The 52,487-nt window shown below is 64.2% G+C and carries 64 protein-coding genes (1 of these 64 running past the window's edge); 44 read left to right on the top strand and 20 right to left on the bottom strand.

From position 1 onward, the window contains the following. Nucleotides 1-123 precede the first annotated feature (123 nt). The 29 genes from rpsJ (at nt 124) to RBB39_RS15670 (ending at nt 14,675) form a co-directional block, all read left to right on the top strand. On the top strand, nt 124-435 hold the full coding sequence (gene rpsJ, locus RBB39_RS15530; protein ID WP_045990862.1) for a 30S ribosomal protein S10: 312 nt from the start codon (nt 124-126) through the stop codon (nt 433-435). A gap of 152 nt (nt 436-587) precedes the next feature. After that, nucleotides 588-1,226 carry a 50S ribosomal protein L3 gene (gene rplC / locus RBB39_RS15535; RefSeq protein ID WP_045990861.1) on the top strand — a complete coding sequence of 213 codons (639 nt, stop codon included), beginning with the start codon at nt 588-590 and terminating at the stop codon, nt 1,224-1,226. Nucleotides 1,227-1,240: 14 nt separating this feature from the next. Next, nucleotides 1,241-1,849, top strand: coding sequence for a 50S ribosomal protein L4 (gene rplD / locus RBB39_RS15540; protein WP_045990860.1), 609 nt, complete (start codon nt 1,241-1,243; stop codon nt 1,847-1,849). Continuing rightward, nucleotides 1,846-2,142, top strand: a complete 297-nt coding sequence (rplW, locus tag RBB39_RS15545; protein WP_045990859.1) for a 50S ribosomal protein L23 — start codon at nt 1,846-1,848, stop codon at nt 2,140-2,142. Before rplD ends, rplW begins: the two co-directional genes overlap by 4 nt. A gap of 17 nt (nt 2,143-2,159) precedes the next feature. After that, on the top strand, nt 2,160-2,990 hold the full coding sequence (gene rplB / locus RBB39_RS15550) for a 50S ribosomal protein L2 (RefSeq protein ID WP_045990858.1): 831 nt from the start codon (nt 2,160-2,162) through the stop codon (nt 2,988-2,990). A 33-nt stretch (nt 2,991-3,023) separates the two neighbouring features. Beyond that, entirely contained in the window at nt 3,024-3,299 is a 276-nt protein-coding gene (gene rpsS, locus RBB39_RS15555; protein WP_045990857.1) for a 30S ribosomal protein S19, read from the top strand. Between the two features lie 18 nt (nt 3,300-3,317). Beyond that, nucleotides 3,318-3,650 (top strand): 50S ribosomal protein L22, encoded by a 333-nt coding sequence (gene rplV, locus RBB39_RS15560; RefSeq protein ID WP_045990856.1) that lies wholly within the window; start codon nt 3,318-3,320, stop codon nt 3,648-3,650. 11 nt (nt 3,651-3,661) lie between these two features. Beyond that, nucleotides 3,662-4,360: a 30S ribosomal protein S3 gene (rpsC, locus tag RBB39_RS15565; RefSeq protein ID WP_045990855.1), complete on the top strand. Its 699-nt coding sequence runs from the start codon at nt 3,662-3,664 to the stop codon at nt 4,358-4,360. Between the two features lie 15 nt (nt 4,361-4,375). After that, nucleotides 4,376-4,789 (top strand): 50S ribosomal protein L16, encoded by a 414-nt coding sequence (rplP, locus tag RBB39_RS15570; protein ID WP_045990854.1) that lies wholly within the window; start codon nt 4,376-4,378, stop codon nt 4,787-4,789. Next, on the top strand, nt 4,789-4,980 hold the full coding sequence (rpmC, locus tag RBB39_RS15575; RefSeq protein WP_045990853.1) for a 50S ribosomal protein L29: 192 nt from the start codon (nt 4,789-4,791) through the stop codon (nt 4,978-4,980). Before rplP ends, rpmC begins: the two co-directional genes overlap by 1 nt. Before the next feature lies 1 nt (nt 4,981). After that, entirely contained in the window at nt 4,982-5,242 is a 261-nt protein-coding gene (gene rpsQ, locus RBB39_RS15580) for a 30S ribosomal protein S17 (RefSeq protein ID WP_045990852.1), read from the top strand. 48 nt (nt 5,243-5,290) lie between these two features. Continuing rightward, the gene (gene rplN / locus RBB39_RS15585) at nt 5,291-5,662 is read left to right on the top strand and encodes a 50S ribosomal protein L14 (protein WP_009723896.1); all 372 of its coding nucleotides are present in this window, start codon (nt 5,291-5,293) and stop codon (nt 5,660-5,662) included. 14 nt (nt 5,663-5,676) lie between these two features. Next, nucleotides 5,677-5,994 (top strand): 50S ribosomal protein L24, encoded by a 318-nt coding sequence (gene rplX, locus RBB39_RS15590; RefSeq protein ID WP_045990851.1) that lies wholly within the window; start codon nt 5,677-5,679, stop codon nt 5,992-5,994. An 18-nt stretch (nt 5,995-6,012) separates the two neighbouring features. After that, nucleotides 6,013-6,552, top strand: a complete 540-nt coding sequence (gene rplE, locus RBB39_RS15595; protein WP_045990850.1) for a 50S ribosomal protein L5 — start codon at nt 6,013-6,015, stop codon at nt 6,550-6,552. Between the two features lie 10 nt (nt 6,553-6,562). Continuing rightward, entirely contained in the window at nt 6,563-6,868 is a 306-nt protein-coding gene (gene rpsN, locus RBB39_RS15600) for a 30S ribosomal protein S14 (RefSeq protein ID WP_045990849.1), read from the top strand. Between the two features lie 32 nt (nt 6,869-6,900). Continuing rightward, complete coding sequence (gene rpsH, locus RBB39_RS15605) at nt 6,901-7,293, top strand: 30S ribosomal protein S8 (RefSeq protein ID WP_045990848.1); 393 nt, start codon at nt 6,901-6,903, stop codon at nt 7,291-7,293. A 9-nt stretch (nt 7,294-7,302) separates the two neighbouring features. Next, nucleotides 7,303-7,833, top strand: coding sequence for a 50S ribosomal protein L6 (gene rplF / locus RBB39_RS15610; protein ID WP_045990847.1), 531 nt, complete (start codon nt 7,303-7,305; stop codon nt 7,831-7,833). Between the two features lie 9 nt (nt 7,834-7,842). Beyond that, complete coding sequence (gene rplR, locus RBB39_RS15615; protein ID WP_045990846.1) at nt 7,843-8,193, top strand: 50S ribosomal protein L18; 351 nt, start codon at nt 7,843-7,845, stop codon at nt 8,191-8,193. Nucleotides 8,194-8,204: 11 nt separating this feature from the next. Continuing rightward, on the top strand, nt 8,205-8,705 hold the full coding sequence (rpsE, locus tag RBB39_RS15620; protein ID WP_045990845.1) for a 30S ribosomal protein S5: 501 nt from the start codon (nt 8,205-8,207) through the stop codon (nt 8,703-8,705). A gap of 6 nt (nt 8,706-8,711) precedes the next feature. Next, on the top strand, nt 8,712-8,894 hold the full coding sequence (gene rpmD, locus RBB39_RS15625) for a 50S ribosomal protein L30 (RefSeq protein ID WP_045990844.1): 183 nt from the start codon (nt 8,712-8,714) through the stop codon (nt 8,892-8,894). A 3-nt stretch (nt 8,895-8,897) separates the two neighbouring features. Next, a complete protein-coding gene (gene rplO, locus RBB39_RS15630) occupies nt 8,898-9,332 on the top strand; it encodes a 50S ribosomal protein L15 (RefSeq protein ID WP_045990843.1) in 435 nt (144 codons plus the stop codon). Beyond that, the gene (secY, locus tag RBB39_RS15635) at nt 9,333-10,664 is read left to right on the top strand and encodes a preprotein translocase subunit SecY (protein ID WP_045990842.1); all 1,332 of its coding nucleotides are present in this window, start codon (nt 9,333-9,335) and stop codon (nt 10,662-10,664) included. A gap of 49 nt (nt 10,665-10,713) precedes the next feature. Then, nucleotides 10,714-10,827, top strand: a complete 114-nt coding sequence (gene rpmJ, locus RBB39_RS15640) for a 50S ribosomal protein L36 (RefSeq protein WP_031384759.1) — start codon at nt 10,714-10,716, stop codon at nt 10,825-10,827. A 122-nt stretch (nt 10,828-10,949) separates the two neighbouring features. Next, nucleotides 10,950-11,306, top strand: a complete 357-nt coding sequence (gene rpsM / locus RBB39_RS15645; protein ID WP_045990841.1) for a 30S ribosomal protein S13 — start codon at nt 10,950-10,952, stop codon at nt 11,304-11,306. A 39-nt stretch (nt 11,307-11,345) separates the two neighbouring features. Then, complete coding sequence (rpsK, locus tag RBB39_RS15650; RefSeq protein ID WP_013331014.1) at nt 11,346-11,732, top strand: 30S ribosomal protein S11; 387 nt, start codon at nt 11,346-11,348, stop codon at nt 11,730-11,732. 12 nt (nt 11,733-11,744) lie between these two features. Further along, entirely contained in the window at nt 11,745-12,365 is a 621-nt protein-coding gene (gene rpsD / locus RBB39_RS15655; RefSeq protein ID WP_045990840.1) for a 30S ribosomal protein S4, read from the top strand. Between the two features lie 80 nt (nt 12,366-12,445). Continuing rightward, a complete protein-coding gene (gene rpoA, locus RBB39_RS15660) occupies nt 12,446-13,444 on the top strand; it encodes a DNA-directed RNA polymerase subunit alpha (protein WP_045990839.1) in 999 nt (332 codons plus the stop codon). 39 nt (nt 13,445-13,483) lie between these two features. Further along, the gene (gene rplQ, locus RBB39_RS15665; RefSeq protein WP_045990838.1) at nt 13,484-13,873 is read left to right on the top strand and encodes a 50S ribosomal protein L17; all 390 of its coding nucleotides are present in this window, start codon (nt 13,484-13,486) and stop codon (nt 13,871-13,873) included. 226 nt (nt 13,874-14,099) lie between these two features. Beyond that, nucleotides 14,100-14,675, top strand: coding sequence for a lysozyme inhibitor LprI family protein (locus tag RBB39_RS15670; protein WP_306169179.1), 576 nt, complete (start codon nt 14,100-14,102; stop codon nt 14,673-14,675). A 162-nt stretch (nt 14,676-14,837) separates the two neighbouring features. On the opposite strand, the gene uvrA is transcribed toward RBB39_RS15670, so the two are convergent. Then, entirely contained in the window at nt 14,838-17,708 is a 2,871-nt protein-coding gene (gene uvrA / locus RBB39_RS15675) for an excinuclease ABC subunit UvrA (RefSeq protein WP_045990837.1), read from the bottom strand. A gap of 184 nt (nt 17,709-17,892) precedes the next feature. Between uvrA and RBB39_RS15680 the strand changes: the two genes are divergently transcribed. Both RBB39_RS15680 and ssb read left to right on the top strand, forming a co-directional pair. Next, nucleotides 17,893-19,278: an MFS transporter gene (locus tag RBB39_RS15680; protein ID WP_108133424.1), complete on the top strand. Its 1,386-nt coding sequence runs from the start codon at nt 17,893-17,895 to the stop codon at nt 19,276-19,278. Between the two features lie 268 nt (nt 19,279-19,546). Then, nucleotides 19,547-20,212 carry a single-stranded DNA-binding protein gene (gene ssb, locus RBB39_RS15685; RefSeq protein WP_045990835.1) on the top strand — a complete coding sequence of 222 codons (666 nt, stop codon included), beginning with the start codon at nt 19,547-19,549 and terminating at the stop codon, nt 20,210-20,212. A gap of 191 nt (nt 20,213-20,403) precedes the next feature. Here ssb and nadE read toward each other — a convergent pair whose 3' ends face one another. Both nadE and RBB39_RS15695 read right to left on the bottom strand, forming a co-directional pair. Then, nucleotides 20,404-21,234 (bottom strand): ammonia-dependent NAD(+) synthetase, encoded by an 831-nt coding sequence (gene nadE, locus RBB39_RS15690; protein WP_371931878.1) that lies wholly within the window; start codon nt 21,232-21,234, stop codon nt 20,404-20,406. A 26-nt stretch (nt 21,235-21,260) separates the two neighbouring features. Then, nucleotides 21,261-21,785, bottom strand: coding sequence for a CinA family protein (locus RBB39_RS15695; RefSeq protein WP_045990833.1), 525 nt, complete (start codon nt 21,783-21,785; stop codon nt 21,261-21,263). A 204-nt stretch (nt 21,786-21,989) separates the two neighbouring features. Between RBB39_RS15695 and RBB39_RS15700 the strand changes: the two genes are divergently transcribed. The 3 genes from RBB39_RS15700 (at nt 21,990) to RBB39_RS15710 (ending at nt 24,646) form a co-directional block, all read left to right on the top strand. After that, complete coding sequence (locus RBB39_RS15700) at nt 21,990-22,763, top strand: sulfite exporter TauE/SafE family protein (protein WP_045990832.1); 774 nt, start codon at nt 21,990-21,992, stop codon at nt 22,761-22,763. Nucleotides 22,764-22,997: 234 nt separating this feature from the next. Continuing rightward, entirely contained in the window at nt 22,998-23,894 is an 897-nt protein-coding gene (locus RBB39_RS15705) for a sugar nucleotide-binding protein (RefSeq protein ID WP_045990831.1), read from the top strand. Next, nucleotides 23,891-24,646 carry a 1-acyl-sn-glycerol-3-phosphate acyltransferase gene (locus RBB39_RS15710; protein WP_045990830.1) on the top strand — a complete coding sequence of 252 codons (756 nt, stop codon included), beginning with the start codon at nt 23,891-23,893 and terminating at the stop codon, nt 24,644-24,646. Before RBB39_RS15705 ends, RBB39_RS15710 begins: the two co-directional genes overlap by 4 nt. Before the next feature lie 72 nt (nt 24,647-24,718). Here RBB39_RS15710 and RBB39_RS15715 read toward each other — a convergent pair whose 3' ends face one another. The 4 genes from RBB39_RS15715 to fabA all read right to left on the bottom strand — a co-directional run bounded on the left by RBB39_RS15715 (nt 24,719) and on the right by fabA (nt 28,164). Next, entirely contained in the window at nt 24,719-25,282 is a 564-nt protein-coding gene (locus RBB39_RS15715) for a PH domain-containing protein (protein WP_306169180.1), read from the bottom strand. An 87-nt stretch (nt 25,283-25,369) separates the two neighbouring features. Then, nucleotides 25,370-26,125, bottom strand: coding sequence for a M48 family metalloprotease (locus RBB39_RS15720; protein ID WP_222517130.1), 756 nt, complete (start codon nt 26,123-26,125; stop codon nt 25,370-25,372). A gap of 292 nt (nt 26,126-26,417) precedes the next feature. After that, nucleotides 26,418-27,635, bottom strand: a complete 1,218-nt coding sequence (gene fabB / locus RBB39_RS15725) for a beta-ketoacyl-ACP synthase I (RefSeq protein ID WP_045990828.1) — start codon at nt 27,633-27,635, stop codon at nt 26,418-26,420. A 13-nt stretch (nt 27,636-27,648) separates the two neighbouring features. Continuing rightward, on the bottom strand, nt 27,649-28,164 hold the full coding sequence (gene fabA / locus RBB39_RS15730) for a 3-hydroxyacyl-[acyl-carrier-protein] dehydratase FabA (protein WP_045990827.1): 516 nt from the start codon (nt 28,162-28,164) through the stop codon (nt 27,649-27,651). Nucleotides 28,165-28,386: 222 nt separating this feature from the next. Between fabA and RBB39_RS15735 the strand changes: the two genes are divergently transcribed. Then, nucleotides 28,387-30,243 carry a bifunctional diguanylate cyclase/phosphodiesterase gene (locus RBB39_RS15735; RefSeq protein WP_045990826.1) on the top strand — a complete coding sequence of 619 codons (1,857 nt, stop codon included), beginning with the start codon at nt 28,387-28,389 and terminating at the stop codon, nt 30,241-30,243. 19 nt (nt 30,244-30,262) lie between these two features. On the opposite strand, the gene RBB39_RS15740 is transcribed toward RBB39_RS15735, so the two are convergent. The 10 genes from RBB39_RS15740 to RBB39_RS15785 form a co-directional block, all read right to left on the bottom strand. Further along, nucleotides 30,263-30,763 (bottom strand): DUF2878 family protein, encoded by a 501-nt coding sequence (locus RBB39_RS15740; protein WP_045990825.1) that lies wholly within the window; start codon nt 30,761-30,763, stop codon nt 30,263-30,265. Between the two features lie 11 nt (nt 30,764-30,774). Next, nucleotides 30,775-32,043, bottom strand: a complete 1,269-nt coding sequence (locus RBB39_RS15745) for a cyclopropane-fatty-acyl-phospholipid synthase family protein (protein WP_045990824.1) — start codon at nt 32,041-32,043, stop codon at nt 30,775-30,777. After that, nucleotides 32,040-32,849, bottom strand: coding sequence for a DUF1365 domain-containing protein (locus RBB39_RS15750; protein ID WP_045990823.1), 810 nt, complete (start codon nt 32,847-32,849; stop codon nt 32,040-32,042). The genes RBB39_RS15745 and RBB39_RS15750 overlap by 4 nt, the downstream gene beginning before the upstream one ends. After that, nucleotides 32,846-34,177 carry an NAD(P)/FAD-dependent oxidoreductase gene (locus tag RBB39_RS15755; protein WP_045990822.1) on the bottom strand — a complete coding sequence of 444 codons (1,332 nt, stop codon included), beginning with the start codon at nt 34,175-34,177 and terminating at the stop codon, nt 32,846-32,848. Before RBB39_RS15755 ends, RBB39_RS15750 begins: the two co-directional genes overlap by 4 nt. After that, nucleotides 34,174-34,986: an SDR family oxidoreductase gene (locus RBB39_RS15760; protein WP_045990821.1), complete on the bottom strand. Its 813-nt coding sequence runs from the start codon at nt 34,984-34,986 to the stop codon at nt 34,174-34,176. The genes RBB39_RS15755 and RBB39_RS15760 overlap by 4 nt, the downstream gene beginning before the upstream one ends. A 219-nt stretch (nt 34,987-35,205) precedes the next feature. After that, nucleotides 35,206-35,646, bottom strand: a complete 441-nt coding sequence (locus RBB39_RS15765) for a nuclear transport factor 2 family protein (protein WP_045990820.1) — start codon at nt 35,644-35,646, stop codon at nt 35,206-35,208. 139 nt (nt 35,647-35,785) lie between these two features. Further along, nucleotides 35,786-37,216 carry a deoxyribodipyrimidine photo-lyase gene (gene phrB / locus RBB39_RS15770; RefSeq protein WP_045990819.1) on the bottom strand — a complete coding sequence of 477 codons (1,431 nt, stop codon included), beginning with the start codon at nt 37,214-37,216 and terminating at the stop codon, nt 35,786-35,788. A gap of 79 nt (nt 37,217-37,295) precedes the next feature. After that, nucleotides 37,296-38,207 (bottom strand): MerR family transcriptional regulator, encoded by a 912-nt coding sequence (locus RBB39_RS15775; RefSeq protein ID WP_045990818.1) that lies wholly within the window; start codon nt 38,205-38,207, stop codon nt 37,296-37,298. A 315-nt stretch (nt 38,208-38,522) separates the two neighbouring features. Continuing rightward, nucleotides 38,523-38,909, bottom strand: a complete 387-nt coding sequence (locus RBB39_RS15780) for a sirohydrochlorin chelatase (RefSeq protein WP_108449193.1) — start codon at nt 38,907-38,909, stop codon at nt 38,523-38,525. A gap of 52 nt (nt 38,910-38,961) precedes the next feature. Further along, complete coding sequence (locus tag RBB39_RS15785; RefSeq protein WP_253028792.1) at nt 38,962-39,990, bottom strand: NAD(P)/FAD-dependent oxidoreductase; 1,029 nt, start codon at nt 39,988-39,990, stop codon at nt 38,962-38,964. A 375-nt stretch (nt 39,991-40,365) separates the two neighbouring features. On the opposite strand from RBB39_RS15785, the gene RBB39_RS15790 reads away from it, so the two are divergent. Continuing rightward, nucleotides 40,366-41,277, top strand: coding sequence for a TIGR01777 family oxidoreductase (locus RBB39_RS15790; RefSeq protein WP_045994219.1), 912 nt, complete (start codon nt 40,366-40,368; stop codon nt 41,275-41,277). Nucleotides 41,278-41,423: 146 nt separating this feature from the next. Here the strand turns inward: RBB39_RS15790 and rapA are convergent, their stop codons facing one another. Continuing rightward, nucleotides 41,424-44,363 (bottom strand): RNA polymerase-associated protein RapA, encoded by a 2,940-nt coding sequence (rapA, locus tag RBB39_RS15795; RefSeq protein ID WP_045994220.1) that lies wholly within the window; start codon nt 44,361-44,363, stop codon nt 41,424-41,426. 343 nt (nt 44,364-44,706) lie between these two features. Continuing rightward, entirely contained in the window at nt 44,707-45,516 is an 810-nt protein-coding gene (locus tag RBB39_RS15800; RefSeq protein WP_045994221.1) for a TlpA disulfide reductase family protein, read from the bottom strand. A 169-nt stretch (nt 45,517-45,685) separates the two neighbouring features. On the opposite strand from RBB39_RS15800, the gene RBB39_RS15805 reads away from it, so the two are divergent. Further along, nucleotides 45,686-45,958, top strand: coding sequence for a hypothetical protein (locus tag RBB39_RS15805; RefSeq protein WP_045994222.1), 273 nt, complete (start codon nt 45,686-45,688; stop codon nt 45,956-45,958). A 9-nt stretch (nt 45,959-45,967) separates the two neighbouring features. On the opposite strand, the gene RBB39_RS15810 is transcribed toward RBB39_RS15805, so the two are convergent. Further along, entirely contained in the window at nt 45,968-46,387 is a 420-nt protein-coding gene (locus RBB39_RS15810) for a glyoxalase/bleomycin resistance/dioxygenase family protein (RefSeq protein WP_045994223.1), read from the bottom strand. Between the two features lie 411 nt (nt 46,388-46,798). Here RBB39_RS15810 and phnC point away from each other — a divergent pair, with 411 nt between their 5' ends. The 7 genes from phnC to RBB39_RS15845 all read left to right on the top strand — a co-directional run. After that, nucleotides 46,799-47,668: a phosphonate ABC transporter ATP-binding protein gene (phnC, locus tag RBB39_RS15815; protein ID WP_045994224.1), complete on the top strand. Its 870-nt coding sequence runs from the start codon at nt 46,799-46,801 to the stop codon at nt 47,666-47,668. A gap of 58 nt (nt 47,669-47,726) precedes the next feature. Then, a complete protein-coding gene (gene phnD, locus RBB39_RS15820) occupies nt 47,727-48,758 on the top strand; it encodes a phosphonate ABC transporter substrate-binding protein (protein WP_045994225.1) in 1,032 nt (343 codons plus the stop codon). Between the two features lie 90 nt (nt 48,759-48,848). Next, a complete protein-coding gene (phnE, locus tag RBB39_RS15825) occupies nt 48,849-49,643 on the top strand; it encodes a phosphonate ABC transporter, permease protein PhnE (protein WP_045994226.1) in 795 nt (264 codons plus the stop codon). Between the two features lie 91 nt (nt 49,644-49,734). Beyond that, complete coding sequence (gene phnF, locus RBB39_RS15830) at nt 49,735-50,502, top strand: phosphonate metabolism transcriptional regulator PhnF (protein ID WP_083970561.1); 768 nt, start codon at nt 49,735-49,737, stop codon at nt 50,500-50,502. Continuing rightward, the gene (phnG, locus tag RBB39_RS15835) at nt 50,499-50,942 is read left to right on the top strand and encodes a phosphonate C-P lyase system protein PhnG (protein WP_239452594.1); all 444 of its coding nucleotides are present in this window, start codon (nt 50,499-50,501) and stop codon (nt 50,940-50,942) included. Before phnF ends, phnG begins: the two co-directional genes overlap by 4 nt. A gap of 2 nt (nt 50,943-50,944) precedes the next feature. Then, nucleotides 50,945-51,628: a phosphonate C-P lyase system protein PhnH gene (gene phnH / locus RBB39_RS15840; protein WP_083970564.1), complete on the top strand. Its 684-nt coding sequence runs from the start codon at nt 50,945-50,947 to the stop codon at nt 51,626-51,628. Continuing rightward, nucleotides 51,628-52,487 carry the 5' portion of a carbon-phosphorus lyase complex subunit PhnI gene (locus tag RBB39_RS15845; protein WP_083970562.1) on the top strand. The gene runs 355 nt beyond the window's last position, so the window shows 860 of its 1,215 coding nt (coding positions 1-860); its start codon is at nt 51,628-51,630; the stop codon falls past the right edge of the window. The genes phnH and RBB39_RS15845 overlap by 1 nt, the downstream gene beginning before the upstream one ends.

The following is a 52,487-nucleotide window of genomic DNA, read 5'->3' on the forward strand; positions in this document are numbered from 1 at the left end:
GCCCCCTTTTCTGCGCATCGTCATTGAGGGTTTGACTCTCGATGGCGCGGCGCATATAATGCGCATCCTTTGAATGCGTGGGTTGACGGCTCGCGCCGTCAAGTTCCATTGGAGTTAGGGCAAATGCAGAACCAGAAGATTCGCATTCGGTTGAAGGCTTTCGACCATCGCCTGATCGACCAGTCCGCCGCGGAGATTGTTGAAACCGCCAAGCGTACCGGCGCCCAGGTTCGTGGTCCGATTCCTCTGCCGACCAATCGCGAGCGTTACACCGTGCTGGTTTCCCCGCACGTGAACAAGGACGCCCGTGATCAGTACGAGATTCGTACCCACAAGCGTGTGCTCGACATCGTCGAGCCGACCGAGAAGACCGTTGATGCCCTGATGAAGCTCGACCTCGCCGCTGGCGTGGACGTGCAAATCAAGCTCGACTGATATCACTAGACACTCGCGGCCCAGCGTCCCTCTCATCCAGTAGAGGTTCAGCAGCTGCCACGCCGGGATGGCGTTACACAACGTGCTAGTGGAATGCTCTGGAAAGGGCAGCCATAGCGGGTGATAGCCCCGTACACTAAAGGAGACTAAGCATGACTATCGGTTTGGTCGGTAGGAAGGCCGGCATGACCCGTGTCTTCACCGAAGACGGCGCGTCTGTGCCCGTAACCGTTATCGAGGTTGATCCCAATCGCGTGACCTGCGTGAAGTCTGTCGAATCTGACGGCTACGCCGCGGTCCAGGTGACAACCGGCTCCCGCAAAGCCAAGCATCTGTCCAAGGCCCAAGCTGGCCTGTACGCCAAGGCAGGTGTCGAGGCTGGTCGTTCCCTGATGGAGTTCCGCCTGAGCGAAGGCGACGAAGCTCCGGAAGTGGGCGGCGAACTCACCGTATCCCTCTTCGAAGCTGGTCAAAGCGTTGACGTGACCGGCACCTCCAAGGGTAAGGGCTTCCAGGGCGCAGTGAAGCGCTGGAACTTCCGTACCCAGGACAACAGCCACGGTAACTCTCTGTCCCACCGTGCTCCGGGTTCCATCGGCATGTGCCAGACCCCGGGCCGCGTGTTCAAGGGCAAGAAGATGGCCGGCCAGATGGGCAACGCACGTTGCACCGTTCAGAGCCTGGAAATCGTCCGTGTCGATGCCGAGCGCAACCTGCTGCTGATCAAAGGCGCCGTTCCTGGTGCTACCGGCAGTGATGTCATCGTGCGCAGCGCCGTCAAAGCTGGCTGAAGGGGAACTTTCCAATGAATCTGAATCTTGCAGGTGCAAGCGCCGGGACCGTTGAGCTGTCCGACGCTACCTTTGGCAAAGAATTCAACGAAGCGCTCGTGCACCAGGTCGTCACCGCCTATCTGGCTGGTGGTCGTCAGGGCACCCGCGCCCAGAAGAACCGCTCCGACGTCCGTGGCGGCGGCAAGAAGCCGTGGCGCCAGAAGGGCACCGGTCGCGCTCGCGCCGGTACCATTCGCTCGCCGATCTGGCGCAGCGGTGGTGTGACCTTCGCGGCCCGTCCGCAGGACCACTCCCAGAAGGTCAACCGCAAGATGTACCGTGCGGCCATGCGCTCGATTCTGTCCGAGCTGGTCCGTCAGGAGCGTCTTGTTGCCGTTGATGCCTTCTCTGTCGAGTCACCCAAAACCAAGCAGCTGGTCGCCAAGCTTTCCGACCTGGGCCTGGAGAAGGTGCTGATCGTCACCGAAGAAGTCGACGAGAACCTGTACCTGGCAGCCCGCAACATCCCCAACGTGGATGTGGTGGACGTCGCCGCCGCCGACCCGGTCAGCCTGGTCGCCTTCGACAAGGTCCTGGCTACCGTCTCCGCACTGCGCAAATTCGAGGAGAAGCTGGCATGAACCAGGAGCGTGTATTCAAGGTTCTGCTTGGTCCGCACGTGACCGAGAAGGCCGCCATGGCCGCCGAGCGTAACCAGTACGTGTTCAAGGTGGCGAGTGACGCAACCAAGCCCGAGATCAAGGCTGCCGTCCAGGAGCTGTTCGGCAAGAAGGTCGATCGCGTTTCTGTTCTGAACGTGAAGGGCAAGACCAAGCGCACCGCGCATGGTGTTGGTATGCGCAAGGGTTATCGCAAGGCGTACGTGACACTGGCCGCCGGCGAGACGCTTGAAGACTTCTCTGGCGCCGAGTAAAGGCAGGAGTACGGATCATGGCAATCGTCAAGACAAAACCCACATCCGCCGGTCGTCGCCACGTCGTCAAGATTGTTGGTGAGGAACTGTACAAGGGCCGCGCTTACGCGCCGTTGCTCGAGAAGCAGTCCAAGTCCGGTGGTCGTAACAACCAGGGTCGCATCACCACTCGCCACGTCGGCGGTGGTCATCGCAACCACTATCGGATCATCGACTTCAAGCGCACCAAGGATGGCGTTCCGGCCATCGTCGAGCGCCTGGAGCATGACCCGAACCGTAGCGCCCACATCGCGCTGCTGAAGTACATCGACGGTGAGCGTCGCTACATCATCGCCCCCAAGGGCGTGAGTGCCGGTGATCGCCTCGAGTCCGGCGTCAATGCGCCGATCAAGAAGGGCAACGCACTGCCGCTGCGCAACATCCCGCTGGGTTCCACGGTGCACTGCATCGAACTGAAGCCTGGCAAGGGTGCTCAGGTCGCACGCAGCGCCGGTACCAGCGCCCAGCTGGTGGCTCGTGAAGGCAACTACGCCACCCTGCGTCTGCGCTCCGGCGAGATGCGCAAGGTGCTGGCCGAGTGCCGCGCGACCCTGGGTGAGGTGAGCAATTCCGAGCACAGCCTGCGTCAACTTGGCAAGGCCGGTGCAAAGCGCTGGAGAGGTGTGCGCCCGACTGTTCGCGGTGTCGCGATGAACCCGGTGGATCACCCGCACGGTGGTGGTGAAGGCCGCACCAGCGGTGGTCGTCATCCGGTGTCCCCGTGGGGTATGCCCACCAAGGGCCACAAGACCCGCAAGAACAAGCGCACCGACAAGCTGATCGTCCGCCGCCGCAAGGCTCGCGGTTAAGATCCCACGCCAAGACATTAAGAGGTAACGGCTGTGCCACGTTCACTGAAGAAAGGTCCTTTTGTAGACCTTCATCTGCTGAAAAAGGTTGAGACTGCAGCGGAAAAGAACGATCGCAAACCGATCAAGACCTGGTCGCGTCGTTCAATGGTCCTGCCCAACATGGTCGGGCTCACCATTGCAGTCCATAACGGTCGCCAACACGTCCCGGTGCACGTCTCCGAGGAAATGGTTGGCCACAAGCTGGGCGAATTCGCTGCTACCCGCACCTATCGCGGCCATGCGGCGGATAAGAAAGCCAAACGGTAAGCCAGAGAGGATTAAGAGATGGAAGTCACAGCAAAGCTGCGTGGCGCCAGTTTATCCGCCCAGAAGGCCCGTTTGGTGGCTGATCAGGTGCGCGGTAAGCCTGTCGCCGAAGCAATCGACCTGCTGACCTTCTCACCGAAGAAGGCGGCCAAGCTGGTCAAGAAGGTGCTGCAGTCCGCCATCGCGAATGCGGAAGAAAACAACGGCATGGACATCGACGAGCTGCGCGTCTCGACCATCTGTGTCGATGAGGGTACGACGCTCAAGCGCATCCGTCCGCGCGCCAAAGGCCGTGCGGATCGCATTTTGAAGCGCACTTGCCACATCACCGTCAAGGTAGCCGAGAAGTAGGAGTCGACCAGATGGGTCAGAAAGTCAATCCGACAGGCATCCGACTGGGTATCGTCAAAGACCATACCTCTGTCTGGTACGCCGAGCGCGGCGCCTATGCCGATAAGCTCAACAACGACCTCGCGGTGCGTAGCTTCCTGGAAGAGCGTCTGAAAAACGCCTCCGTTAGCAAGATCACCATCGAGCGTCCCGCGAACAACGCGCGCATCACCATTCACACTGCCCGTCCGGGTATCGTGATTGGCAAGAAGGGCGAAGATGTCGATCGCCTGCGTCGCGACGTCACCGAGATGATGGGCGTGCCTGTTCACGTCAACATCGAGGAAGTTCGCAAGCCCGAGCTGGATGCTCAGCTCGTCGCACAGAACATTGCCGGCCAGCTCGAGCGCCGTGTGATGTTCCGTCGCGCCATGAAGCGCGCTGTCCAGAACGCCATGCGTCTGGGCGCTGGCGGCATCAAGGTGCAGCTCTCCGGTCGCCTCGGCGGCGCGGAAATTGCCCGCACCGAGTGGTACCGCGAAGGTCGTGTTCCGCTGCATACCCTGCGTGCGGACATCGATTACGCCACCTACGAAGCCAAGACCACCTACGGCATCATCGGTGTCAAGGTCTGGGTCTTCAAGGGTGAAATCCTCGGGGGCATCGAGGAGGTCCGCGCCAAGGCGAAGCAGAGCCAGGCAGCGCCCTCCAAGAAGAAAGGTTCCAGGTAAGGGGAGAGCGATTCGATGTTACAACCCAAGCGTACAAAATTCCGTAAGGTGCAGAAGGGCCGCAACCGTGGCCTGGCGCATCGCGGAAGCAAAGTGAGCTTCGGCGAGTTCGGCCTCAAGGCCACCGGCCGCGGTCGTGTCACCGCCCGTCAGATCGAAGCTGGCCGTCGTGCCATCACCCGTCACGTCAAGCGTGGCGGCAAGATCTGGATCCGTGTCTTCCCGGACAAGCCGATTTCCAAGAAGCCCCTGGAAGTCCGGATGGGTAAAGGTAAGGGCTCCGTCGAGTACTGGGTCGCACAGATCCAGCCCGGTCGTGTCCTTTACGAGATCGAAGGCGTTTCCGAGGAACTGGCCCGCGAAGCTTTCGCACTGGCCGCCCAGAAATTCCCGGTCTCCACCACCTTTGTGAAACGGACGGTGATGTGATGAAAGCCCAGGAAATTCGTGAAAAGTCCGCCGAGCAGCTCAATGAGCAGCTCCTCGAACTCCTCCGCGAGCAGTTCAACCTGCGCATGCAGAAGGCCACCGGCCAGCTGAGCCAGACTCATCTGCTCAAGCAGGTTCGTCGGGATATCGCCCGCGTGAAGACTGTGCTCAACGAGAAGGCAGGTGTCTGAGATGGCCGAAGAGAAAAAAGCCCGTACGCTCACCGGCAAGGTGGTGAGCGACAAGATGGACAAGTCCATCGTTGTAATGATCGAGCGTCGTGAGCGCCACCCGATCTACGGCAAATACGTTAAGCGCTCCACCAAGCTGCACGCCCACGACGAGACCAACCAGGCCAAGGCCGGTGACACGGTATCCATCCAGGAATGCCGTCCGCTGTCCAAGAAGAAGGCCTGGACCCTGGTCGAGGTTGTCGAACAGGCCAAGGGTTAAGGCCACGGCCTTAACCTCGTGCAGTCAGTTTAGGTTTGGAGAAAACCGATGATTCAGACTCAGACAATGCTGGATGTCGCCGACAACAGCGGAGCGCGCCGGGTGCAGTGCATCAAGGTGCTGGGTGGCTCACACCGCCGCTACGCTCGCGTTGGTGACGTCATCAAGGTCACGGTGAAGGAAGCTATTCCGCGCGGCAAGGTCAAGAAAGGCCAGGTGCTGAAAGCGGTAGTTGTCCGGACCCGCAGTGGCGTCCGTCGCAGCGACGGTTCGCTGATTCGCTTCGATGGAAATGCGGCCGTCTTGTTGAACAACACCAACGAGCAGCCGATCGGTACCCGTATCTTCGGGCCGGTGACGCGTGAACTTCGCAACGAGAAGTTCATGAAGATCATTTCCTTAGCGCCTGAAGTGCTGTAAGGGAGCGAGGCGACATGCAAAAGATCAAACGTGATGATGAAGTGATCGTCATCGCCGGCAAGGACAAGGGTAAGCGCGGTACCGTGAAGCGCGTCCTCAAGGACGAGCGGTTCGTGGTAGCGGGTGTGAACATGATCAAGCGTCACACCAAGCCGAACCCCATGGCCGGCAATCAGGGCGGTATCGTCGAGCGCGAGGCTCCGATTCACGCGTCCAACGTAGCCATCTTCAATCAGGAGACCGGTAAGGCGGATCGCGTCGGCTTCCAGATCAAGGAAGACGGTACCAAGGTACGTATCTACAAGTCGACGCAAGCGCAGATCGACGCCTAACGCGAGTCGGGTAGCAAAATGGCGAACTTGAAAGAACGTTATCAAAACGAGGTGGTGGCTCAACTGAAAGAGCAGTTCAGCTACGCCAACGTTATGCAGGTACCCCGGATCACCAAGGTGACTCTGAACATGGGTATCGGCGAAGCGACCAGCGATAAAAAGCTGATCGACGCTGCCGTCGGCGACCTGGAGAAGCTCTCCGGTCAGAAGCCGATGGTGACCAAGGCACGTAAGTCCATCGCGGGCTTCAAGGTGCGTGAAGGCTGGCCGATCGGCGTGAAGGTCACACTGCGCAGTGAGCGCATGTGGGACTTCCTCGATCGCCTGGTGAATATCGCGATCCCCCGCGTTCGTGACTTCCGTGGTCTCAACCCGAAGTCCTTCGACGGTCGTGGCAACTACAGCATGGGGGTGCGTGAGCAGATCATCTTCCCGGAGATCGAGTATGATAAGATCGACCGGATTCGTGGTCTGGATGTCACCATCACCACCACTGCCAACACCGATGACGAAGGTCGTGCGCTCTTGAGTGCACTGAACTTCCCGTTCAAGAAATAGGGGTGGGATCATGGCAAAGAAGAGCATGATTGAGCGTGAGCTGAAGCGCACGCAACTGGTTGAGAAGTATGCTGCCAAGCGTGCCGAGCTCAAGGCGATCATCCAGGACGTGAACAGCTCCGATGAGGAGCGCTTCGATGCGCAGCTGAAGTTGCAGTCGCTGCCGCGTGACTCCAGCCCCGTGCGTCAGCGTAACCGCTGCCGCGTGACTGGCCGTCCGCACGGCTACTACAACAAGTTCGGCCTTGGCCGTAACAAGCTGCGTGAAGCCGCCATGCGTGGCGACGTGCCCGGACTGAAGAAGTCCAGCTGGTAACGCCACGTAGAATCATCAGGAGCGCAAGTTAAATGAGCATGCAAGACACTCTGGCGGATATGTTTACCCGTATCCGCAATGCGCAGCAGGCCACCAAGGAGACGGTCACCATGCCGTCCTCCAAGATCAAGGTTGAAGTGGCCCGCGTGCTGAAAGAAGAGGGTTACATCACTGACTTCGCCGTGAGCGAATCAGCCAAGCCCGAGCTGACCGTCAGCCTCAAGTACTTCGAAGGCAAGCCGGTCATCGAGCATCTGCAGCGGGTTTCCAAGCCGTCCCTGCGTAGTTACAAGGGCAAGGATGCGCTGCCGAAGGTCGCCGATGGCCTGGGTGTCGCGATCGTCACCACCTCCAAGGGTGTGATGACCGATCGTGCCGCGCGTCAGGCTGGTGTCGGCGGCGAAGTCCTCTGCACCGTATTCTAGGAGTTTGGAATGTCCCGCGTAGCCAAATATCCGGTTAAAGTGCCCGCTGGCGTCGAGGTCAAGATCGACGGCGCCACGCTGACCGCCAAAGGCGGTCAGGGCACCCTCTCCATGCCCGTTCACGACGATGTCGTGGTCGCGCAGGAAGATGGCCAGCTGACCTTCCAGCCGAGCAAATCTGCTAAGAGCTGGGCCATGGTCGGCACCACCCGTGCCCTGGTTCAGAACCTGGTCACCGGCGTGTCCGAGGGCTTTACCAAGTCTCTCGAAATCATCGGCGTCGGTTATCGCGCTCAAGCGAAAGGCCAGACGCTCAACCTGACACTGGGCTTCTCTCACCCGGTCGACTATCAACTGCCTGAAGGTGTCACGGCGGAAACGCCGAAGAACACCGTCATCGTGCTGAAGAGCGCGGACAAGCAGAAGCTCGGCCAGGTCGCAGCGGAAATCCGCGCTTTCCGTCCGCCTGAACCCTACAAGGGCAAGGGTGTGCGTTACGCGGATGAGCAGGTCCGCCGTAAAGAAGCCAAGAAGAAGTAAGGCAGGGTTATGAACGCGAAGAAAGAATCTCGTCTCCGTCGTGCCCGCCGCGCTCGCGCGAAGATCCGCGAGCTGGGCGTGTCTCGCCTGTGCGTCAATCGTACCCCCCGTCACATCTACGCGCAGATTATCTCGCCGGATGGTGGCAAGGTCCTGGCCAGCGCTTCCACGCTGGACAAGAGCCTGCGCGAGGGTTCGACCGGCAATGCAGACGCCGCAGCCAAAGTTGGTGCGCTGATCGCTGAACGCGCCAAGGAAGCGGGCATCACCCAGGTGGCCTTCGACCGCGCTGGCTTCAAGTACCACGGTCGTGTGAAGGCCCTGGCCGACGCCGCACGTGAAGGCGGCCTGGAATTCTAAAGGGTTTTACGATGGCGAAGAACGAACAGCAAAACGGCGATCTGCAGGAAAAGCTCGTGCAGGTCAACCGTGTCGCCAAGGTGGTCAAGGGTGGCCGTATTTTCGGCTTCACCGCTCTGACTGTCGTGGGCGACGGTAACGGTCGCGTCGGCTTCGGTCGTGGCAAGGCACGTGAAGTGCCGGTCGCGATTCAGAAGGCGATGGACCAGGCGCGCCGCAACATGATCAAGGTGAACCTGGTCGGCGGTACCCTCCAGTATCCGGTCAAGGCACGTCATGGCGCCTCCAAGGTGTACATGCAGCCGGCCTCTGACGGTACTGGTATCATCGCCGGCGGCGCCATGCGCTCCGTGCTGGAATTGGCCGGCGTGCACAACGTGCTGGCCAAGTGCTATGGCTCCACCAATCCGGTGAACGTGGTCCGCGCGACCGTGAATGGCCTGGCTTCCATGCAGTCGCCGGAAGACGTGGCCGCCAAGCGCGGTCTCTCAGTCGAAGCGATCACGGGGTAATACACCATGGCAGCTACGATCAAGGTTACCCAGACCCGCAGCACCATCGGCACGTTGGCCAAGCACAAGGCCACCATGAAGGGCCTCGGCCTGCGCCGCATCGGTCACACGGTTGAACTGGAAGACACCCCTGCCGTTCGCGGCATGATCCACAAGGTCAACTACCTTGTGCGTGTTGAGGGAGAGTAATCCATGAAACTTAACAGCCTGAGCCCGGCACCGGGCTCCAAGCACGCTGAAAAGCGCGTCGGTCGTGGCATCGGTTCCGGTCTGGGCAAGACCGGCGGCCGTGGCCACAAGGGCCAGAAGTCGCGCAGCGGTGGCAGCGTGAAGCCCGGCTTCGAGGGCGGTCAGATGCCCCTGCAGCGTCGTCTGCCGAAGTTTGGTTTCACCTCCGCCAAGTCTTTGGTTTCCGAGGAAGTCCGCCTGGCCGAGCTGGCCAAGGTCGCGGGTGACGAAGTCACTCTGGAAAGCCTCAAGGAAGCCAATGTGCTGAAGGATTCCACGCAGCATGCGAAGGTGATCCTTTCCGGCGATCTGAACAAGGCGGTCACCGTTCGCGGTCTGCGGGTCACCAAGGGTGCCCGCGCAGCGATCGAAGCCGCCGGTGGCAAGGTAGAGGACTAAATGGCCAAGTCAGGAAACATGCCGGCGATGGGCAGCGGTCTGAGTGAACTGTGGGCGCGTCTGCGCTTCGTGCTCCTCGCCATCGTGGTCTACCGTATCGGTGCCCACATACCCGTTCCCGGTATCAATCCTGACCAGCTTGCTGCCTTGTTCAGGGAGCAGCAGGGCACCATCCTGGGCATGTTCAACATGTTCTCGGGCGGTGCCCTGGAGCGCATGAGTATCCTCGCCCTCGGCATCATGCCGTACATCTCGGCGTCGATCATCATGCAGCTCCTGACCGCCGTCTCGCCCCACCTCGAGCAGTTGAAGAAGGAGGGCGAGAGCGGCCGCCGCAAGATCAGCCAGTACACGCGCTACGGCACGGTGGTGCTGGCCCTGGTTCAGGCCACCGGCATGTCCGTGGGTCTGGCCAGCCAAGGCATTGCCTATACGGCCGATCTCAGCTTCTATTTCACCGCGATCATCACCTTCGTGAGTGGCGCGGTGTTCTTGATGTGGCTGGGTGAGCAGATCACCGAGAAGGGCATCGGCAACGGCATTTCGCTGCTGATCTTCGCGGGTATCGTCGCCGGCCTGCCCGGAGCTGTGGCTCAAGCCTTCGAGCTTGCCCGCAACGAGGGCGCGTGGAATGTGTTGCCGCTGTTGGCGCTTAGCCTTCTGGGTATCGCCACCGTGGCGTTCGTCGTGTTCATCGAACGCGGCCAGCGCCGGATTACGGTGAACTACCCGCGCCGCCAGGTAGGCAACAAGATGTATGCAGGGCAGAGCAGCTACCTGCCGCTCAAGGTCAACATGGCGGGTGTCATTCCGGCCATCTTTGCCTCGAGCATCCTGTTGTTCCCCGCCTCACTCGGTCAGTGGGTAGGTGCGGGCGACGGCATGGAATGGTTGCAGCGCGCGTCCCAGGCGTTGGCCCCAGGTCAGCCCCTTTATATCTTGCTTTTCGCGGCGGCGGTGGTATTCTTCTGCTTCTTTTACACAGCGCTGGTCTTCAACCCCAAGGATGTGGCCGACAACCTCAAGAAGTCGGGTGCCTTCCTGCCGGGGATTCGTCCTGGCGAGCAGACCGCTCGTTATGTCGACAAGGTCATGACTCGTCTGACCCTGTTCGGCGCTCTCTACATCACTGCGGTTTCCCTGATGCCCCAGTTCCTGATCGTAGCGTGGAACGTGCCGTTCTTCTTTGGCGGTACCTCGCTGCTGATCGTGGTCGTGGTCATCATGGACTTCATGGCCCAGGTGCAGTCGCACCTCATGTCGCACCAGTATGAGTCGGTGATGAAGAAGTCCAACCTGAAAGGCTACGGTAGCGGCGGCATCATGCGCTAAGGCGCCGCAGGCCGATTTGGCACGCCGCAAGCCGATTTTGGAGAGAACGATGAAAGTTCGAGCTTCCGTGAAGAAAATGTGCCGCAATTGCAAGATCATTCGTCGCAATGGCGCTGTTCGCGTCATCTGCACCGAGCCGCGGCACAAGCAGCGCCAGGGTTAATCCTGGCCTGAATTGAACCGGGTGCTGGCATACCCCTTGCCCTAATGACGGGAAGGGGGTATGCTATTGCGCCTTTTGTAGTTGATTAACCGAGCAAGCCGCTCAAACTTCGGAGTAAGCTGATGGCCCGTATTGCAGGCGTCAATATCCCGGACAACAAGCATGCGGCGATCTCGCTGACCTACATCTTCGGGATTGGCCGTACTCGCGCACAGGAAATCTGTGAAGCGACCGGCATCGCGCCGACCACCAAGATCCAGGATCTGTCATCTGAAGAGATCGACAGCCTGCGTAGTGAAGTCGGCAAGTATACCGTTGAAGGCGACCTTCGTCGTGATGTGACGCTGAACATCAAGCGTCTCATGGACTTGGGTTGCTACCGTGGTCTGCGTCATCGTCGTGGTCTTCCGATGCGCGGTCAGCGCACCAAGACCAACGCGCGTACCCGTAAGGGACCGCGTAAGCCGATCCGCAAATAACACGCACGTTCTGGCGTAAAGACAGGAATTGACATCAACATGGCTAACCCGCGTAGCAACCGTAAAAAGGTTAAAAAGCAGGTAGTGGATGCCGTTGCGCATATCCATGCCTCTTTTAACAACACGATCATTACGATCACAGACCGCCAGGGCAACGCTCTTTCCTGGGCGACAGCCGGTGGTTCGGGTTTTCGTGGTTCTCGCAAGAGCACCCCGTTCGCTGCTCAAGTGGCAAGCGAGCGTGCAGCAACTGCTGCAGCCGAGTATGGTGTGAAAAACGTCGACGTGCTGGTCAAGGGCCCCGGTCCTGGCCGTGAATCCGCCGTGCGTGCACTCAACGCCGCCGGCTTCCGCGTGCAAAGCATCACCGACGCGACGCCCATTCCCCACAATGGCTGCCGTCCGCCGAAGAAACGCCGCGTTTAAGGAGACAGATTCATGGCTCGTTACATTGGACCGAAGTGCAAACTGTCTCGCCGGGAAGGTACCGACCTCTTCCTCAAGAGCGGTGTCACTCCCTTCGAGAAAAAGTGCAAATCCGAACAGATTCCGGGTGTGCACGGCCAGCGCCGTCAGCGTCTTTCCGACTACGGCTTGCAGCTTCGCGAGAAGCAGAAAGTACGTCGCATGTACGGCGTACTCGAAAAGCAGTTCCGCAACTACTACAAGGAAGCCGCCCGCCTGAAGGGTGCGACCGGTGAGTTGTTGCTGCAGCTGCTTGAGTCCCGACTGGACAACGTCGTCTACCGCATGGGCTTTGGCGCCACTCGCTCCGAGGCTCGTCAGCTGGTAAGCCACAAGGCGATTGCCGTCAACGGCAAGACCGTCAACGTGGCCTCCTACCAGGTCAAGCCCGGCGACGTGGTATCCGTTCGTGAAAAGGCCAAGCAACAGGCGCGTATCCAGAACGCCCTGAGCATCGCCGCCAACCGTGGCGACGTGGCCTGGATCGAACTCGACGCCAAGAAGATGGAAGGCACCTTCAAGGCCCTGCCTGAGCGCGGTGACCTGACTGCCGACATCAACGAGCAACTGATCGTCGAGCTGTACTCGAAGTAAGCGGTCCGTCCGCGCCGCCCTCCTCCGGGAGGGCGGCGGTTATTACCGAGTATTCGTTTGGCAGCCTGAAAGGTGTTCATATGCAGCGTTCAGTGACAGAGTTTCTCCGTCCTCGCGACATCAAGGTCGAAGAGATCAGCGCACACCACGCAAAGATCGTGCTCGAGCCGTTCGAGCGTGGCTTCGGCCACACGTTGGGCAATGCTCTGCGTCGTATCCTGCTCTCGTCCATGCCCGGCTGCGCCGTGGTGGAGACCGAGATCGCCGGCGTCGACCATGAGTACAGCGCGATCGAGGGTGTCCAGGAAGATGTCATCGAAATCCTCCTGAACCTCAAGGACGTGGCGATCAAGATGCACAGCCGCGACGAGGCGATGCTCTCGCTGAACAAGCAGGGCCCGGCCGTCGTCACCGCTGGTGACATCGCCGTCGATCACGACGTCGAAGTGGTCAACCCCGAGCACGTCATCGCCCACGTCAATGAAGGCGCCGAGCTCAAGATGCAGCTGAAGGTGGCCCGTGGTCGCGGCTATGAGCCTGCGGATGTCCGCAGCGAAGCCGACGACGAGACACGCACCATCGGCCGTCTGCAGCTGGATGCGACCTTCAGCCCCGTGCGCCGCGTTTCCTACAGCGTCGAAGCCGCCCGCGTCGAACAGCGCACCGACCTCGACAAGCTGATCATCAACCTGGAAACCGACGGCACCCTGGATCCGGAAGAGGCGATCCGTCGCAGCGCGACCATCCTGCAAGAGCAGCTGGCAGCGTTCGTCGACCTGGAAGCCGACAAGGAACAGGAAGTGGTCGAGGAAGAGGATCATATCGATCCCATCCTGCTGCGCCCCGTAGACGATCTCGAGTTGACCGTTCGTAGCGCCAACTGCCTGAAAGCCGAGAATATCTACTACATCGGCGATCTGATTCAGCGCACCGAGGTGGAGCTGTTGAAGACCCCGAACCTCGGCAAGAAGTCCTTGAACGAGATCAAGGACGTGTTGGCTGCTCGTGGTCTGTCCCTTGGCATGCGGCTTGAAAATTGGCCGCCGGCTAGCCTGAAGGACGACAAGGCCACCGCCTAAGCGTCGGCTCGAGTCCCAGTTTGGTAAGGAATCACAACCATGCGTCATCGTAAGAGTGGTCGTCACCTCAATCGTACCAGCTCGCACCGCCAGGCCATGTTTCGCAACATGAGCGTGTCGCTGGTCGAGCACGAAGTGATCAAGACAACCCTTCCCAAGGCCAAGGAGCTGCGTCGTCATATCGAGCCGCTCATCACCCTGGCCAAGGAAGACAGCGTCGCCAACCGGCGTCTGGCCTTCAGCCGTACCCGCTCGAAGGAAGCGGTCGGCAAGCTCTTCAATGAGCTGGGTCCGCGTTACGTCGAGCGTCCGGGCGGTTACGTCCGTATTCTCAAGTGCGGTTTCCGCACCGGCGATAACGCCCCCATGGCCTACGTCGAGCTGGTCGATCGCCCCGTCGTTGAAGAAGAGGCCGTCGGCGAGGAGTAATCCTTTCGACAGCGCTTCGACACGACGCGAAACCGACACCTCCGGGTGTCGGTTTTTTTATGTCTGTCATTTGTCGACGAGTTCCTTGTGCACGGTGACCGGAAGCTGGCCGGCACCAGAGGCTTGGCCACCAGGGGCAGCGATGACACAAGCGCCAGGGCTGCGTGTCCGCACGGCGTGGCTTCCCCTATGCTGTCAGTCAGGGACAAGGTATCGGGGGAAAGGCATGCAAAGGACGTGGCAGAGGCTGTTGTCGATGCTGGTGCTATCGCCAGTCATCGCCGTGGCGCAGACGCCAGGCGATCCAGAAGAAGCGGGCAAGGAGGCTGCCCAGGCGTCATCATTGGCCGAGGTGGGGGGCAGTGCGGCGCCCACGGTCGACGCCGCCGAGGTGCGCGACTGCTTTGTACAGATGGGCCAGGGGGCGGTGGGTGACTGCATCGGACTCGCCGCCGACGCCTGCCAGCAGAGCCCGGGCGGGGCCACGACCCTGGGCATCGTCGATTGTCTGGCCCAGGAGACCCGGGTCTGGGATGAACTGCTCAACGCCCAGTACCAGGAGCTGCGCGCGCTGATGCGCGAGCAGGACGAGGGGAATCCTGACGTGGGTATCTCCCGGGTGGACGCGCTAAGGGACGTGCAGCGCGCCTGGATCACCTTTCGCGACGCCGAGTGCGGCTACGCCTATGCCCGCTATCAGGATGGCACCATCCGCAGCGTCGTCGCGGCCGCCTGTCAGCTTGAACAGACCGCCCGGCGGGCGCTTGCCTTGAAGGGCATCCTGCACGAGAGCAGCCTTTAGGTAGGGTGTGGCTGACGCTGCTGTGTCCTCGCGCTTCTGTGTGAAACAAAGAGCGAACCATCAGGAACAGAAAAGGGGAAGGCCTTGGCCTTCCCCTTTCGCTGCTTCTTTCATCGCTGCTTTCGATTGTCGCTGCGGCTACACGCGTTCCACCCGCGGGCCTCAGGCGGTCGCGGTTTCCTTGTCGCCCTTGCGCGAGGTGGGGGCGGCGCGTTTGAGCAGCGGCTTGAGGAAGCGCCCGGTGTGGGAGACCTCCATCTCGGCGAGCTGTTCCGGGGTGCCCTCGGCGATGATGCGTCCTCCGCCGGACCCGCCCTCAGGGCCCAGGTCGATCAGCCAGTCGGCGGTCTTGATCACGTCAAGGTTATGCTCGATGACCACCACGGTGTTGCCGTGGTCGCGCAGCCGGTGGAGGACCGTCAGCAGCTGGCGGATGTCCTCGAAGTGCAGGCCGGTGGTGGGCTCGTCGAGGATGTACAGGGTCTTGCCGGTATCGCGCTTGGCCAGCTCCCGGGCCAGCTTGACCCGCTGGGCCTCGCCGCCGGACAGGGTGGTAGCGCTCTGGCCCAGGCGGATGTAGGTCAGGCCCACGTCGACCAGGGTCTGCAGACGACGGGCGATGGCGGGCACCGGGCTGAAGAACTCCAGCGCCTCCTCCACGGTCATCTCCAGCACCTCATCGATGGTCTTGCCCTTGTAGTGGATATCCAGGGTCTCGCGGTTGTAGCGCTTGCCCTTGCACACGTCGCAGGGCACATAGATATCCGGCAGGAAGTGCATCTCGACCTTGATCATGCCCTCGCCCTGACACGCCTCGCAGCGCCCGCCCTTGACGTTGAACGAGAAGCGGCCGGGCTTGTAGCCGCGTGAGCGCGCCTCCTGGGTGCCGGCGAACAGTTCACGAATGGGGGTGAAGATGCCGGTGTAGGTCGCCGGGTTGGAGCGCGGCGTGCGGCCGATCGGGCTCTGGTCGATGTCGATGATCTTGTCGAGCTGATCGAGGCCCTCGATGCCGGTGTAGGGTGACGGCGTCAGGGTAGTGGCCTTGTTCAGCTCGCGCGCGGCGATCGGCATCAGGGTCGAGTTGATCAAGGTCGACTTGCCCGAGCCGGACACCCCGGTAACGCACACGAACAGCCCCAGCGGCAGCTCCAGGGTGACGTCCTGGAGGTTGTTGCCCGAGGCGCCGGTGAGCTTGAGCATCTTTTCCGGGTTGCCGGGGATGCGCCAGGGCGGTACCTCGATGGCGCGGGTACCGGACAGGTACTGACCGGTCAGCGAGGCCGGGTTGGCCATGACCTCCTCCGGGGTGCCTTCGGCGACGATCTCGCCGCCATGGACACCGGCGCCGGGGCCGATGTCGAGCACGTGGTCGGCGGCACGAATCGCGTCCTCGTCGTGTTCGACCACGATCACCGTGTTACCCAGGTCGCGCAGGCGTTCCAGGGTCTGCAGCAGGCGGTCGTTGTCGCGCTGGTGCAGGCCGATGGAGGGCTCGTCGAGGATGTACATCACGCCCACCAGGCCGGCACCGATCTGGCTGGCCAGGCGGATGCGCTGGGCCTCGCCACCGGACAGGGTCTCGGCGCTGCGCTCCAGGTTGAGGTAGTCGAGGCCGACGTTGACCAGAAACTCGAGCCGCGCCGAGATCTCGTTGAGGATCTTCTCGGCGATCTCGCCGCGCCGGCCAGGCAGGCTCAGTTCACTGAAGTAGCGCTGGGCGTCGCCGATCGGCAGGCGCACCACCTCGGGCAGGGTGGTGTCGTCGACGAACACGTGGCGGGCTTCCTTGCGCAGGCGCGAGCCCTCGCAGGTGCGGCAGGGCTGCACCGCGATATAGCGGGCGAGTTCCTCGCGGACCATGCTCGACTCGGTCTCGCGGTAGCGGCGCTGCATGTTCGGCAGCACGCCCTCGAAGGGATGCTCGCGGGTGACCTTCTTGCCACGATCATTGACGTAGCTGAAGGCGATGTCGTCCTTGCCGCTGCCGTTGAGGATCACCTCGCGCTCGTGGCGGGCCAGATCCTGCCACGGTGTCTCCAGGGTGAAGCGGTAGTGCTCGGCCACCGACTTCAGCTGGTTGAAGTAGTAGACGCTGCGCCGGTCCCAGCCCTTGATCACGCCTTCCGCCAGGGACAGCTCCGGGTGGCTGATCAGCTTTTCCGGGTCGAAGAACTGCTGCACCCCCAGGCCGTCGCAGGTGGGGCAGGCGCCGGCCGGGTTGTTGAACGAGAACATCCGCGGTTCGAGTTCGGCGATGGAGTAGCCGCAGACCGGACAGGCGAAGCGTGCCGAGAACGCCATGTCGTCCTGTTCACCGTCCATGAAGTGGACCATGGCGGTACCGTCGGCCAGACCCAGGGCGGTCTCGAAGGATTCCGCCAGGCGCTGCTCGAGGCCTTCGCGCACCTTGATGCGGTCCACCACCACGCTGATGTCGTGCTTGCGGTTCTTGTCCAGCGGGCGCACGTCGTCGAGTTCCAGCACCTGGCCGTCGACCATGGCGCGTACAAAGCCCTGGGAGCGCAGCTCCGCCAGCAGCTGCAGGTGCTCGCCCTTGCGTCCGCTGACCACCGGGGCCAGCAGCATCAGCTTGCTGCCTTCCGGCAGCGCCATCACCTGGTCGACCATCTGCGAGATGGTCTGGGCCTCGAGGTCCTCGCCGTGTTCCGGGCAGCGTGGGGTGCCGGCACGGGCGAACAACAGGCGCAGGTAATCGTAGATCTCGGTGATGGTGCCGACGGTGGAACGCGGGTTGTGGGAGGTGGACTTCTGCTCGATGGAGATCGCCGGCGACAGCCCCTCGATATGGTCCACGTCGGGCTTTTCCATCATCGACAGGAACTGGCGCGCATAGGTGGACAGCGACTCCACGTAGCGGCGCTGCCCCTCGGCGTAGAGGGTATCGAAGGCCAGCGACGACTTGCCGGAGCCAGACAGCCCGGTGACCACGATCAGCTTGTCACGGGGTAGTTCGACGTCGATCTGCTTGAGGTTGTGGGTGCGGGCACCCCTGACCAGAATCTTGTCCATTCCCACCTCGAAGACGCGGCAAAAGGTCGATTATACGTGGCCGGTCGCCCGGCCGGCAAAGCCACCGGTGAAAAGACGCTTGTGAAATGACTCGAGTGTCGGCATTTTCTGGATCGCCCCCAGGCGCTAGAATATGCGGTCCACCTTCGGGGCTCTCTCCCCGCTCTCAAGCCGGAATTCGTTCATGTCCAAGGCCAGACTCTTGTTAGCCTCCGAGCGGCGCGCCATCGTCGGTCTGGCGGGGCTCTATGCCACACGCATGCTCGGGCTGTTCATGGTGTTGCCCGTACTCGCCCTCAACGCCGACCACCTGGTCGGGGCCACCCCGCTGCTGGTGGGGCTGGCGCTCGGCGTCTATGGCCTGACCCAGGCGGTACTGCAGATTCCCTTCGGTCTGCTGTCGGATCGCATCGGGCGCAAGCCGGTGATTGCTGCTGGCCTGGGGTTGTTTCTGATCGGCAGCGTGGTCGCCGCTCAGGCGGACTCCATCGCCATGATGATTGTCGGTCGCAGTCTGCAGGGCAGTGGTGCGGTGGCCGCCGCCATCATGGCGCTTCTGGCCGACCAGACCCGCGAGCAGGTTCGCACCGCCGCCATGGCGACCATCGGTCTGTCGATCGGCGTGGCCTTTGGCGTCGCCATGGTGCTCGGCCCGCTGGTGGCCAGCCACTTTGGCCTGGCCGGGGTGTTCTACTTCACCGCCCTGCTAGCGGCGCTGGGGATGCTGGTGCTGTGGAAACTGGTGCCGCCGGCGCCGCGCCGGCGCGGCCATCGTGACGTCGGCCTCGACCGCGGGCAGCTCGCCAGTATCCTCGGGCGCATGGACCTGTGGCGCATGGACGCCTCCATCTTCAGCCTGCACCTGATCCTGATGGCGATCTTCACCGCCGTGCCGTTCAAGCTGGTCGATGCCGGCGTCGTCGAAGCCCGCCATGGCCTGGTCTACCTGGTGGTGATGGGACTGTCCTTCGTCGCCATGGTGCCGCTGGTGATCGTGGCCGAGAAGAAGCGCAAGATGAAGCTTATGTGCCTGGGTGCCATCGCTACCATCACCCTGAGTCTGGTCGGGCTGGGCCTCGCCGGTTCGGGCCTGGTAGCCCTGGGCGCCTGGCTGTTGGCCTTCTTTACCGCCTTCAACCTGCTCGAGGCCACCCTGCCGTCGATGATCAGCAAGCTGGCGCCGGCCGGGGCCAAGGGCACGGCTATGGGGGTCTATTCCACCAGCCAGTTCCTGGGGGCCTTCCTCGGTGGTGTGATGGGCGGCTTCCTGGCGCAGCAGTTCGGGCTGTCGGCGGTGTTCCTGGGGGCAGCGCTGCTGGGGCTTGGCTGGTTCGTGCTGATGCTCGGCATGCGCGCGCCGCGCCACCTGTCCAGCGAGGTGGTGGCCCTGGCCGACGAACACGAGAGCGATACCCTGGACAACCTGATGGCGCGCTTTGCCGCCGTCGCCGGGGTCGAGGACGTGCTGGTGGTGCCGGAAGAGCGGCTGGCTTACCTGAAGGTGGATCGCGCCACCCTGGACACCGAGGCGCTGGCGCGGCTGACCCGTTCTTCGACCCAGCGCTCCTAGGTAGCGGTAGATAGTTGCGGTAGATAGCCGCGGCAGATAGTCGCGGTAGATAGTGTCGGCACCTTGTCGCGACATCACGTCGCCGCACACTGTCTGCGCTCGAGTGCCGAGCCGTTCTTCACGGCGGCGAATCGTCTCGATCTCGCGTATAGTAGCGACATCCGCTTTTGTGGCGTCGACCGATCGACGCCGACCGATTGTCACCGGGGGCGTGGCAGCTATCCTGCCCGCCGGCCCGGCACCCATTGTCTGCATCAAGGAGTCAACCATGGCCCGTGGCGTCAACAAGGTCATCCTCATCGGCAACCTCGGCCAGGATCCGGAGGTACGCTTTACACCGTCCGGCACCGCCGTGGCCAACCTGAACCTCGCGACCACCGATACCTGGATGGACCGCCAGAGCGGCCAGCGCCAGGAACGCACCGAATGGCACCGGGTGGTGATGTTCAACAAGCTGGCCGAGATTTCCCAGCAGTACCTCAAGAAGGGCTCGAAGCTGTACATCGAAGGTCGCCTGCAGACTCGCAAGTGGCAGGACCAGAACGGCCAGGATCGCTACTCCACCGAGATCGTCGCCAACGACATGCAGATGCTCGATGGTCGCGGTGAAGGCGGCCAGGGTGGCGGCTTCGGCGGCGGCCCTCAGGGCGGCGGCAACTTCGGCGGTGGTCAGCCCCAGCAGGGCGGTGGCAACTTCGGTGGTGGTCAGCCCCAGCAGGGTGGCAACTTCGGTGGTGGCCAGCCCCAGCAGGGCGGCAACTTCGGTGGCGGCCAGCCCCAGCAGGGCGGCAACTTTGGCGGCGGTCAGCAGGGTGGCGCTCAGCAGAACCGTCCGCCCCAGCAGGCGCCCAACCAGGGCGGTGGTCAGAAGGGCGGCTTCGGCGCACCGGACCCGGGCAACTTCGACGACTTCGACGACGAGATCCCGTTCTAAGTCCCGTTGTGGATGCCATCAAATGGCGTCATTAGCAAACCAAGGAGGCCCTGCATCGGCAGGGCCTCCTTGCGTTTCGGGTCTTCTTTTTTGGTCAGCACCTCTTCAGTGCAGAGCCTCTTCTCGCCCAGTGCCTCTCTCTTGCAGCGTCTCTCTTCGGCCAAGGCGCTTCGCCTCAAGTGCCCGGGGTATCAGGGCGTCCTGGGCATGGCACGCTTGTGGGTGGTGCGTCGCCAGGTGGCGATGATGCGCTCGGCGTCCTCGGGGGCGACACTCTCGCCGGTGAGGAAGCGGTCGATCGCGGCGTAGCTGACGCCGAGGGCTTCCTCGTCACTCAACTGCGGGCGCAGTGACTCCAGGTCCGCCGTTGGTACCTTGTTGACCAGGGTGTCCGGGGCGCCCAGCTGTGCAGCCATGTCGCGGACCTGGCCCTTGGTCAGGCCGGCCAGGGGCGCCAGGTCGCAGGCGCCGTCACCGTGCTTGGTGTAGAAGCCCATCACTGCCTCGGCGGCCTGGTCGGTGCCGATGACCAGGCCTCCTTGAGCGCCGGCCACGGCGTACTGGGCGATCATCCGCTGGCGCGCCTTGATATTGCCCATCACGAAGTCGCGGTGGGCCTGATCGCGAAACTCAAGGCCTGCCTGCTCCAGCGCTTCCAGCATGGCGTCGCTGGCCGGCTTGATATTGACCGTCAGGCACTCGTCCGGCTGGATGGCGTCCAGCGCCTGCCTGGCGTCGTCATCATCCTGCTGCTCGCCATAGGGCAGGCGCATGGCGATGAAGCGTGCTTCGGGCAGTCGCTCCCGCGCCGCCTCGACCGCCCGCTGGGCCAGCAGGCCGGCGCTGGTCGAGTCCACGCCGCCACTGATGCCGAGCACCAGGCAGTGCTGGCCGGTGGTGTGAAGCTGGTCGATCAGAAACGCCTGGCGCCGCTGAATTTCATCCCTGATGTCCGCCCCGGGCTGGACTTCGAGTTCACGCGCGATGATGCGCTGCAACTGGTCGATATCGTCGTGGGTCATCCGTGCCTCCTTGCGGGATTGGGGTGTCAGTCGTGCTCACGCCAGTAGGGCGCGAGCTTGCCGTCGCGAATGTCGCGGTGCCAGTCACACACCCGTTTGAGGGCATGATGGGCCGCCGCCAGGCGGACCTCGTTGCGATCCCCGTCGAAATGCTCGGTGGTGGTGATCACGTAGATCTTGTCCTCGTAGCGAAAACCCCAGCCCAGGCACACCGTGCCCTTGGGCGGTCCATCCTCGGGTTCGCCTGGGCCGGCGATGCCGGTGTTGGCGATCGCCAGCTTGGCGTTGGAGTTGTTCAGGGTGCCCAGCACCATCTCCCGGGTGATCTCCTCGCCGGTCAGGCCGTAGCGCGAGATGGTCTCGAAGGGGATCCCGAGGTAGCGGTTCTTGGCCTCAGGCGAGTAGACGGCCAGTCCGCTGTCGATGACCTGGCCGCTGCCAGGTACGCGGGCCAGTTCCGAGGCGATCAGACCGGCGGTGCAGGACTCCGCGGTGGCCAGCTTGATGTCGTGCTCGGTCAGGTAGTCGACAAGATCTTCCAGCCATTCCATGGCGTGCTCTCCTGCGAGGATGAGAGTGGGAAATGCTCGTTTTGGCAAATTCAGCATAGGGGCTGAAGGCCGGGTCTTCCAACCCACTCCTTGCGAGACGGATGCCTCTCTATCTCCACTGATGTCTTATGTTGCCGTGCAGCCAGACAGGCTAAAGTGATAAGCAGACAAATAATTTAGTGGTGATCCAGGAGGGAGCGGCGGATGCAGGATCTGTTGTGGTACCAGTACGCGTTGATCGGGCTGATCTTCTGCTGGAGCGGTTTCGTGCGCTCCAGTCTGGGGTTCGGTGGGGCGGTGCTGGCGCTGCCCTTCCTGCTGCTGGTGCTCGATGAGCCACTGGTGTTCCTGCCGCTGGTGGCGGTGCATCTGTTGATCTTCTCGAGCTGGATCGCCTGGCGCGGCCATCGTCAGATCCAGCAGACCGGCAATACCGGAGACAGCAATATCGACTGGCGCTACTTGAAGCGCGCGCTGGCGATCATGATCGTGCCCAAGCTGATCGGCGTGGTTGGCCTCTTGACCCTGCCGGCTGAGCTGATGACGGCGGTGATCTTCGTGATCGTGATCGTCTACGGCGCCAGCTACGCCCTCAATCGCCCCTTTCGTAGCCGCAGCAAGACGGTGGACGTGGTGCTGCTGGCGCTGGGCGGCTACGTCAGTGGAGCATCGCTGATCGGCGCTCCGCTGATCGTCGCGGTATTCGCTTCCCATGTGGCCAAGCACCAGTTGCGCGACACCCTGTTTGTGCTGTGGTTCATCCTGGTGGTGATCAAGATGGTGTCCTTCATCATCGCCGGAGTGGACCTGCAGCTCGAGCATCACCTGTGGCTGTTGCCCTGCGCCATGGTGGGCCATGTACTCGGCGAGCGAGTCCACCAGGCGCTGCTAGGTGCTCGCTCCGAGGTGTTCTTCCGGGTGCTCGGGGTGGTGCTGGTGGCGGTCAGTCTGGTGGGCCTTGCGACCAGCGTCGGCTGATCGCGCCAACCGGCAGCAAGACGTTTCACCTCGATGGATGGCGAGGGTCTGCTACCTCCAAGAGGGGCGCTGATCGATGAGCAGTTGGTGTAGAATATGGCCCTTTGGTGTCCTCGGGCGTGATGTGCGAGTGGTGGTTCTCGCCGCTATTCTTGTCGCAGCGTCTGGACACCGGCCGTAACGCCAGGGCGTCGTACGAGTCTCGTGCGGCGCTCTCATGGACGAGGAGTCGTCGTGAAGCTGCTGATTCTGGACGCCGGGCATTGTCTGTCCCTGGCCCTGGCGCGGGAAAGCAATCGGCGCGGTGATACCGAGCTGGTGATCGATCCCGCGACCCGCGTGGATCCTGAAGCGCTGCGTACGCTGGCGCCGGACGCGCTGATCATTCCCCCCTTGTCGCGCCCCTTCAGCGTGCCGCCCGCCGCGGTGGTCGAACACGCCGAGGCGGTCGAGGCCTGCATGGAGGCGTGCCGTGACGTCGGCATACCGCTGGTGTGGTGCGTCTGTGACCAGCTCTACGAGGATGGCCACGATTCGCCCATCGACGAGCACGTGATTCCGGCGCCTCGGGATGAGGGGCTGCGCCGGCTGGTGGCGACGGGCGACCGTATCCGTGCCGAGTGCCCCGAGCACCTGATCGTGCGGGTCGGTCCCATGTTCGCCCTGGAGGGTAGCCACGCCTGGCTCGGCGAACTGCTCGATACCCTGATCGATGGCGGCACCGTGCCCGCCGAGACCGACGTGACCCTGTGCCCGACGTCCGCTGATGCCGTGGCCATGGCGCTGATCGGCATGCTGCAGCAGCAGTCCTGCGGCGCCAATGCCTGGGGCAGCTACCATCTGGCCGGGGTAGAGCCGGTCAGCGCCTATACCTTCGTGTGCATGGTGCGCACCCAGTTGGGCACGCGTCTGGAAGGCCAGGGCGAAAACATCGCGCTGGGCGAGGTGAAGGCGCTCAGCCACCACCATGATCAGCCGCTGCGCCGGGTACTCAACTGTCGCCGGGTGCTGGAAGTGTTCGGGGTACACCAGAAGCCCTGGCGGCTCGAGGTGGGGCGCATGCTCGACACCTGGTGTCGGGCGCGGGAAGACGTGGCCTGCCAGGCGACGAGTCAGGGGAAGGACGCATGAATCTGCTGCGCAGCGTGATCTTCTATATTGGCTATTTTGCCGCGATGCTGGTGTGTGGCTTGCTGTTTCTGCCGCCGGCGCCGCTGCTGCCACTGCGCTCGCGCTATCGGCTGCTCAACCTCTACAACCACTTCATCATCGCCTGGTTCAGCCTGGTGTGCGGGGTGCGCTACGAGATGAAGGGGCGTGAAAAACTGCCCGATGGGCCGGTGGTGATCCTGTCCAATCACCAGTGCGAGTGGGAAACCGTCTACCTGCAGTTGCTCAAGCCTCCGGTGTGCACGGTGCTCAAGAAGGAACTGTTGAACTTTCCGATCTTTGGCTGGGGGCTGCGCCTGTTGCACCCCATCGCCCTGGACCGCTCCAAGCCTGCCCGGGCCATGCGCCAGGTACTGAGCCAGGGAGGCCAGCGGCTCAAGGAGGGGTTGTCGGTGCTGATCTTTCCCGAGGGAACCCGGGTAGAGCCAGGCAAGCGTCGCCGCTACAACAAGAGTGGGGCGGTGATCGCCTGCCGCGCCGGGGTGCCGGTGGTGCCGGTGGCCCACAACGCCGGCGAATGCTGGCCGGGGCGTGACTGGATCAAGCGGCCTGGCCGCATCTCGCTGGTGGTGGGCGAGCCTATCGCCACCGAAGGACGCACCCCTGAAGAGGTGCTGGTCGAGACCGAAGCCTGGATCGAGGCGCGCCTGGAAGAGATCTCCAGCGTGCCGAGACCCGCGCCCGAAGAACTGGCACGCAGTGTCAGTCGCTGAACGCGATCCGGCCCCACTGGGGCCGGTCTTGGGGCGCTCGGCATCATCGCCGATCGCCGAGAGCAAAGGCGGTCAAGCCGTCGCTTCGGTGGTGTTTTCCATCTCCTGATAGCCTGTCCGCTGCCTTTCGGCAACACTCAGGTCGTGTACACGCTCTCGCATGCCGTGAACGTCCCTGATGCCGGGAATAAGTTGGCGCGGATGGGTCCGGTCTGCCGTCAGCAGTATCAGGTTACCCAAGCCAAAGAGCCTGAGCAGCAAAGGCTCTGATGTCGACAGGTCGCGGATGCGTGCGATCTCCAACTGATCCACGCGGCGATTCAAGACGCCGTGATAGTAGTAGACTCGGCGCGGTGTGATATCAAACTTGGTGGTGGCCAAGCCAATGATCTTGCAGATGGGAATAATAAGACAGATCACCCAAACAGTGATGATGGCGCAGGATCGGTTCAAGATGATTGAACTGCCTGGAATGTGCAGGCTGATGAGAAACCCATAAAGATAAACGGCAACATGTACTAAATAGTATGTTCCGATTGATGCGAGCAACAATCCAACTATCAGTGAACCCACTCCCGCCAGAATCGAAGGCTTCAGCGTTGCGATAACGCTTTCATTCGAGGTGCTGCCGCTCATGGTCTTCTCCTTTTGTCGTTGGTGCGGGCAAAGCGAGTGTGGCAGCTCCGAGCATGAAAGGGCTGAAGCTGCCACCTATCGTCAGTCCTAGCCGTTGGCCAGGCGCTCGCGAATATTGTCGGCGCGTTCCATGGAGCCCGGGTGTGACGACATCAGGCTGCTTTCGCCGCCGTCGAGATCGGCGAACTTCTGGAAGCCGGTCATCAGCCCCTCGCGCGGGATGCCCCGCTCGGTCAGCAGGTCGAAAGAGAAGTTGTCGGCGTCGCTTTCCTGACTCTGGGAGAACTGGGCGTTGATGAACTGCTCGCTCAGGTCACCCAGTTGGGAGTCCGACAGGGTCGCCATCGCGCTGTTGCCAGATGCCGCCATGGCATCCCGGGCGATCGCGGTGGCGTAGGCCGTCTGCATGCGCTTGCGGCTATGCCCCAGGGCCACGTGGCCGAGTTCGTGGCCCAGTACGCCCTCGATCTCGTTGTCGTTCATCATGTCCATCAGCCCGCTGTAGACACGCACGCAGCCGTTGGCCATGGCCCAGGCGTTGATGTCGTCGGTCATGTAGACCTTGTAGTTGACCGGGGTGCCTTCGATCTGGTGACCCAGGTGGTCGGCAATGCTTTTTAGGCGCTGTGCATACTCAGAGTCGGGCGACGCCAGGACGGATTGGCTGTCCATCTGCTGGCAGCTCTGGTCAGACATGGCCTTGACCTCGGCGTCGCTGATGGTGGCGGCGTTGAAGCCGGCGAGCCCGGTGTTGATCATGCTGTCGGTGGACATGTTCTCGCAGCCGGTCAGCAGGGTGGTGCAGCCAAGCACGGCGACAGAAAGCGTAAGGCGTAGGTTCATGCTCATCATCCTTGATGAAAGAGGGAGTCGGGATGGTTCCTGCAGGACAGGGTCCTGATCGGCGGTTGCGCGCGCAGGATCGCGACGGGAGTTTCTGGAGCGCAAGCTGACCGTGTTCGGAGTTGTAGCACGCGCTATTGCAGCGCAACAAACCTACCCATTTTTCGTGTTTTTCAGACAACACTTTGTCAGCAATATCGTCTTGCTCTCCCTGGCAGTGGGAATAGCGCTATCCACAAACAACGACGGCGCCCCGAGGGGCGCCGTCGTGTTACTACCTGGCCGGGCTTGATCAGTCGTTGAAGCGCTGCAGCACCAGACAGGCATTGGTACCGCCGAAGCCGAAGCTGTTGGACAGTACGCGATCCAGCTTCACGCCATCACGGCGGCTGGTGACGATATCGAAGCCCTGGGCCTCGTCGTCCAGGTCGCTGACGTTGGCCGAGGCGGCGATGAAGTCGTTCTCCATCATCAGCAGCGAGTAGATCGCTTCCTGCACGCCGGTGGCGCCCAGCGAATGCCCGGTCAGAGACTTGGTGGAACTCATCGCCGGGGTGCTGTCGCCGAAGACCTCGCGCACCGCCTTGAGTTCGGCCACATCGCCCACCGGCGTGGAGGTGCCGTGGGTGTTGATGTAGTCGATGTCGCCGTCGACGCTGGCCATGGCCTGGCGCATGCAGCGAATGGCGCCTTCACCTGACGGCGCGACCATGTCCTTGCCGTCGGAGGTTGCGCCGTAGCCGACCACCTCGGCGTAGATCTTGGCGCCGCGAGCCTTGGCGTGCTCGAGCTCTTCAAGCACCAGCATGCCGCCGCCGCCGGCGATGACGAAGCCGTCGCGGCTCTTGTCGTAGGGGCGAGAGGCGGTCTGCGGGTCGTCGTTGTAGCTGGTCGACAGCGCACCCATGGCGTCGAACAGACACGACAGCGTCCAGTGCTCCTCCTCGCCGCCGCCGGCGAATACCACGTCCTGCTTGCCGAGCTGGATCTGTTCCATGGCGGAACCGATACAGTGGGCAGAGGTGGCGCAGGCAGAAGAGATGGAGTAGTTCACGCCCTTGATCTTGAACGGGGTCGCCAGACAGGCCGAGACGGTGCTGCCCATGGTGCGGGTGACCCGGTAGGGGCCCACACGGCGCAGACCCTTCTCGCGCATCACGTCGGCGGCCTCCACCTGGTTGGCGCTGGAGGCGCCGCCGGACCCGGCGATCAAGCCGGTACGTTCGTTGGACACCTGCTCGGGCGTGAGGCCGGAATCCTCGATGGCCTGGGCCATGGAGACATAGGCGTAGGCCGCAGCGTCACCCATGAAGCGGCGCAGCTTGCGGTCCACCAGTTCGTCCAGGTCGATGTCGACCACGCCGGCGACGTGGCTGCGGAAGCCACGCTCGGCGTATTCTTCCTTGAAACGAATGCCGGACTGGCCGTTCTTGAGTGCCTCGAGTACCTGTTGCCGGTCATTGCCCAGGCACGACACGATGCCCAGACCGGTGACTACCACTCGTCGCATGGGAGCCTCCTGATCAGAAATTCGCGGTGGAGGTGAACAGGCCGACACGCAGGTCGTTGGCCTGATAGATATCGCGGCCATCGACGGAAACGGTGCCGTCCGCCATGCCCAGAATCAGGCGGCGGGTGATGACGCGCTTGATATTGATGCGGTAGGTGACCTTCTGGGCGTCAGGCATGATCTGCCCGCTGAACTTGACCTCGCCGCAGCCCAGCGCCCGGCCGCGTCCGGGGTGACCGAGCCAACCGAGGTAGAAGCCCACCAGCTGCCACATGGCATCGAGGCCGAGGCAGCCGGGCATGACGGGGTCGCCCGGAAAGTGGCAATCGAAGAACCACAGGTCAGGGCGGATATCGAGCTCGGCGATCAGTTCGCCCTTTCCGTACTCGCCACCCTCTTCGTAAATGCGCGTGATGCGGTCGAGCATCAGCATGTTGGGGGCCGGCAGCTGGGCATTGCCCGGGCCGAACAGCTCACCGCGGCTGCAAGCCAGCAGTTCATCGCGATCAAAAGAGTGTTGCTTGGTCACTGGAGCGTTCCGAGAGTCGAAGTGATGTACGCCGCGCACGGCAATCTGCCGCCATGCGGCCTGCCTAGTCTACTGTTCGTGGGGGCTGAATGCACCCCGTGGGCCTTCGATCATGGTCGTGGTAGACAGAAAGTCTGCTTTGACACTACAGATTCCGGGCAAAGCGCCGATAACGACAGCACACTTTTTTCGCGTTCTCTATCGCGGGAGTCCAATTCGACCATGTGGCCTCGGTTATCTTTCAATCGCCCGCTGATCTGGCTCGGGCTCTCGGCGATGTCAGCCGTCCTGTGGCTGCCGAGCGTCTCGCTCAGGCTCGGTGCGCTGTTGCTGATGGCGGTGGCCATGTGGGACGGCTGGCGTCAGGTGAAGCTCGAGCAGCGTCGCTCGCGGTTGACCGAGCAGGTGATGCGACAGTCGGGGGAGGCGGTGATGATCACCGACGACCAGCACCGTATCCAGGCGGTCAACCCGGCCTTTACCGAGCTCTCGGGGTTCGAGCTGTCCGAGGTGGCCGGCCTCAGCGCCAGCAACCTGGCGGCGGCGCGCCATGACAGTGCCTTCTTCGAGCGCTTCTGGCAGGCGCTGATCAGCGCCGGTCGCTGGGAAGGCGAGCTGTGGCAGCGACGCAAGGATGGCAGCGAGTACCCCATGTGGCTGGAGGTCCAGGTGATCACCGACCCCCATGGCCGCGCCGAGCACCATATCGCCACCTTTACCGATATCTCGCTGCGCAAGGCCCGGGAGCAGGACCTCAGGCGGATCGGTCGGGAGGATCCGCTGACCGGGCTGCCCAACCGTTTCCGTCTTCATGAATTGCTGGCCTCGCGTCTGCGTCATCTGCGTGCCGGTGAGTGCCTGGATCTGGCGCTGATCGATATCGATGGTTTCAAGGAGATCAACGACGGCCTCGGTGTCAGCGCCGGTGATCGATTGCTGGCACGTTTCGGCAAGCGCCTGGCCGGGCATGTGGCCGGCGGTGTGGTCGGGCGGCTGGGCGGGGACGAATTCATGGTCCTGCGTACCACTACCTACGACGATCACGAGCGCTGGGTCGAGGGCTTGAGGAGCCATCTGGGGGAGCCGTTCGAGATCGACGGCAGCACCTTGAGGCTCGGCATTACCATCGGCAGCTGTCGTGCCCCGGAAGACGGCAACGATGATGGCGTGCTGTTTCAGCGCATGGAGGCGGCGCTGGCGTCCGCCCGCCGCCATGGCGGTAATTGCTGCCAGCGCTTTCGGCCTGCCCTGGACGTCGGTGACGGTCCCAATCTGACGCTGCTCAATGACCTGCGGGAAGCGCTGGCCCAGGGAGGACAGCTTGAGCTTCACTACCAGCCACAGCATCGCCTCGCCGATGACGCCATGATCGGCATGGAGGCCTTGCTGCGCTGGCGTCATCCCCGCGACGGGATGATCTCCCCGGCGGAGTTCATCCCCCTGGCGGAGCGTCATGGACTGATGGCGCCGCTGGGTGACTGGGTGATTCATCAGGCCTTGACCCAGCTCGCCCACTGGCGCTCGCGGGGGTTATCGCCGCTGCCGGTGTGGATCAACATCTCGGCGATGCAGCTGTTCCAGGGCGACCTGGAGAAGACCCTGGCCACCGGCCGCGCGCGCCATGACGTGGCGTCCCAGTGGCTGGGGCTCGAGCTGACCGAGTCGGTGCTGCTGGACGATCGTGGCGGCGATATCGTGCCGCGCCTGGAGCGATTGCGTGACCTGGGCCATCGCATCGCCCTCGACGACTTCGGTACCGGCTATTCGTCGCTGGGCTATCTCAAGGAGTTGCCGCTGGACAAGCTCAAGCTGGATCGTGCCTTCATCAAGGCGCTGCCGGGTGACAGTGCCGATGCGGCCATCGTCAACGCGGTCACGGCGATGGCCCGAGGGTTGTCACTGGAGATACTGGCCGAGGGCGTCGAAACCGCAGAACAGCGCGACTACTTGCGCCAGGCCGGTTGTGATGAGGTGCAGGGGTACTTCTACGCCCGGCCGATGCCGGCCCACGAGCTCGAAGCCCTGTGGCGGGAAAGCGCTACCCGTCAAGAGGCCAATACCCGTCAGGCGGTGGCCTGATGGCGCCTTCCGCCCTTGTTCAGCCTGAGCGTCGACGCAGGCCGATGCCGATGACCAGGCACAGCGAGGCCCAGATCAGCGCCTGGGTCGGCAGCAGCCAGTCGGCCAGCTCGACGCCCGCCAGTGCCGCGCCGCCCAGATAGGACGAGGGGCCGCCGATCAGGCCGCCGAGGGCGGCGAGCCAGGGGCGCGCCCATAGCCACTCCAGCGAGTGATGAATCAGGGTGGCGAACAGCGGCCACAGCCACAGTAGCCACAACGCCAGCGGACCGAGGCTCGGGTTCTGCGGGTCGAAGCGATAGCCGCCCAACGCCGCCAGTGAGCCATCGATCACGACCCCAGCCAGCAGAAACCCCAGCAACCAGCGCCATTCTCCGGGCTTGGCCAGCCAGCGCAGGTGAGCCACGATCACCGCCAGGGCAATGGCTCCGCCGGCCCAGGCGCCCATCAGCACACAGCCGAACCAGCCCAGCTGGAAGCCCGCCACATTGAGCAGCGAGGCCTGCCAGCGGGGGGGCATCGGTCCCCTGATCACGGCTTGCCGAGCCGAGTTCGCGGCCGCGCATCGGGCTTGGCCAGCAACAGGTGGCAGGTGCTGATGGTGCGCTCCGCGAAACCCGCCTCGCAGTAGCACAGATAGTAGCGCCACATCCGCACAAAACGCTCGTCGTAGCCCAGCTTGCCGACCTGATCGAGGCTCGCCTCGAAACGCTGGCGCCACTCACGCAGGGTACGGGCGTAGTGCGGGCCGATATCATCCAGATCGACAAGGTTCATCGAGGTGTGTTTCGTCAGGTTCTGCAGCAGTACCGTGGGCGATGGCAGAAAACCACCGGGAAAGATGTAGCGCTTGATGAAGTCCATCTCTCTGCGCGCGGCTTCATAGCGCTGATCACGTACGGTGATGGCCTGCAGCAACGCCAGCCCCTGGGGCGCCAGCAACTGGTCCAGGGTCTTGAGGTAGCGCGGCAGGTAGTCGGCGCCGACCGCCTCCACCATCTCCACCGAAATCAGCCGGTCGTAGCGCCCGCTCAGTTCGCGGTAGTCCTTGTTGAGCAGGGTGACCTGGTCCTCGAGTCCCTCCTCGGCCAGGCGGCGAGCGGTATGCTCGTATTGCTCGCGGGAGATGGTGGTGGTGGTCACCCGGCAGCCGCGGGTACGGGCGGCATGGATCGCGAGCCCGCCCCAGCCGGTGCCGATCTCCAGCAGGTGGTGGTGAGGCCTGACGTCCAGCTTGTCGAGCATGACATCGAGCTTGTGCGTCGAGGCCTGCTCGAGGGTAGCCTCCGGGGAGGGGAAGATGGCACTGGAGTACATCCAGTGTTCACGGTCCAGAAAGGTCGCGAACAGGTCATTGCCGATGTCGTAGTGGGCCGCAATATGGCGCCGGGAGCCCTTGCGGGTATTGCGCTGCAGACGCAGCAGCGTGGACAGCAGGGCGCGTCCCAGGCCGGCCAGGCCGCCTTCCACATCGTCATTGACCCGGTCGATGTTGCGCGCAAACAGACGCACCAGTCCGACCAGATCGTCCACGTCCCAGTCACCGTCCATGTAGGCTTCTGCCGCCCCCAGGGTGCCGCCCAGCGCCATGCGCTTCCACACCCGACTGCGGCGTACCACCAGGGTTACGCTCAGTTCCCCCTGTTCCCCAAGCTGATGGCGCTCATGGCCGTCGACAAGGGTGATGCTGCCGTGGCGCAGTTGGCCCAATTGCGCCAGCACCCGAGGCTTGAGCCAGTGGCTGAGCCTGTCGCCGCGTCGGCTGATGGTGACGCCTTGTTCGCTCCTGAGTGTGGTCAAGACGGAGTCTCCTCGGATCTGGATGAGAGGCCTTCGGCCGGCGGTGGGTGATCGTGCAGCGGGACGCCCTTGAGCCACAGCCTGATTGCCTCCCAGTGGATGGCCGCCAGGGTCTTGGTGGCCATCCAGGGTTGCCGCGCAAGGCCGGCGAGCAGCGCCGGTCGGGTAGCCGGCCGGCCTGCCAGGGTCAGGGTGGCATCGAAGTGGCGCTGGCCATCCCGCCAGGTCTCCATGTGCATGGCGAGCTCACGCCCCGGGCTGTTGAAGCGCCAGTGGTAAGTCATGCCCATGGGCAGAAAGGGCGATACGTGCAGGTCCTTGTCGAACTCAGCGCGGTGGCTGTGACGCTCGGGGTCTACCGCGGCAGCGTAACGGGTGCGCTCGCGCCAGGGGGTATTGGTGACTTCACCGAGTATCGCGCCCAGACGCTCGCGTCCCTCGCCGTCGGGTTCGTGGTAGAGGTAGTAGAGCGAGATGGGATTGAACGACACCCAGGGAGAGCCAAGCTGGGTCAGCAGGCAGACCCGGCCCTGGGGCGCCTGGCCCAGGCGCTCGCGGACCTCGGCCCTGGCGGCGTCGGCCAGGGTTATCTCGCTGCCCCGTGCCGGCAGGTAATCCTCGCGCCTGAAGCGGGCCAGCGCCGGCCTGCGGGCACTGAAGCCGGGCACCCGGTCGAACAGTTCGGGCAGCTCCTCCAGATCGAGCCAGGCCATCCATACGCGATAGGCAAACTCGTGGGGTCGCGGCAGAAAGCGCCGATGGCGCAGGGTGCCGCGGTAGATCCGCGAACGCGGCTTGGCGATCATGGTGCCACCGCCTCCAGCCGCTCATGGTCGCTTTCCTCGCAGCCCAGCGCCTTTGCCACCCGCAGCGCGCTCCATACGCCATCCTCGTGAAAGCCGTTGCGCCAGTAGGCGCCACAGAAGTGAGTACGCAGCGCCGCAGAGGAGATCTCGGCATGACGCGCCTGGGCCAGGCTACCCTGGGCCGTGAACTGGGGATGGGCGTAGCGAAAGCGCCCGAGCACCTTGGCCGGGTCGATGCTGTCGGCGTCGTTCAGGGTCACGCAGAAGGTGTGCGGCGCGCTCAGGCGCTGGAGGATATTCATGTCGTAGGTGACCGAGACCCGGTCAGCGTCGCTGCGGCCGTCGAGGCGATAGTTCCAGCTGGCCCAGGCGCGCCGACGGCGCGGCAGCAGGCGAGTATCGGTGTGCAGTACCACCTCGTTGTCGGCGTAGGGCAACGCCGACAGCACCTCGCGTTCGGCGTAGCTGGGGTCATCGAGCAGCCCGAGCGCCTGGTCGGCGTGGCAGGCCAGCACCAGTTGGTCGAAGCGTTCCTCGCCGGCATCGGTGCGCAGCACCACGCCGTCGTGTTCCCGACGAATACCGCGCACCGGCGTCGCCAGGCGGATGGCGTCGGCGTAGGGCGCCACCATGGCATCGATATAGCCGCGCGATCCCCCTTCCACGGTGTACCACTGGGGCCTGTCGTTGACCGACAGCAGCCCATGGTGGTGGAAGAAGCGCAGGAAAAAACGTGTGGGAAAGGCGCGGATATCGGCCAGGCTGGCCGACCAGATGGCGCCCCCCATGGGCAGCAGGTAGTGGCGCTGAAAGTCGTCGCTGAAGCCATGGCCATCGAGATAGTCGCCAAGGGGCATCAGCAGGGCATCGCTGGACGTATCCTGGCCCGGTCGCGCCAGATCGGCGATGGCCAGTCGGTTGAAGCGCAGGATCTCGCCCAGCAGGCGGTAGAACGCAGGGCGCAGCAGGTTGCGACGCTGGGCAAACAGCGAGGTCAGGGTGTGGCCGTTGTACTCGAAGTCGCGGTCGGTGCGATGCACCGAGAAGCTCATCTCGGTGGCCTGAGCGTTCACCCCGAGGTGTGCCAGCAGGCGCTGGAAGTGCGGATAGGTGCGATCGTTGAAGACGATGAAGCCGGTGTCGATGGCGTAGTCCCGTCCGTCCAGGCTGACATCCACGGTAGCGGTGTGTCCCCCCAGCCGGTCGGCGGCCTCGAACAGCGTCACCCGGTGACGCGCGCTCAAGTAGCGGGCGGCGGCCAGGCCGCTGATACCCCCACCGATCACCGCAATGCGCTGGGCCTCGAACGGCGGTTGAAGGCGAGTCATTGGTTGCGTTCCTTGTGGGGGGTGGAAGCGTCATCGTCTTCGCGCCTGACCAGGCGCTTGCCCAGGGCGATCCTCAGCCGCAGGGGCAGGATGCCCATGAACTTGACCAGGTAGGTGAAGCGCCGCGGGAAGTGGATGTCCCGTCGGCGTGCCGACAGTCCTTCGAAGATCGCCTTGGCCGCCTGTTCCGGCGTGACCGCCATGGGCATGGGGAAGTCGTTGCGTTCGGTCAACGGCGTCTTGACGAAGCCGGGGTGGATGACGCTGACGTCGATGCCTTGATGGGCCAGGTCGAGTCGCAGCGACTCGAGAAAGTAGCTCAGTGCCGCCTTGGACGCGCCGTAGGCTTCGGCACGCGGAAGCGCCAGATAGGCCGAAGCACTGGACGTCGCCACGATCTGCGGGCGGGCACCCTGGCGTCGGGCCTTGTGCAACAGCGGCAGAGCCACCTCGATGCCATGGATGGTGCCGAAGAAGTTGGGTTCGAAGTTGTCGCGAACCAGGGTGGTGTCGACGCGGCCGCCGTCGAGGTAGACGCAGGTCCCGGCATTGAAGATCACCATGTCGAGGCCGTCGAAGGCCTCGTCGATGCGTGCGGCGGCGTCCTGCATCGACGCGCGGTCGGTGATGTCGGCGGGGACCGGCATGGCATTCTCGTGATCCTTGGCCAGTCGTTCGAGGCCAGCCTTGCCGCGCGAAGTCAGGGCGACGCGATGGCCATCGTCGAGCAGGCGTCGTGCCAGTGCCTCGCCGATGCCGGAGGTGGCGCCGGTCAGCCAGATGCGCTGAGGGTTGGGGTCGCGTGCCATCTACTGTCGCTCCTTTTGCGGTGCGGCCTTGCTGTCTGAGCTTGCTGTGGGCTCGATTCAAGCTCGCTGCGATTCACGCTTGTCGAGATTCACTCTTGTTGTACAAGGTCGGATCAGAATTCTGGGCCTGCTGTCAGCTACGTATCGGCGCCGTCCATGGTTTCAGCCGACGGTGCGTATATTTACCGAAGGCGCGGGCATTGGCCGGCGCTGCCAGCCTCAACCGGCGGCGTATCGCTTGATGCTGCGTATCACCGCGCCGAGCAACGGCAGGCGCTCGTAGAGCAGCGCACCGGCGTCGAAGTGGTCCTGGTGGTGGACCACCTTGCCGCCGTCTGGTGAGGCGAAGCGCAATACCGAGCAGCCTTCCACGTCGATCTGGCGGCCTTTGCAAAGGCGCCGGTGGCGCAGCGCCATGGTCCAGCACACGAAGCCCCGGTCGCCGTCCCGCAGGCCATGGTGAAAGCGGAAGCGGCAGTCGATCACGTTGGCGTACAGGGCGTCGAAGTCGCGCTTCAGTGCCTCTATGCCTTCCACCCGATGCAATGGGTCGATAAAGACGATGTCACTAGAATATATACTGTATAGCTTTTCTGTACAGGTATTGTCTAGTTTATTGAAGGTGTCGCAAAAGGTCGCCAGCACAGGGTCCTGGATCATGGGGTGCTCCTTGTCGGTGTTGTTGTCGTCGGCAGATCGGACTGAGGTGGATCGGGCTGGGGCGGATCAGCAAAGGGACCACAGGATGACGCTGGCTTGTGCTGGGCTATCTCACGCCAGGCCAAGCCAGACAGTGTCCTTATCCCGCGTCCTTCGACAGGCTCTTGAAGGCGTCGAGTGCGCGCTCGCGGGCGGCGCGGTGGTCGACGATGGGGGCGGGGTAGTCGAGGTCGGTGAGCAGATCCCGGGTCGGGGCATGTCGCTTCTTCGGCGCCAGTGACGCAAGCTCCGGCACCCAGCGCGCGATGAATTCGCCTTCGGGATCGAAGCGTTCGGATTGGGTGGTGGGGTTGAAGATGCGGAAGTAGGGCGCGGCGTCGGTACCGGTGGACGCCGCCCACTGCCAGCCGCCGTTGTTGGCGGCGAATTCACCGTCGACCAGGTGCTCGAGAAAGAATCGCTCTCCACGTCGCCAGTCGATCAACAGATGCTTGGACAGGAACATTGCGGTCACCATGCGCAGGCGATTGTGCATCCAGCCGGTAGCGACCAGCTGGCGCATGGCGGCGTCGACCAGCGGATAGCCGGTGCGTCCTTCGCACCAGGCGGCAAAATCCTCGGGGGCATCGCGCCAGTCCAGGGCCTCGGTGTGGCGTTGAAAGGCCCGATGGCGGCATACCCTGGGGAAGCCTGTGGCCACGTGCTGGTAGAACTCTCGCCACACCAGTTCGCTGACCCAGGCGGTCAGGCCGGCGTCGCCGTCGCTCAAGCTACCGTCGTTGATCGCCATCACCGCCTGCATGCACTGACGCCAGGAGATCATGCCCAGCGCCAGATAGGGCGATAGCTCGCTGGTGCCGCGTCTGGCCGGGAAGTCCCGCTGCTCCTTGTAGCGCTTCGCCGGGCTGTCAGGGAAACCTCGCAGAAAGCGCGACAGGCGGTCACTGGCGGCCTCCTCGCCGGCCGGCCAGTGGCGACCATCCACGTTCTTGTCCGGATAGTCGGGGCGCTGGCTGGCGCTGGAGGACAGCTCCAGCGGCGCCTGGCGCTCCGGTGGGTCCAGCACCTCGAGTCGCTCGGCGCTGATGGCCTTGTGCCAGGCCTTGGCAAAGGGGGTGAAGACGCCGTAGTAGTCGCCCTTGCCGGTGAGCAGCTCGCCGGGACTGAAGGCCACGGCGTCGCGCAGGGCACGTGCCTCGAGGCCGCTGTGCTCGGCCTGCGCCAGCACCGCCTGGTCGCGCTTGACCTCATCGAGAGGGTACTCGCGATTGAAATAGAGGGCGTCGGCGCCGAGCTCCTCGGCCAGCGCCATCAGTGCCTGGGGAGCGTCATCGAAGCGCGGCACCTGGCGCTGGATCAACGGGATATTGCGCTCGGCCAGGGCTTCGCCCAGGGCCTCGACGCCACGACACAGAAAGTCGAGCTTGTTGTCGCCGTGGCCGTGTTCGCGCCACTGCTGCTCGGCGTGCAGAAAGACCCCGATGACCGGGCCGCGTCGGGCGGCGTGGTAAAGCGCAGTATTGTCGTGAATACGCAGATCGCTGCGAAACCAGACCAGAGTGACAGGCATGGGGAGCTCCCGCGAATCGTGTCGTGGTTAGAGGGGGCATCGCGCCGCGACGGGGATGATCAGGCTGTCTTGTCGTGGCTCAGTGCTGGCGAATCAGCGGCCTCAGCCGGTCCAGCGCCATGGGGATGTCGTCACCGAGCACCTCGATCTGGCTGTCGGCCAGTTCGGCGGCGCGGATGCGTGCCACCGGGCCGCACAGCGCCAGCGGAGTGTCGAGCTGTTCGGCCAGACGAGGCAGCAGTCGACGGACCACGTCGGAGCGTTCGGCCTTGCCGCTGCACAGCACCACCGCACCGGGGCGCAGGCGTTCCAGCGCCAGCGGCAGATCGGTGAACGGCAGCGGCGCATCCATCAGGGCGATGCGGTAGCCGCGTTCACTGGCGGCGAGCGCCAGCATCAGGGTCCATAGCGAACCGTCATCGTCTGGCAGGGTGTCCAGCAGCAGGGTGGAACCACGGGCGGTGCGATTGGCGTGAAACAGGCGAATACCGATGCGCGTGCGCAGGAAGCTCTCCAGGCTGCGTCGCTGCAAGGCCGCACCAAGCTGCCCTTCCCAGCGTTCCTCAAGCTCCTGGACCACTGGCTGCCATAGCTCACTGATGCAGGTGCCGACCGGGTAAAGGGCCAGGGACTGCTGATACAGGCCGTCCAGATGATCCATGTCGAGGGCATCCACCGCGCCCAGCATCTGGCGGCGCTGCGAGGTCCAGTCGCCGGCGGCGGGCGGTGCCGTCTCGGCGGGCTCGGGCTGGGTCAACAGATCCTTGACCTGACTGACCGGGACTCCGCGGTTGAGCCATTGCAGAATACGCTCGACCCGCTCGATGTCTTCCCGAGCGTAGAGGCGATGCCCCTTGGGCGTGCGGCGCGGCTCGATCAGTCCGTAGCGCCTCTCCCAGGCACGCAGGGTCACCGAATTGACCCCGGTGAGCCGCGACACTTCGCGGATGGGGTAGAGAGGAGATTCGGTGGGGGGCGCCGTATGACTCATGAGGGCCTCGATGCGTGTCCTGGTGCGATTGTGAAGGCGCTAGCTGCGCCCTGTCCCTGGAAGTTGTCGATGGCGTAGGTGACTCGACGTTTCCGTAGCTGTACAGACGCTACAAAGTGTACAACAGTTTTACCGCTTTTCGCTCACGCTGATTGAACGTCTAGGCTTAGTCCGAAAAGTCGGCGAGCGAAGGTTAGACAAGGCAAAAATCGGTGAGACAGCGCAGTTTACGGGGTGTAAATGAGCATGTTGATCCGATTTTTAACGCCGTATTACCGAGCGTAGGCACTTTTCAGACAAGCCCTAGGGGGCTGATCAGGGGGCCGGTGACAGCGTCTCGCCGACCTGGTCGGCCACTGCGCTTGCCAGCGCCTCGACGAACACGGGGTGTTCTCCTACCGGCGCCAGCAGCGTCAGCTCGAGCCCCGGGTGTTCGCTGCGCAGGGCGTCGATCTGGGCAGGCACATCCTTGCGCAGATGACGACCGGCGGCGAAGAACAGCGGCAGCACCTCGATGCGGGTAGCACCGGCTGCGCTCAGTTCGGCCACGGTGGACTCCAGCGACGGCTCGCACAGCTCCATGTAGGACAGCCGGATCGGCGTGCCAAGGCGTGGCGCCAGGGCGTCGCGGAAGTGCTCGAAGGGCGCCCGCCAGTTGGGATCGCTGGAGCCGTGTGCAAGTAGTACCAGTGCGTATGACATGTTCGGTTTCCTGATGACCTGAAAATGGGTAAGCCTGCGACTGGCGCCCGCTTCAGGCGTCGGTGGCAGTACGATGCAGGGCCTCGGCGACGTGCACGCCCGACAGCCAGGCATCCTCGATACGTCCGCCGCGCAGACCGTCACCGGCCAGTGCCAGGCCATCCTCGCCGAGACGGTGATCGGGCGCCGCCAGCGTAAGGTCCGCGGTGGCGTAGCGCCAGCGATGGGCACCGCTGGCCGTGATCTGGGGCAGAGAGGAACCTGTCGGCAACCGGGTTGCGAGGGCCTTCTGCAGGGCTGCCGTCAGCCTGCTGGCCACGTCCTCGGCGTCGTCCTCGAGATGGCGCTGACTCCATTCGTCCCGGGCCAGCAGCGAAAGCGTCTCGCTCTGGTGCTCGCCCCCGGGCTTGCGATTGTGGCGAACCGCCAGGCGCAGCGGCCCCTGGTCAAAGCGTACCACTGGCCAGTCGGCGTCGATGCCCTCGAGCGTCAGCGCTGTGTCGAAGCGCACCCAGGCACTCCAGCAGGGCAGCATGCGGATCTCACGACAGGCCTTCGCCAGCGCCTCGTCGTGGGGGCGCAGCAGGGGTTCGGCCTGGGCCGCCGGCGCGGTCACCACCACCCGGTCGAAGGGGCCGTAGCTGTCGCCCTGCGGGTCCTCTAGCCACCAGCCGTCCAGGCGATCGGTCAAGCGGGTGACGCGAGTCGCCGCAAACAGCTCATGGGGGGCGGCCAGGTGGCGGGTGATGGCGCTCATGCGTGGAGTGCCGCAGTAACGATGTTGATCGTCGCCTTCCTCATGCCAGGCGCCCGAGGCGTCGACCCGATAGCTGGAGGGCGGCCAGGGCGTGGCCACCCCTGCGGCTTCCCAGCGGTCGACCTCGGCGGCGAAGGCAGCGTCACGCACGCTGAAGTATTGAGCACCCAGGTCGAGGGATTCGTCTCCCTCCCGGCGAGAACTGGCGCGCCCACCGGGTCCTCGGCCCTTGTCGAACAGCACCGCACGGTGACCGTGTCGGCGGAGCTGGCCGGCGCAAGCCAGGCCGCTGAACCCCGCTCCAATGATGGCGACCTGCAGCATCGACGGAAGCCCTCCTCGAGTCTGTGGTGTCAGTATCTTGGATGTAGCGTATAAGTGATGTACAACTTGAGTCAAATGAAGTCCTAGGCTCTGTCCGAAAAGTCGACGAGCGAAGGTTAGACAAGGCAAAAATCGGTGAGAAAGCGCAGTTTACGGGGTGTAAATGAGCATTTTGACCGGGCTGGCGCACCAGCCGATTTTTAACGCCGTATTACCGAGCGCAGGCACTTTTCAGACAAGCCGTAGACCGGCCAGCGCACAACCGACTAGGCTGAAATCAGGCTGGTCGCACGCTGCGGTGGTCGCTGCCGTCAGAGAGGGCCGACGGTATGTGGTCGGGGCCAGGGATCGTTGTGTATTGCGAGAGGACAAGCTATGCGAGTACTGATCACCGGTGGCAGTGGCTTTGTGGGCCAGCGTCTGTGTCGACGCTTGGTGGACGCCGGTCACCGCGTACAGGTGGTCTCCCGCTCACCGGCGCAGGCGGCGAAGGTGCTGCCCGAAGGAGCGGATGTACGGGTCAGCGCGCTGGACTTCGTCGACGCGCCGCCGGGGGTGCTGGTCAACCTGGCAGGCGAGCCCATTGCCGACAAGCGCTGGAGTGACACTCAGAAGGAAAGACTTATCGATTCGCGCATCAACGCCACCAGGGAACTGGTGATGCTGTGCGAACAGCTGTCGCAGACCGCCAAGGCCCCCAGGGTGCTGGTCAGTGGTTCGGCCATGGGCTTCTACGGCGATCAAGGCGGGGGCGAGGATGCGCCGACGGTAACCGAGCAGACAGCGCCCCATGATGAATTTGCCCACCGCCTGTGCAAGCGCTGGGAACAGGCCGCCGCTGGAGTGAAGGACTTCGGCGTGCGCCTGGCGATCCTGCGCACCGGCCTGGTGCTGGATGAAGGCGGCGGCATGCTCAAGAAGCTGCTGCCACCGTTCAAGCTGGGGCTGGGGGGGCGGCTCGGCAAGGGCGATCAGTATATGCCCTGGATCCATCGCGAGGATCTGGTGGAAATGATCCTGTGGTTGATCGAGAAGGAGCACCTGAGCGGGCCCTTCAACGGCAGTGCCCCGGAGCCCGTCACCAACCGCGAGTTCACCGAAGCGATCGGGCGTCACCTGAAGCGCCCGACGCCCTTTCCGGTGCCGGCGATGGTGCTGGAGACCGCCTTCGGCGAGATGTCGCGGCTGCTGCTGACCGGCGCGCGCATGGTGCCGCAGCGCTTCGAGGAGGAGGGCTTCAGCTTTCGCTACCCGACCCTGGACAAGGCGCTGGACGACATTCTTTAAGACGGCGCGAGTTCCGCTGTTCGACACCGGCGGTCGCTACTGCCGGTCGATACCCCAGGCGACTCACGTTACGCCAAGGCCTTGCACCGGACACATCTCGCAAACAGCAGGAGCCCCGCGCTGTCGGTCGCAGCGCGGGGCCACCCTTAGCGGCTGTCGTCGTCGATGGTCACGATCACACGCACGGCGTCCAGGCGCAGGCGGGTGCCTTCGATGGCCTGGTCCAGCGCCTGGCGCTCGTCGCGCAGGGCGGTGATCTCGTCCTCGCGTACCGACGGGTTGCGCTGTGCCAGGGCCTCGAGTCGGGTCAGCTCGTTGTCCAGCGTCTGGCGCATGCGCACCTGGGCGGCCTCGACGATCGTCGGCAGCTCTCGCTGGGCCTCGGCCTCGGCGCTGTCGAGCAGGTCTCGCAGCTGGTCGTGACGACTCTTGATCAGGTCCCGCGCCACCGCCTTCTTGACCTTCTTGAGGTTCTTCGAAAGACCGGTGAAAGACACCTTGTCGGTGAGGTTGGCGCCGGACTCGTCGAGCAGCACCCGCACCGCGGTGGGCGGCAGGAAGCGATTGAGGTGCAGGCGCTTCGGTGCCGGACAGTGGGTGCGGAACACCAGCTCCGCCATCAGCCGGCCGGCAGGGATCGCCGGATGCTTGAGCAGGGCAAGGGCGGTGTTGCCCATGTTGCCGTCGAGGATGCGGCCCATCATCTCGCGCAGCAGCGGGTGTTCCCAGGACAGCCGCTGGACGTCGTCCCGGGCCAGCGCGCGGGAGCGCGAGGTGGTCACGGTGAAGCCTTCCTCGCCCTTCACCAGCCCTGGCAGGCCGTCGAGCATGTGCGAGCCCGGTGACAGCAGGGTCAGGTCGTTGCCAAGTTCGCGACTGTCGACGCCGAAGATGTCCAGCGCCTGGTCGAGGTAGCGTGGCAGGGCGCGGTCCTCGTCGAGTTCGACGATCCCCTGCTTGACCGACTCGACCCGCTCGGGACGGCAGGCGTTGAGCTCCAGCAGGCGATTGCGACCGGCGTCGCGTTCCGCCAGCTTGGCGTCGAACAGCGCGCGGGTCTCGCCGATGACTTCTTCCAGGGCCTCGTCGTCGAGCAGGCTCTCGGCCAGGTCGTCGCCGAAGGCGTCGAACAGGTCATTGCCGATACCGTGCGGCGCACTGAAGGCGTCCATCCCCTCCTGATACCAGCGCAGCAGTTTCTCGCCGGGGCTGCCTTCGAACACCGGCACATGGATCTCGATGGCGTGGCGCTGGCCGATGCGATCGAGACGGCCGATGCGCTGCTCGAGCTGGTCCGGGTGGAGCGGCAGGTCGAACATCACCAGATGACGACAGAACTGGAAGTTGCGGCCTTCGGAGCCGATCTCGGAACACACCAGCACCTGGCAGCCGTCCTCGTCATCGGCGAAGGCGGCGGCGGCACGGTCGCGCTCGACCAGCGACAGGTCCTCGTGGAACACCGGCGCCTGTACTCCGCCGAGCACGCGCAGGCCGTCGGACAGCCCCTGGGCGGTCTCGCGGTCGTGGGCGATCACCAGGACCTTGTCGTCGCCCATCTCGGTCAGCCGTTCGAGCAGCCAGGTCACCCGGGGGTCGAACTGCCACCAGGGTTCGGCGTTGAGCGGATCCTCGGTCAGGGCGCTGTACATGCCGTCCAGATAGACCATCACCTCGGGGTGGTCGAGGCCGGTCTCGATCAGCAGCTCGTCGAGGTAGTCCTCGTCCCGCGCCAGGCGACGCAGCACTCGGCGATAGGACGACGGCAGCTCCAGCTTGTCGACGTGCAGGCGACGTTCAGGGAAGCCGCCGACGTGGCGACGGCTGTTGCGGAACATCACCCGGCCGGTGCCGTGGCGGTCGAGCAGCTGGTCTCGCAGCTGGGCGCTGGCCTGCTGGCGCTGTTCCAGGCTGCATTCGGGGTTGGACAGGGTCGCCAGCAGCGCCTGGCTGTCGCCGTCGTCGGCGACCGCGCCGATGGTGTCCCGGGCGCCGGCATCCAGCGGCCCGTCGACATCGCCCAGGGCGTCGATGGCCTCGGCCACCGCCACATAGCCCTGCTCTTCGGCGCGGAAGGCCTCCAGGTCCGAGTAGCGATCGCGATCGAGCAGGCGCAGCCTGGCAAAGTGGCTGGCCAGCCCCATCTGTTCCGGCGTCGCGGTCAGCAGCAGCACGCCCTCGGTGGCGCCGGACAGGCGCTCGACGCAGGCGTAACCGGGGCCGACCTCGTCCTCGCTCCACTCCAGGTGGTGGGCCTCGTCGACGATCAGCAGGTCCCACTCGCAGGCTTCGGCCTGCTGCTGGCGGTGGGTGTTGGCGAACAGCCAGTCCTGGCTTGCCAGCACCAGCTGGCCGGCCTCGAAGGGATTGGCATCGCCATGGGCCTGGCTCTGCTGTTCGTCGAGCAGGGTCACCGACAGCGAGAAGCGTCGCAGCAATTCCACCAGCCACTGGTGAGTCAGGCTCGCCGGCACCAGGATCAGCGCGCGCTCGACCCGCCCGGTCAGCAGCAGGCGATGCAGGATCAGTCCGGCTTCGATGGTCTTGCCGAGGCCGACTTCATCGGCCAGCAGCACGCGAGGCGCCTGACGCGAGGAGACCTCGTCGGCGATGTACAGCTGATGGGGGATCAGATCGATGCGTGGGCCGGCCAGACCCAGCGCCGGGTTCTGCTCGATGCGATGGTAGTGATGCAGGGTGCGAAAGCGCAGGTCGAACCAGTCGTTGCGATCGACCTGGCCGGTCAGCAGACGATCTCGGGCCTGGTCGAACTGCATGCTGTCGGCCAGCCGGGCCTCCGGCAATTCGCACAGCTCGCCCTTGTCGTCTTCGCCGATATAGACGATCAGGCCATCGATTTCCTTGGTGTCGTCCACCGTCATCTGCCAGCCCTCGGCGGACTGGATGCGATCACCACTGCCGAAGGCGACTCGGGTCAACGGGGCAAGACGGGTACTGTAGGTGCGGGTTTCCTGGCTGGCGCCGAAGAGCACGGTGACGCTGCGCGCGTCGCAGTTCAGGATAGTGCCCAGGCCGAGTTCGGCCTCGCCGTCGCTGATCCAGCGCTGGCCGGGAGAGAAGTCGCTCATGATGCCTCGGGAGATGCGTCGTTACGGTTCGTGGTCGCGGGCCAGGCCCGCCGCCGACAGGGCGCGGTATCTTACAGCAATCTTCAGTCTGGCTTAAGCGCCATCGTCATGCCCGTGATCAGATGTCGCATGGCGGCTGAAACCTTCGCATCGAGGCGTTCCCGAAACGCCCCCGCGCTTGCCGCCGTGCCCGGGCCAGCGATGAGCTCGGCCGTGAGGTGGGGGATTCAGGCTACGTCAGTGCAGGAAAAGACAGGTTGGGCGGGCCGAGGCGGGGTGTCCCCCTCGGCCCTGAGACTGCGGGTGCGGTTCACCTGCAGTATGTGCTCAGGTTGGCAAAGTTTCAGCGCGCCAGCCAGTCGTCCAGCAGAGGCAGGGTCAGCTCCCCCACATGGCGCTCGAGCAGCTTCCCTTCGGCGTCGAACAGCAGTGTCGTGGGTAGCCCGGGAGATTGACTCGCTGCCAGCAGTTGCTGGCGCGGGTCGAGCAGGGGGTAGCGAAAGTCCAGGCCGGCCTCGTCCAGGTAGCGCGCGACCTGAACCAGCGGCTCGCCCTGATTGGCCACGACCACGGTGACGTCGTCGCGTTGGTCGATGTCGGCCAACAACGGCATCTCGCGCCGGCAAGGCGGGCACCAGGTAGCCCATAGATTGATGATCAGCGGCTTGCCGGTGGGGCCGCCTGCCAGCGAGGCCAGTTCGATGGGGGCGCCATCGACGTCTTCCAGGGTCAGCTCTGGCACGCGTTGTGGCGCCGGACTTGCCGACAGCGGCGCCCAGCTGACCAGCGCCAGCCAGGCAAGCGAGGCGACCAGCGTCAGACCCAGGGCACCGAGCAGGGCGCCGAGGCGATCACGCAGTGACCACAGGGTCCACAGGGCGGCGGCGACCAGCCCCCAGACCCCGCTGTAGCCGGGCAGCCACAGTTTGATGATATCCAGCCAGTTGTCCTGATAGGCGGCCCAGTGCGGCAGCACGTGCCCGAGGCGAGCGCCGACCAGCCAGGCCAGCATCAGGCCGTTGAACCAGCGACCGTGGCGGCGGCGGGGCAGGCCCATCAGGAAGGCGCTGGCGGCCAGCAGCAGCAGGGTGACGACGAGGGCGTAGAGACGCGGCAGGCTCACTAGCACCGGACCGATGGCGATGGCATCCATGGATGGGGCGAACTCCATTGGGGAAACGCGAAAGCACGAAAATGCGCAGGCGAGCAGGTACACTTGGTGGGCTCGATCCGGCAAGGCTACTGCGCCCGATGCGCGCTGTCATCTCGAGCCGCCTGCCGGGCCATCGGTTTTCGAGCCATCTCTCTGATCAGGATCTGTGATGTCACCACCCAAGACCTTCGACCCCCTGCGCGCCCTGGCCATCGGCAGCCAGGCCCTCGGCTTCGTGATGATCTTTGTGCTCGGCACCACCCTGGACCACCCGCGCCCGTGGCAGGGGCTCACCCTGGGGCTGATGCTGGTGGTGGCGTTGGTAGTAGCGATCGTCCGGCGCTACCGCAACAACCGCCTGCAGAAGTTCCGTGACGAACGGCGCCAGCGGCTGTTGGGTGATGATGAGGGCGATGACGAGGGGGACGAGGGACATGACTGACCAACAGCGTCAGGCCCGGACCTCTCGGGTCGATGAGGCGCAGCGGGCCGGATCGATGGCGGTAAGCCTCAGCCAGTGCCCCTCCGGCATCCGGCACAGCACCACCCGAAAGGCGCACTGACGCGAGGTGCTGTTGTCTCCCTCCCAGCTCTGTACAAAGCCGCACTCGTGTCCGCAGTCTTCCAGGCGTCGACGCAGCGCAGGAAAGCTGGCGGCGTCGACCTCGAGATTCAGTGTTCTCGGCGGCGTCGGGGTGTGGCTCGCCAGCAACATCAGCACCTGGGTGTTCTCGCCGCCCCCCAATTCCAGGGTCACCCCAGTGTCGCTGGCGACCAGCACCCGAAGGCCCAGTGTCGTCTCGAAGAACCGACGCATTCCCGCCAGGTCGCTGACCTCCAGGGCGCCCGGCTCCAGACTGAGATGCTGCATGACATGCCTCCGTGGGATCATGTGTCGGATTCAGTCTGGCGCCGAAGCCGCCGGTTTTCCCTTCAAGCCTGTTTATGGCCTCTATCGCCTGGCGCTATGGGCGTGGCGATTGGCCGCTTGCGGGTGCCTCCTTGCAGCCCTTTCCAGGGCGTCTTGTCCAACTTCCTTTTCGTACAAGTGGACGACGTCTTCGTCGACAGGTCGCCCTGCCTGAGTATGACGAATCGGCGGCAATGACGTGACCGCTGCATGACAGCCAACCCCAACTCCTTGTTTTTTATACCTCTGGCGAGGTAATGCCGGAGCGCTTGCTCCGTGTGCAGGGAAATTTGTCATCTCAATGACATTGTCTAGACAACTGGCCTTCATCTTTGATGTCCAGACTGGCGCCATTCCTAGAGGAGAGGCGTCATGTCCATTCCCACCATCATCGTCGAGCGGCTCAACAAGAACTTCGGCCATAGCCGAGTGCTCGAGGATGTCAGTTTCGAGATCACCCCGGGGGAGATCGTTGCGCTGATCGGCCCATCCGGCTCCGGCAAGTCCACCCTGATGCGTCATCTGGTCGGACTGACCTGCTGCAACCGTGATCGCGGTGGCCGAGTCAGCCTGCTGGGGCGCGAGATCCAGGCCAGCGGTCGCCTTCGCCGGGCCAGCCGTGGCCAGCGCTGCCGGGTCGGCTACATCTTCCAGCAGTTCAACCTGGTCAATCGCCTCAGCGTGCTGACCAATGTGCTGATTGGCCAGCTCGGGCGCATGCCGCGGGCGCGGGCGCTGCTCGGTCGTTTCAGCGACGAGGAACGCCAACGGGCCCTCAAGTGCCTGGCTCGGGTCGGCCTCGAGGGCATGGCCTACCAGCGTGCCAACACCCTTTCCGGCGGTCAGCAGCAGCGGGTGGCCATCGCCCGGGTGCTGATGCAGGACGCCGACGTCATCCTCGCCGACGAGCCCATCGCCTCGCTGGACCCGCGCAGCGCCCGGGAGGTGATGGAGATCCTCGAGCGGATTCACGCCGAGGATGGCCGCACCGTGGTCATCACCCTGCATCAGGTCGATATCGCCCGGCGCTACTGCCACCGGGCCATCGCGCTCAAGGATGGGCGCCTGTACTTCGACGGCAAGACCTCCGAGCTGACCGACGCACGCCTCAAGACCCTGTACGAGAACGCCGGCCTCGACGAGCTGCGTGCCGGCAGTCAACCCGACCTGCCGTCACCGCTGCGTGAGCCGAGCTACACCCAGGCCCAGACGGCTGTGTCGGCGCAGGTCGTCCATAGCTGAGCCACCACATCCTGCGACACCTGTTCCCACAACGACCGATAACCTTCAGGAGAATCCCATGTCTCTCGCATCCTTTCGTCGCCTGTCGCTGCCATTGATCGCCGGTATCGGCCTCGCCGCCAGTGCCCAGCTGGCCGCCGCCGAGACCGAGACCCTCAAGTTCGGCATCATCTCCACCGAGGCCAGCCAGAATCTGGCGCCGCTGTGGGACCCGTTCCTGGCCGATATGTCCGAGCAGATCGGCATGGAGGTCGAGCCCTTCTTCGCCACCGACTACGCCGCGGTCATCCAGGCCATGCGCTTTGATCAGATCGACCTGGCCTGGTACGGCAACAAGTCGGCCATGGAAGCCGTCGATCGTGCCGACGGCGAGATCTTCGCCCAGACCGTGGCGGCCAACGGAGCCCCGGGCTACTGGAGTCTGATGATCACCCACAAGGACAGCGACATCGAAAGCGTCGATGACGTCCTGGCCAACGCCTCCGAGCTGGTGTTCGGCAACGGCGATCCCAACTCCACCTCCGGCTATCTGGTGCCGGGCTACTACGTCTTCGCCAAGAACGGTGTCGACGCCTCGTCAGCCTTCAAGCGCACCCTGAACTCCAGCCACGAGACCAACGCCCTGGCGGTGGCCAATCAGCAGGTCGACGTGGCCACCTTCAATACCGAAGGCATGGAGCGTCTGGAAGTGACCGCGCCGGACAAGGCCGAGCAGCTGCGGGTGATCTGGAAGTCGCCGCTGATCCCGTCCGACCCGCTGGTGTGGCGCGGCGACCTGGACGACGCCACCAAGGAAAAGCTGCGTGAGTTCTTCCTGAACTACGGCGATGACGCCGAAGAGCAGCAGATTCTCGAGCCGCTGCAGTGGTCTGGCTTCGATGCCTCCGACAACGACCAGCTGTTGCCGATCCGTCAGCTGGCGCTGTTCAAGGAGCGCTCCGAGGTGGCAAAGGACGAAAGCCTGGACGAAGGCGATCGCGAGGCCCGACTGGCCGAGATCGACAGCCAGCTCGACGATCTCGACGCGCGCATGAAGGAAGTGCAGGCCGCCGAGGCGATGCCCGAGGATGCCGCCACCAACGCCGGCTGATGTGACGCCAGGCCGCGCCGGGACGAAGGCCCGGCGCGGCCTGGACCGCTCACGCTGTCACCGCTTTCTCAAGTTCCCCCAGGAAAACGCATGACCACCCAGACACAACTTTCCGGCATCAGCCTGCCGCCCAAGCGTAGCTGGACCACCCTGGCGCTGTGGGGCGTCGGCCTGGCGGTGCTGGCCTGGTCCTGGCAGGGCGTCGAGATGCGCCCGAGCCTGCTGGTGACCAACGCCGACAATATGGCGACCCTGGCCGGCGACTTCTTTCCCCCGGCCTTCGGCAACCTCGGCCACTACATCGAGCAGATGCTGGTGACCATCCAGATCGCCATCTGGGGCACCCTGCTGGCCATCCTGGTCGCCATTCCTGCGAGCCTTCTGTGCTCCGAGAATCTGGTGCCCTGGTGGGTCTACCAGCCGGTGCGCCGACTGATGGACGCCACCCGTGCCATCAACGAGCTGGTATTCGCCATGCTGTTCGTGGTGGCGGTGGGGCTTGGGCCTTTCGCCGGAACCCTGGCGCTGTTCATCCACACCACCGGGGTGCTGGCCAAGCTGTTTTCCGAAGCGGTGGAAGCCGCCGAGGCCGGGCCCATGGAAGGCATTCGGGTCACCGGAGCAGGGCGCATCGAGGAGATCGTGTTCGGTCTGATTCCCCAGGTGCTGCCGCTGTGGATCTCGGTGAGCCTGTATCGCTTCGAGTCCAACATCCGCTCGGCCACGGTGCTCGGCATGGTCGGTGGCGGCGGTATCGGGGTGGCGCTGTGGGAGACCATGCGCGGATTCCAGTACGCCGAGACGGCCACCATCATGCTGGTGATCATCATCGCCGTGACGGCGCTGGACATGGCCTCGCAGTTCGTACGCAAGCGCTTCATCTAGGCTGACACAGCAGAGCCGAGTAAGCAGACCAGAACGGCTGGTCTGCCGGTGGCTTCGGCCACCACCCGATACCTTCTTTTTTGGAGCGAAGATGTCTAGACAAGTGACCGAGGCAGGCAGCCCGCCGCGCTATCGCCAGTTGGCCGATGTCCTCTCGCGCGAAGTCCGGGCGCAGTACTCTCCCGGCGATCTGCTGCCCAGCGAAGCGGCGCTGTCCAGGCGCTTCGGCGTCAACCGCCACACCGTACGCCGGGCGCTGGACGAACTGGTGGCCGCCGGCATGGTGACCCGTCACCAGGGCCGTGGCACCCAGGTGGTGGACCGCCGCCTGGACTATGCGGTCAACGCCGCCAGCAAGGTCACCCACAACCTGGCGGAACTGGGCCTGGCCACCGAGACCTGCTGCCTGACCCAGGGCCTGGCGGTGCCGCCGGAGGCCATCGCCCAGCGCTTTGCGCGTGGGCCGGGCGAGAGCCTTCTGTGTGTCGACACCATGCGCCATGTCGACCGGGCCCCGCTGTTGCGGCTGCGCCACTGGTTCGACCCCGAACGGGTGCCGGGCTGGCTAGATCGCTATCGCGGTGGTTCGACCCGGGCGCTGCTGGACCAGCACTACGGGCTGCGCCTGAGGCGCTCCCGGGTGCGCCTGGAAGCGGTCCAGGCCGACGCCGACGACAGCCGCATGCTGCAGTGCGCCCGCCTGGCGCCGCTGGTGGTGCTGACCAGTGACAACGTCGACGCCGATGGTCGTCTGGTGGAGATCTCCGTCAGTCGGGCACGGGCCGATCGGCTGGCCTATCACTTCGACTTTCCCGCGGACGAGCGTCCGCAGTCCCACGACGACGAGGGCTTCTCATGACACCGACCATGACCCCGACGCAACGTCATCGCCTGCTCGCGTTGACTCCTTTCGACCGTCTTGCGCAAGGCTGGCAGTCCCTGGGCATCCAGGCGAGCCACCGCTGCGTGCGTGGCCCCGAGACCGGCATGGCGATGGTCCGTGGCCGCATGGGCGGCAGTGGATCGGCCTTCAACCTGGGCGAGATGACCCTGACCCGGGCCAGCGTCGCCCTCGATGACGGCACCCTTGGCCATGGCTGGGTGCGTGGTCGCGACAAGGCCCACGCCGAGCTGATCGCCCTGGTCGACGCCTGCGCTCACCACGACCACTGGGCCAGGCGTATCGACAGCGAACTGATGGCACCGCTCGAGCAGGCACTCGATGAGCAGCGCAACCAGGCCTCGCAGACCGCCGCCGCCACCCGCGTCGACTTCTTCACCATGGTAAGGGGCGAATGAACATGACCCAGCAGACCTCCGAGGCCGTCCGGCCCCACGACTGGCCGGGACTCGTCGATCCCGTTCACGACAGCCAGCGGCTGTTTCGTCAGCTGCTCAGCGCCATGTCCGAGCCCGGCACTCTGACCGAGCTTGTCTTGCCGGAGCTGCCGGCCGGCGCGGCGATCTCGCCCGCCGCCTGGGGCGCGCTGCTGGCACTGTGCGACCTCGATACCCGGGTGTGGGTGGACCAGGAGCTGGCTGGCGCCAACCTTGCCGCCGCCCTGGCCTTCCACACCGGGGCGCGACTGACCGACGACCCGGCCCAGGCCGACTTCGCCCTGGTGACCCCCGACACCCTGTCCCGGGAGGACGGCTTCGCGCTGGGCTCGGACGCCTGGCCCGATCGCAGCACCACGCTGATCGTGACGGTCGAGGCACTTGCGCAGGGCGAGGACTGGTGGTTATCCGGTCCCGGGGTACCCGGTCAGCGCGGCCTTGCGCTGGGTAACGCCGAGCGCGTGCTGCCGTTGATGCGTGTGCTCGCCGCCAATCGTGCCCACTTCCCCCGGGGGCTGGACGCCTTTATCAGCAGCGGGACGCGACTCACTGCCATCGCCCGCAGCACCCGTCTGTCGGGAGCTGGCTTGTCCGGAGCTGGATTGGCGGAAACAGACGACGCCGAACATCAAGAGGAGACCGCCTGATGTATGTCGCCGTGAAAGGAGGCGAGAAGGCCATCGCCAATGCCCATCGCTGGATGGCCGATCGTCGTCGTGGAGAGCGCGACCAGCGCGAACTCGAGGTGTCCCAGGTCCAGCAACAGCTGGGGCTGGCGGTGGACAGGGTGATGGCCGAGGCCTCGCTGTACGATCCCGAGCTCGCCGCCCTGGCGCTCAAGCAGGCCAGCGGCGACACCGTCGAGGCGGTGTTTCTGCTGCGCGCCTATCGCACCACCTTGCCGAGGCTGGCCGAGACCCTGCCGGTGGATACCGGCGCCATGTGCATAGAGCGTCGCATCAGCGCCACCTTCAAGGACGTGCCCGGCGGCCAGGTGCTGGGCCCGACCTACGACTACACCCACCGGCTGCTCGACTTCATGCTGCTGGCCGGCGAGGAGGTCGAGAACGCCACACCGGCGCCGCCGCGTGCCGAGGAAGGTCTCGAGGCCTGCCCCCAGATCCTCGACTGTCTCAACCATGAAGGCCTGATCGAGCGGGAAGAGGACGATGGCAGCGAGCCCTACGACATCACCCGCGATCCCCCCGACTTTCCGGTGGATCGCGCCACCCGGCTGCAGATGCTGGCGCGTGGCGACGAGGGCTACCTGCTGGCGCTGGGCTATTCGACCCAGCGGGGCTACGGGCGCAACCACCCCTTCGCCGGCGAGATCCGCCAGGGTGCGGTGGAGGTCGAGATCGAGGTCGAGGGCTTCGACGGACCGGTGTGCGTCGGCGAGATCGCCATGAGCGAGTGCCAGATGATCAACCAGTTCGCCGGCAGCGGTGACACCGCCCCCCAGTTCACCCGGGGCTACGGCCTGGCCTTCGGCCGCAACGAGCGCAA

The sequence above is a fragment of the Halomonas sp. MMSF_3323 genome (assembly GCF_030733595.1).
Classification (GTDB): Bacteria; Pseudomonadota; Gammaproteobacteria; order Pseudomonadales; family Halomonadaceae; genus Halomonas; species Halomonas litopenaei.

What these genes read in the sequence shown, in the direction of transcription:
- rpsJ (WP_045990862.1), top strand. Translation starts at nt 124, where the DNA reads ATGCAGAACCAGAAGATTCGCATTCGGTTGAAGGCTTTCGACCATCGC.
- rplC (WP_045990861.1), top strand. Translation starts at nt 588, where the DNA reads ATGACTATCGGTTTGGTCGGTAGGAAGGCCGGCATGACCCGTGTCTTC.
- rplD (WP_045990860.1), top strand. Translation starts at nt 1,241, where the DNA reads ATGAATCTGAATCTTGCAGGTGCAAGCGCCGGGACCGTTGAGCTGTCC.
- rplW (WP_045990859.1), top strand. Translation starts at nt 1,846, where the DNA reads ATGAACCAGGAGCGTGTATTCAAGGTTCTGCTTGGTCCGCACGTGACC.
- rplB (WP_045990858.1), top strand. Translation starts at nt 2,160, where the DNA reads ATGGCAATCGTCAAGACAAAACCCACATCCGCCGGTCGTCGCCACGTC.
- rplV (WP_045990856.1), top strand. Translation starts at nt 3,318, where the DNA reads ATGGAAGTCACAGCAAAGCTGCGTGGCGCCAGTTTATCCGCCCAGAAG.
- rpsC (WP_045990855.1), top strand. Translation starts at nt 3,662, where the DNA reads ATGGGTCAGAAAGTCAATCCGACAGGCATCCGACTGGGTATCGTCAAA.
- rplP (WP_045990854.1), top strand. Translation starts at nt 4,376, where the DNA reads ATGTTACAACCCAAGCGTACAAAATTCCGTAAGGTGCAGAAGGGCCGC.
- rpmC (WP_045990853.1), top strand. Translation starts at nt 4,789, where the DNA reads ATGAAAGCCCAGGAAATTCGTGAAAAGTCCGCCGAGCAGCTCAATGAG.
- rpsQ (WP_045990852.1), top strand. Translation starts at nt 4,982, where the DNA reads ATGGCCGAAGAGAAAAAAGCCCGTACGCTCACCGGCAAGGTGGTGAGC.
- rplN (WP_009723896.1), top strand. Translation starts at nt 5,291, where the DNA reads ATGATTCAGACTCAGACAATGCTGGATGTCGCCGACAACAGCGGAGCG.
- rplX (WP_045990851.1), top strand. Translation starts at nt 5,677, where the DNA reads ATGCAAAAGATCAAACGTGATGATGAAGTGATCGTCATCGCCGGCAAG.
- rplE (WP_045990850.1), top strand. Translation starts at nt 6,013, where the DNA reads ATGGCGAACTTGAAAGAACGTTATCAAAACGAGGTGGTGGCTCAACTG.
- rpsN (WP_045990849.1), top strand. Translation starts at nt 6,563, where the DNA reads ATGGCAAAGAAGAGCATGATTGAGCGTGAGCTGAAGCGCACGCAACTG.
- rpsH (WP_045990848.1), top strand. Translation starts at nt 6,901, where the DNA reads ATGAGCATGCAAGACACTCTGGCGGATATGTTTACCCGTATCCGCAAT.
- rplF (WP_045990847.1), top strand. Translation starts at nt 7,303, where the DNA reads ATGTCCCGCGTAGCCAAATATCCGGTTAAAGTGCCCGCTGGCGTCGAG.
- rplR (WP_045990846.1), top strand. Translation starts at nt 7,843, where the DNA reads ATGAACGCGAAGAAAGAATCTCGTCTCCGTCGTGCCCGCCGCGCTCGC.
- rpsE (WP_045990845.1), top strand. Translation starts at nt 8,205, where the DNA reads ATGGCGAAGAACGAACAGCAAAACGGCGATCTGCAGGAAAAGCTCGTG.
- rpmD (WP_045990844.1), top strand. Translation starts at nt 8,712, where the DNA reads ATGGCAGCTACGATCAAGGTTACCCAGACCCGCAGCACCATCGGCACG.
- rplO (WP_045990843.1), top strand. Translation starts at nt 8,898, where the DNA reads ATGAAACTTAACAGCCTGAGCCCGGCACCGGGCTCCAAGCACGCTGAA.
- secY (WP_045990842.1), top strand. Translation starts at nt 9,333, where the DNA reads ATGGCCAAGTCAGGAAACATGCCGGCGATGGGCAGCGGTCTGAGTGAA.
- rpmJ (WP_031384759.1), top strand. Translation starts at nt 10,714, where the DNA reads ATGAAAGTTCGAGCTTCCGTGAAGAAAATGTGCCGCAATTGCAAGATC.
- rpsM (WP_045990841.1), top strand. Translation starts at nt 10,950, where the DNA reads ATGGCCCGTATTGCAGGCGTCAATATCCCGGACAACAAGCATGCGGCG.
- rpsK (WP_013331014.1), top strand. Translation starts at nt 11,346, where the DNA reads ATGGCTAACCCGCGTAGCAACCGTAAAAAGGTTAAAAAGCAGGTAGTG.
- rpsD (WP_045990840.1), top strand. Translation starts at nt 11,745, where the DNA reads ATGGCTCGTTACATTGGACCGAAGTGCAAACTGTCTCGCCGGGAAGGT.
- rpoA (WP_045990839.1), top strand. Translation starts at nt 12,446, where the DNA reads ATGCAGCGTTCAGTGACAGAGTTTCTCCGTCCTCGCGACATCAAGGTC.
- rplQ (WP_045990838.1), top strand. Translation starts at nt 13,484, where the DNA reads ATGCGTCATCGTAAGAGTGGTCGTCACCTCAATCGTACCAGCTCGCAC.
- RBB39_RS15670 (WP_306169179.1), top strand. Translation starts at nt 14,100, where the DNA reads ATGCAAAGGACGTGGCAGAGGCTGTTGTCGATGCTGGTGCTATCGCCA.
- uvrA (WP_045990837.1), bottom strand. Translation starts at nt 17,708, where the DNA reads ATGGACAAGATTCTGGTCAGGGGTGCCCGCACCCACAACCTCAAGCAG.
- RBB39_RS15680 (WP_108133424.1), top strand. Translation starts at nt 17,893, where the DNA reads ATGTCCAAGGCCAGACTCTTGTTAGCCTCCGAGCGGCGCGCCATCGTC.
- ssb (WP_045990835.1), top strand. Translation starts at nt 19,547, where the DNA reads ATGGCCCGTGGCGTCAACAAGGTCATCCTCATCGGCAACCTCGGCCAG.
- nadE (WP_371931878.1), bottom strand. Translation starts at nt 21,234, where the DNA reads ATGACCCACGACGATATCGACCAGTTGCAGCGCATCATCGCGCGTGAA.
- RBB39_RS15695 (WP_045990833.1), bottom strand. Translation starts at nt 21,785, where the DNA reads ATGGAATGGCTGGAAGATCTTGTCGACTACCTGACCGAGCACGACATC.
- RBB39_RS15700 (WP_045990832.1), top strand. Translation starts at nt 21,990, where the DNA reads ATGCAGGATCTGTTGTGGTACCAGTACGCGTTGATCGGGCTGATCTTC.
- RBB39_RS15710 (WP_045990830.1), top strand. Translation starts at nt 23,891, where the DNA reads ATGAATCTGCTGCGCAGCGTGATCTTCTATATTGGCTATTTTGCCGCG.
- RBB39_RS15715 (WP_306169180.1), bottom strand. Translation starts at nt 25,282, where the DNA reads ATGAGCGGCAGCACCTCGAATGAAAGCGTTATCGCAACGCTGAAGCCT.
- RBB39_RS15720 (WP_222517130.1), bottom strand. Translation starts at nt 26,125, where the DNA reads ATGAACCTACGCCTTACGCTTTCTGTCGCCGTGCTTGGCTGCACCACC.
- fabB (WP_045990828.1), bottom strand. Translation starts at nt 27,635, where the DNA reads ATGCGACGAGTGGTAGTCACCGGTCTGGGCATCGTGTCGTGCCTGGGC.
- RBB39_RS15735 (WP_045990826.1), top strand. Translation starts at nt 28,387, where the DNA reads ATGTGGCCTCGGTTATCTTTCAATCGCCCGCTGATCTGGCTCGGGCTC.
- RBB39_RS15740 (WP_045990825.1), bottom strand. Translation starts at nt 30,763, where the DNA reads ATGCCCCCCCGCTGGCAGGCCTCGCTGCTCAATGTGGCGGGCTTCCAG.
- RBB39_RS15750 (WP_045990823.1), bottom strand. Translation starts at nt 32,849, where the DNA reads ATGATCGCCAAGCCGCGTTCGCGGATCTACCGCGGCACCCTGCGCCAT.
- RBB39_RS15755 (WP_045990822.1), bottom strand. Translation starts at nt 34,177, where the DNA reads ATGACTCGCCTTCAACCGCCGTTCGAGGCCCAGCGCATTGCGGTGATC.
- RBB39_RS15760 (WP_045990821.1), bottom strand. Translation starts at nt 34,986, where the DNA reads ATGGCACGCGACCCCAACCCTCAGCGCATCTGGCTGACCGGCGCCACC.
- RBB39_RS15765 (WP_045990820.1), bottom strand. Translation starts at nt 35,646, where the DNA reads ATGATCCAGGACCCTGTGCTGGCGACCTTTTGCGACACCTTCAATAAA.
- phrB (WP_045990819.1), bottom strand. Translation starts at nt 37,216, where the DNA reads ATGCCTGTCACTCTGGTCTGGTTTCGCAGCGATCTGCGTATTCACGAC.
- RBB39_RS15775 (WP_045990818.1), bottom strand. Translation starts at nt 38,207, where the DNA reads ATGAGTCATACGGCGCCCCCCACCGAATCTCCTCTCTACCCCATCCGC.
- RBB39_RS15780 (WP_108449193.1), bottom strand. Translation starts at nt 38,909, where the DNA reads ATGTCATACGCACTGGTACTACTTGCACACGGCTCCAGCGATCCCAAC.
- RBB39_RS15785 (WP_253028792.1), bottom strand. Translation starts at nt 39,990, where the DNA reads ATGCTGCAGGTCGCCATCATTGGAGCGGGGTTCAGCGGCCTGGCTTGC.
- RBB39_RS15790 (WP_045994219.1), top strand. Translation starts at nt 40,366, where the DNA reads ATGCGAGTACTGATCACCGGTGGCAGTGGCTTTGTGGGCCAGCGTCTG.
- rapA (WP_045994220.1), bottom strand. Translation starts at nt 44,363, where the DNA reads ATGAGCGACTTCTCTCCCGGCCAGCGCTGGATCAGCGACGGCGAGGCC.
- RBB39_RS15800 (WP_045994221.1), bottom strand. Translation starts at nt 45,516, where the DNA reads ATGGATGCCATCGCCATCGGTCCGGTGCTAGTGAGCCTGCCGCGTCTC.
- RBB39_RS15805 (WP_045994222.1), top strand. Translation starts at nt 45,686, where the DNA reads ATGTCACCACCCAAGACCTTCGACCCCCTGCGCGCCCTGGCCATCGGC.
- RBB39_RS15810 (WP_045994223.1), bottom strand. Translation starts at nt 46,387, where the DNA reads ATGCAGCATCTCAGTCTGGAGCCGGGCGCCCTGGAGGTCAGCGACCTG.
- phnC (WP_045994224.1), top strand. Translation starts at nt 46,799, where the DNA reads ATGTCCATTCCCACCATCATCGTCGAGCGGCTCAACAAGAACTTCGGC.
- phnD (WP_045994225.1), top strand. Translation starts at nt 47,727, where the DNA reads ATGTCTCTCGCATCCTTTCGTCGCCTGTCGCTGCCATTGATCGCCGGT.
- phnE (WP_045994226.1), top strand. Translation starts at nt 48,849, where the DNA reads ATGACCACCCAGACACAACTTTCCGGCATCAGCCTGCCGCCCAAGCGT.
- phnF (WP_083970561.1), top strand. Translation starts at nt 49,735, where the DNA reads ATGTCTAGACAAGTGACCGAGGCAGGCAGCCCGCCGCGCTATCGCCAG.
- phnG (WP_239452594.1), top strand. Translation starts at nt 50,499, where the DNA reads ATGACACCGACCATGACCCCGACGCAACGTCATCGCCTGCTCGCGTTG.
- phnH (WP_083970564.1), top strand. Translation starts at nt 50,945, where the DNA reads ATGACCCAGCAGACCTCCGAGGCCGTCCGGCCCCACGACTGGCCGGGA.